The 56,689-nt window shown below is 66.2% G+C and carries 49 protein-coding genes and 1 tRNA gene (1 of these 50 cut by a window edge); 17 read left to right on the forward strand and 33 right to left on the reverse strand.

The window, feature by feature from the left end:
• Window positions 1–144: 144 nt before the first annotated feature.
• From NDB2M1_RS09595 to NDB2M1_RS09640, 10 genes are all read right to left on the reverse strand, one after another.
• The gene (locus tag NDB2M1_RS09595; protein WP_253185832.1) at window positions 145–2,694 is read right to left on the reverse strand and encodes a strawberry notch-like NTP hydrolase domain-containing protein; all 2,550 of its coding nucleotides are present in this window, start codon (window positions 2,692–2,694) and stop codon (window positions 145–147) included.
• A gap of 41 nt (window positions 2,695–2,735) precedes the next feature.
• Window positions 2,736–2,951 carry a DUF6117 family protein gene (locus tag NDB2M1_RS09600; protein WP_066532709.1) on the reverse strand — a complete coding sequence of 72 codons (216 nt, stop codon included), beginning with the start codon at window positions 2,949–2,951 and terminating at the stop codon, window positions 2,736–2,738.
• Between the two features lie 73 nt (window positions 2,952–3,024).
• Window positions 3,025–5,097, reverse strand: a complete 2,073-nt coding sequence (locus NDB2M1_RS09605; protein ID WP_066532712.1) for a ParB/RepB/Spo0J family partition protein — start codon at window positions 5,095–5,097, stop codon at window positions 3,025–3,027.
• Between the two features lie 128 nt (window positions 5,098–5,225).
• Complete coding sequence (locus tag NDB2M1_RS09610; protein WP_066532715.1) at window positions 5,226–6,431, reverse strand: hypothetical protein; 1,206 nt, start codon at window positions 6,429–6,431, stop codon at window positions 5,226–5,228.
• Between the two features lie 543 nt (window positions 6,432–6,974).
• A tRNA-Lys gene (locus NDB2M1_RS09615) sits at window positions 6,975–7,050 on the reverse strand.
• 78 nt (window positions 7,051–7,128) lie between these two features.
• On the reverse strand, window positions 7,129–8,244 hold the full coding sequence (gene rodA / locus NDB2M1_RS09620) for a rod shape-determining protein RodA (RefSeq protein WP_072381792.1): 1,116 nt from the start codon (window positions 8,242–8,244) through the stop codon (window positions 7,129–7,131).
• 3 nt (window positions 8,245–8,247) lie between these two features.
• The gene (gene mrdA / locus NDB2M1_RS09625; protein WP_072381794.1) at window positions 8,248–10,374 is read right to left on the reverse strand and encodes a penicillin-binding protein 2; all 2,127 of its coding nucleotides are present in this window, start codon (window positions 10,372–10,374) and stop codon (window positions 8,248–8,250) included.
• A 6-nt stretch (window positions 10,375–10,380) separates the two neighbouring features.
• Window positions 10,381–10,953, reverse strand: a complete 573-nt coding sequence (locus NDB2M1_RS09630; protein WP_072381797.1) for a rod shape-determining protein MreD — start codon at window positions 10,951–10,953, stop codon at window positions 10,381–10,383.
• Window positions 10,953–11,873 carry a rod shape-determining protein MreC gene (gene mreC, locus NDB2M1_RS09635; protein ID WP_072381800.1) on the reverse strand — a complete coding sequence of 307 codons (921 nt, stop codon included), beginning with the start codon at window positions 11,871–11,873 and terminating at the stop codon, window positions 10,953–10,955. Before mreC ends, NDB2M1_RS09630 begins: the two co-directional genes overlap by 1 nt.
• 47 nt (window positions 11,874–11,920) lie before the next feature.
• Complete coding sequence (locus NDB2M1_RS09640) at window positions 11,921–12,967, reverse strand: rod shape-determining protein (protein WP_072381803.1); 1,047 nt, start codon at window positions 12,965–12,967, stop codon at window positions 11,921–11,923.
• 191 nt (window positions 12,968–13,158) lie between these two features.
• Between NDB2M1_RS09640 and mutL the strand changes: the two genes are divergently transcribed.
• Together mutL and NDB2M1_RS09650 are read left to right on the forward strand one after the other, a co-directional pair.
• Window positions 13,159–14,958, forward strand: coding sequence for a DNA mismatch repair endonuclease MutL (mutL, locus tag NDB2M1_RS09645; RefSeq protein ID WP_072381806.1), 1,800 nt, complete (start codon window positions 13,159–13,161; stop codon window positions 14,956–14,958).
• A complete protein-coding gene (locus NDB2M1_RS09650; protein WP_143146706.1) occupies window positions 14,958–15,407 on the forward strand; it encodes a hypothetical protein in 450 nt (149 codons plus the stop codon). Before mutL ends, NDB2M1_RS09650 begins: the two co-directional genes overlap by 1 nt.
• Before the next feature lie 706 nt (window positions 15,408–16,113).
• Here the strand turns inward: NDB2M1_RS09650 and NDB2M1_RS21750 are convergent.
• Genes NDB2M1_RS21750 through ychF form a run of 3 tightly spaced genes read right to left on the reverse strand, consistent with a single transcriptional unit; the run spans window position 16,114 to window position 18,094 of the window.
• Entirely contained in the window at window positions 16,114–16,524 is a 411-nt protein-coding gene (locus NDB2M1_RS21750; protein ID WP_083554774.1) for a GNAT family acetyltransferase, read from the reverse strand.
• Window positions 16,525–16,983 carry a MaoC family dehydratase gene (locus NDB2M1_RS21755; protein WP_083554775.1) on the reverse strand — a complete coding sequence of 153 codons (459 nt, stop codon included), beginning with the start codon at window positions 16,981–16,983 and terminating at the stop codon, window positions 16,525–16,527. It abuts the gene before it with no gap.
• 10 nt (window positions 16,984–16,993) lie between these two features.
• On the reverse strand, window positions 16,994–18,094 hold the full coding sequence (gene ychF / locus NDB2M1_RS09660) for a redox-regulated ATPase YchF (RefSeq protein WP_072382581.1): 1,101 nt from the start codon (window positions 18,092–18,094) through the stop codon (window positions 16,994–16,996).
• 100 nt (window positions 18,095–18,194) lie between these two features.
• On the opposite strand from ychF, the gene NDB2M1_RS09665 reads away from it, so the two are divergent.
• The gene (locus NDB2M1_RS09665; protein ID WP_072381810.1) at window positions 18,195–19,175 is read left to right on the forward strand and encodes an MBL fold metallo-hydrolase; all 981 of its coding nucleotides are present in this window, start codon (window positions 18,195–18,197) and stop codon (window positions 19,173–19,175) included.
• Window positions 19,176–19,268: 93 nt separating this feature from the next.
• On the forward strand, window positions 19,269–20,801 hold the full coding sequence (locus NDB2M1_RS09670; RefSeq protein ID WP_072381812.1) for a tetratricopeptide repeat protein: 1,533 nt from the start codon (window positions 19,269–19,271) through the stop codon (window positions 20,799–20,801).
• 71 nt (window positions 20,802–20,872) lie between these two features.
• Here the strand turns inward: NDB2M1_RS09670 and NDB2M1_RS09675 are convergent, their stop codons facing one another.
• Window positions 20,873–21,628 (reverse strand): cistern family PEP-CTERM protein, encoded by a 756-nt coding sequence (locus tag NDB2M1_RS09675; protein WP_054121953.1) that lies wholly within the window; start codon window positions 21,626–21,628, stop codon window positions 20,873–20,875.
• Window positions 21,629–21,815: 187 nt separating this feature from the next.
• Between NDB2M1_RS09675 and NDB2M1_RS09680 the strand changes: the two genes are divergently transcribed.
• Complete coding sequence (locus NDB2M1_RS09680) at window positions 21,816–23,333, forward strand: tetratricopeptide repeat protein (protein ID WP_072381814.1); 1,518 nt, start codon at window positions 21,816–21,818, stop codon at window positions 23,331–23,333.
• Between the two features lie 78 nt (window positions 23,334–23,411).
• Here NDB2M1_RS09680 and NDB2M1_RS09685 read toward each other — a convergent pair whose 3' ends face one another.
• From NDB2M1_RS09685 to NDB2M1_RS09700, 4 genes are all read right to left on the reverse strand, one after another.
• Window positions 23,412–23,840 carry a PEP-CTERM sorting domain-containing protein gene (locus NDB2M1_RS09685; protein WP_072381815.1) on the reverse strand — a complete coding sequence of 143 codons (429 nt, stop codon included), beginning with the start codon at window positions 23,838–23,840 and terminating at the stop codon, window positions 23,412–23,414.
• 140 nt (window positions 23,841–23,980) lie between these two features.
• Window positions 23,981–24,547, reverse strand: coding sequence for an aminoacyl-tRNA hydrolase (gene pth / locus NDB2M1_RS09690; protein WP_072381817.1), 567 nt, complete (start codon window positions 24,545–24,547; stop codon window positions 23,981–23,983).
• 179 nt (window positions 24,548–24,726) lie between these two features.
• Entirely contained in the window at window positions 24,727–25,335 is a 609-nt protein-coding gene (locus tag NDB2M1_RS09695; protein WP_054121957.1) for a 50S ribosomal protein L25/general stress protein Ctc, read from the reverse strand.
• Between the two features lie 132 nt (window positions 25,336–25,467).
• Window positions 25,468–26,367: a TraB/GumN family protein gene (locus NDB2M1_RS09700; RefSeq protein WP_072381818.1), complete on the reverse strand. Its 900-nt coding sequence runs from the start codon at window positions 26,365–26,367 to the stop codon at window positions 25,468–25,470.
• A gap of 105 nt (window positions 26,368–26,472) precedes the next feature.
• Between NDB2M1_RS09700 and NDB2M1_RS09705 the strand changes: the two genes are divergently transcribed.
• From NDB2M1_RS09705 to ppdK, 3 genes are all read left to right on the forward strand, one after another.
• Window positions 26,473–27,387, forward strand: coding sequence for a glycine--tRNA ligase subunit alpha (locus NDB2M1_RS09705; protein ID WP_072382582.1), 915 nt, complete (start codon window positions 26,473–26,475; stop codon window positions 27,385–27,387).
• Window positions 27,384–29,669 (forward strand): glycine--tRNA ligase subunit beta, encoded by a 2,286-nt coding sequence (glyS, locus tag NDB2M1_RS09710; protein ID WP_072382584.1) that lies wholly within the window; start codon window positions 27,384–27,386, stop codon window positions 29,667–29,669. The genes NDB2M1_RS09705 and glyS overlap by 4 nt, the downstream gene beginning before the upstream one ends.
• A gap of 74 nt (window positions 29,670–29,743) precedes the next feature.
• The gene (gene ppdK, locus NDB2M1_RS09715; protein ID WP_072381820.1) at window positions 29,744–32,407 is read left to right on the forward strand and encodes a pyruvate, phosphate dikinase; all 2,664 of its coding nucleotides are present in this window, start codon (window positions 29,744–29,746) and stop codon (window positions 32,405–32,407) included.
• A gap of 126 nt (window positions 32,408–32,533) precedes the next feature.
• On the opposite strand, the gene NDB2M1_RS09720 is transcribed toward ppdK, so the two are convergent.
• Window positions 32,534–33,331: a methyltransferase domain-containing protein gene (locus NDB2M1_RS09720; RefSeq protein WP_072381822.1), complete on the reverse strand. Its 798-nt coding sequence runs from the start codon at window positions 33,329–33,331 to the stop codon at window positions 32,534–32,536.
• Between the two features lie 80 nt (window positions 33,332–33,411).
• Here NDB2M1_RS09720 and NDB2M1_RS09725 point away from each other — a divergent pair, with 80 nt between their 5' ends.
• The 4 genes from NDB2M1_RS09725 to NDB2M1_RS09740 all read left to right on the forward strand — a co-directional run bounded on the left by NDB2M1_RS09725 (window position 33,412) and on the right by NDB2M1_RS09740 (window position 37,363).
• Window positions 33,412–34,185, forward strand: coding sequence for a ComF family protein (locus tag NDB2M1_RS09725; protein WP_072381825.1), 774 nt, complete (start codon window positions 33,412–33,414; stop codon window positions 34,183–34,185).
• 465 nt (window positions 34,186–34,650) lie between these two features.
• A complete protein-coding gene (gene hisI / locus NDB2M1_RS09730; protein WP_255352076.1) occupies window positions 34,651–35,010 on the forward strand; it encodes a phosphoribosyl-AMP cyclohydrolase in 360 nt (119 codons plus the stop codon).
• 32 nt (window positions 35,011–35,042) lie between these two features.
• Window positions 35,043–35,543: a MerR family transcriptional regulator gene (locus NDB2M1_RS09735; RefSeq protein WP_171955361.1), complete on the forward strand. Its 501-nt coding sequence runs from the start codon at window positions 35,043–35,045 to the stop codon at window positions 35,541–35,543.
• A gap of 20 nt (window positions 35,544–35,563) precedes the next feature.
• A complete protein-coding gene (locus NDB2M1_RS09740) occupies window positions 35,564–37,363 on the forward strand; it encodes an acyl-CoA dehydrogenase C-terminal domain-containing protein (protein WP_072381828.1) in 1,800 nt (599 codons plus the stop codon).
• On the opposite strand, the gene NDB2M1_RS09745 is transcribed toward NDB2M1_RS09740, so the two are convergent.
• The 6 genes from NDB2M1_RS09745 to tyrS form a co-directional block, all read right to left on the reverse strand.
• Entirely contained in the window at window positions 37,360–38,055 is a 696-nt protein-coding gene (locus tag NDB2M1_RS09745; protein ID WP_072381831.1) for a dienelactone hydrolase family protein, read from the reverse strand. The two genes, NDB2M1_RS09740 and NDB2M1_RS09745, sit on opposite strands and share 4 nt — an antisense overlap.
• 5 nt (window positions 38,056–38,060) lie before the next feature.
• A complete protein-coding gene (gene cysK / locus NDB2M1_RS09750; RefSeq protein WP_072381833.1) occupies window positions 38,061–38,978 on the reverse strand; it encodes a cysteine synthase A in 918 nt (305 codons plus the stop codon).
• Window positions 38,975–40,273: an MFS transporter gene (locus tag NDB2M1_RS09755; RefSeq protein ID WP_072382588.1), complete on the reverse strand. Its 1,299-nt coding sequence runs from the start codon at window positions 40,271–40,273 to the stop codon at window positions 38,975–38,977. The genes cysK and NDB2M1_RS09755 overlap by 4 nt, the downstream gene beginning before the upstream one ends.
• A gap of 57 nt (window positions 40,274–40,330) precedes the next feature.
• Window positions 40,331–42,463 (reverse strand): TonB-dependent receptor, encoded by a 2,133-nt coding sequence (locus NDB2M1_RS09760; protein ID WP_253185833.1) that lies wholly within the window; start codon window positions 42,461–42,463, stop codon window positions 40,331–40,333.
• Between the two features lie 111 nt (window positions 42,464–42,574).
• Window positions 42,575–42,913, reverse strand: a complete 339-nt coding sequence (locus NDB2M1_RS09765) for a PilZ domain-containing protein (RefSeq protein WP_054122192.1) — start codon at window positions 42,911–42,913, stop codon at window positions 42,575–42,577.
• A gap of 124 nt (window positions 42,914–43,037) precedes the next feature.
• A complete protein-coding gene (gene tyrS / locus NDB2M1_RS09770) occupies window positions 43,038–44,267 on the reverse strand; it encodes a tyrosine--tRNA ligase (protein WP_072381838.1) in 1,230 nt (409 codons plus the stop codon).
• Window positions 44,268–44,300: 33 nt separating this feature from the next.
• Here tyrS and NDB2M1_RS09775 point away from each other — a divergent pair, with 33 nt between their 5' ends.
• Together NDB2M1_RS09775 and NDB2M1_RS09780 are read left to right on the forward strand one after the other, a co-directional pair.
• Entirely contained in the window at window positions 44,301–44,837 is a 537-nt protein-coding gene (locus tag NDB2M1_RS09775) for a DOMON-like domain-containing protein (protein ID WP_072381840.1), read from the forward strand.
• On the forward strand, window positions 44,834–46,033 hold the full coding sequence (locus tag NDB2M1_RS09780; protein WP_072381842.1) for an exo-beta-N-acetylmuramidase NamZ family protein: 1,200 nt from the start codon (window positions 44,834–44,836) through the stop codon (window positions 46,031–46,033). Before NDB2M1_RS09775 ends, NDB2M1_RS09780 begins: the two co-directional genes overlap by 4 nt.
• Before the next feature lie 42 nt (window positions 46,034–46,075).
• Here the strand turns inward: NDB2M1_RS09780 and NDB2M1_RS09785 are convergent, their stop codons facing one another.
• Window positions 46,076–46,519 (reverse strand): hypothetical protein, encoded by a 444-nt coding sequence (locus tag NDB2M1_RS09785; RefSeq protein ID WP_143146707.1) that lies wholly within the window; start codon window positions 46,517–46,519, stop codon window positions 46,076–46,078.
• Between the two features lie 84 nt (window positions 46,520–46,603).
• Window positions 46,604–47,311 (reverse strand): 2OG-Fe(II) oxygenase, encoded by a 708-nt coding sequence (locus NDB2M1_RS09790; protein WP_072381847.1) that lies wholly within the window; start codon window positions 47,309–47,311, stop codon window positions 46,604–46,606.
• Window positions 47,312–47,382: 71 nt separating this feature from the next.
• Between NDB2M1_RS09790 and NDB2M1_RS09795 the strand changes: the two genes are divergently transcribed.
• Complete coding sequence (locus NDB2M1_RS09795; protein ID WP_072381849.1) at window positions 47,383–47,664, forward strand: DUF427 domain-containing protein; 282 nt, start codon at window positions 47,383–47,385, stop codon at window positions 47,662–47,664.
• 157 nt (window positions 47,665–47,821) lie between these two features.
• Here NDB2M1_RS09795 and NDB2M1_RS09800 read toward each other — a convergent pair whose 3' ends face one another.
• From NDB2M1_RS09800 to NDB2M1_RS09810, 3 genes are all read right to left on the reverse strand, one after another.
• Window positions 47,822–48,610, reverse strand: coding sequence for an enoyl-CoA hydratase (locus NDB2M1_RS09800; RefSeq protein WP_072381851.1), 789 nt, complete (start codon window positions 48,608–48,610; stop codon window positions 47,822–47,824).
• Between the two features lie 204 nt (window positions 48,611–48,814).
• A complete protein-coding gene (locus tag NDB2M1_RS09805; protein WP_072381852.1) occupies window positions 48,815–49,996 on the reverse strand; it encodes a vWA domain-containing protein in 1,182 nt (393 codons plus the stop codon).
• Window positions 49,997–50,185: 189 nt separating this feature from the next.
• Complete coding sequence (locus tag NDB2M1_RS09810; RefSeq protein WP_072381854.1) at window positions 50,186–50,614, reverse strand: GFA family protein; 429 nt, start codon at window positions 50,612–50,614, stop codon at window positions 50,186–50,188.
• An 81-nt stretch (window positions 50,615–50,695) separates the two neighbouring features.
• Here NDB2M1_RS09810 and NDB2M1_RS09815 point away from each other — a divergent pair, with 81 nt between their 5' ends.
• Window positions 50,696–51,436 (forward strand): glutathione S-transferase family protein, encoded by a 741-nt coding sequence (locus NDB2M1_RS09815; RefSeq protein WP_072381855.1) that lies wholly within the window; start codon window positions 50,696–50,698, stop codon window positions 51,434–51,436.
• A gap of 244 nt (window positions 51,437–51,680) precedes the next feature.
• Here the strand turns inward: NDB2M1_RS09815 and NDB2M1_RS09820 are convergent, their stop codons facing one another.
• Complete coding sequence (locus NDB2M1_RS09820) at window positions 51,681–52,526, reverse strand: AAA family ATPase (protein ID WP_072382590.1); 846 nt, start codon at window positions 52,524–52,526, stop codon at window positions 51,681–51,683.
• Between the two features lie 155 nt (window positions 52,527–52,681).
• Here NDB2M1_RS09820 and NDB2M1_RS09825 point away from each other — a divergent pair, with 155 nt between their 5' ends.
• Window positions 52,682–53,473 (forward strand): hypothetical protein, encoded by a 792-nt coding sequence (locus NDB2M1_RS09825; RefSeq protein WP_054121581.1) that lies wholly within the window; start codon window positions 52,682–52,684, stop codon window positions 53,471–53,473.
• 55 nt (window positions 53,474–53,528) lie between these two features.
• Here the strand turns inward: NDB2M1_RS09825 and NDB2M1_RS09830 are convergent, their stop codons facing one another.
• Both NDB2M1_RS09830 and NDB2M1_RS09835 read right to left on the reverse strand, forming a co-directional pair.
• Entirely contained in the window at window positions 53,529–55,403 is a 1,875-nt protein-coding gene (locus NDB2M1_RS09830) for a methyl-accepting chemotaxis protein (protein ID WP_072381857.1), read from the reverse strand.
• A gap of 148 nt (window positions 55,404–55,551) precedes the next feature.
• On the reverse strand, window positions 55,552–56,689 hold the 3' portion of the coding sequence (locus NDB2M1_RS09835) for a DNA topoisomerase IV subunit B (protein WP_072381859.1). The gene runs 881 nt beyond the window's last position; the window shows 1,138 of its 2,019 coding nt (coding positions 882–2,019); its start codon lies beyond the right edge, outside the window — the gene reads right to left on this strand; the stop codon is at window positions 55,552–55,554.

Here is a 56,689-nt window from a genome sequence, read left to right on the forward strand (position 1 = left end):
GGCTTAGCCCGTCCCCGGACATTCCCTCAACCCCCATATTATCTGGAGTAAAATCATGACCAATCGACGCAATCCCACGCCTCCGGCCGCAATGCTCGACATAAATGTCGACTGCAAAGAATACGTGTAATCTGGACCTCAACATTACACGTATTCGCGGGGCGTGATGTCGATTTGAACGTCGTTCCACTCGCCCGGATCGATATCGGCGAGGCGGCGCGACAGCAGCGCTTCCCCCGTCGAGACGATCTGCACCACGGCGGCGTGGCCATCGGCAAGGCCCTGGTCGATCGCGGCGATCAGCGTTGGCGTCTTCATCGCCGTGATCAGGTGATTGAAGAAGCGCTGCTTGGCGGATTCAAATGCGGAACGGGCTGCCGACTTGGCATAGCGGTTGAGCGTGCCTTCGCTGCTCGTGACGTTGGCGGCTTCCAGCGCGGCGTCCAGGTTATTGTGGATGACCTGAAACGCTCCGGCATAGGCATCGTAGATGCGGACCTGGTCAGGGGTGAGCTGGTGCTCGATCAGCTCATATTCGACGCCCTCATAGGACAACGAACGGGCGGCATAGAGGCCGAGGGCTTTCAGGTCGCGGGCGAGCACCTCCATCGCTGCGACCCCGCCTGCTTCAATGGCTGCGATGAAATCGGTGCGCTTGTCGAACGGGAAGTCCGCACCACCCCAGAGGCCAAGCCGCTGGGCATAGGCTAGGTTTTCGACCGTCGTCGCGCCCGTCGCGGAGATATAGAGGATGCGGGCGTTGGGAAGCGCATGCTGCAGGCGCAGTCCGGCACGTCCCTGCTGCGAGGGGGCGCAATCGCCCCGTTTGGATGTGCCGCCACCGGCATTCTGCATGGCATGGCTTTCGTCGAAGACAATGACACCGTCGAAGTCGGTCCCCAGCCAATCGACGATCTGTTGGACGCGCGAAACCCGGTTTTCGCGCGCGTCGGAGCGTAGCGTGGCATAGGTTGTAAAAAGAATGCCCTGCTCGAGCCGGATGGGTGTGCCCTGACGGAACCGGGCGAGCGGGGTGACCAGCAAGGGCTCTTGCCCCAGAGCTTTCCAGTCGCGCTGCGCATCTTCGAGCAGCTTGTCGGACTTGGAAATCCAGACCGCGCGCGTTCGGCCCTTGAGCCAATTGTCGAGCACAATCCCTGCGACCTGACGCCCTTTGCCAGCGCCGGTGCCATCGCCGAGGAACCAGCCCTTGCGGAACCGGACGGCCGTGTCGCAGTCATCGGGCGCAGCTTCCACCCTGTCCCAGGTTGCATCGACGGACCAGCTGCCGGCGAGATGGTCGGCATGGGCCTCGCCCGCATAGATGACCGATTCGAGCTGGGCATCCGACAGTAATCCCTGTTCGACGAGACCAGCGGGCAGATGCGGGCGATAGCTCGGCTTGGGCGGCGCGACCGAGGACATCGCCGCGGATTGGACGAGGCGCGTCGGATGTGGCTGAGCGCCAGCGATGCGGATCGATTGGAGCGAGTAGGGCTCATAGAGCGATTCGGAGAGCTTGCCGTCGGTTGGAGGACACCAGTCGATCACATCATAGTCGAGCGGCACGCCGCATATTGCAGGGATCGGGGCTGTAGCCAGTTTAGGCCTTGGGCTGGCTTTGATCGCTTGTGAATTGCGGGCAGCTACCAGTGGCTGAAGAGCTGATGCGGAGATGGGCTGACGTGGCGGGAGGCTGTCGGCCAACCAGCGCAGCAAGGTCGCAAGATCGGGAGCCATGCCTCGCGATGCCGGAAATTGTGCTGGATTGTCTGCGGGAACCTTGTCGATAACGGTCAGCCGGGTTTCGACCGAGGTGCCGTGCGGTGCGAACACGCTGCCCGCTATCGCCGCGCTGAACACGACCCGGGCGTTGTCCTGCATCCGGACGAAACCATCACGCCATGCCTTGTGATCTGGCGCGCAGTTGGCCCCCGTGATCGCGACGAGCCGTCCACCGTCGGCAAGCCGCGCCACTGCTGATGACAGATGCCGGATGGCTGCATCGGCCACACGTGAATCAACATTCAGCGCTGCCGAGAACGGCGGGTTCATGATGATGCAACTCGGCACCACGCCAGCATCGAGCCGGTCGTGGATCTGTGCGGCGTCGTGCATGGACAGGGGCGAGCCTGCGAACAGGTTGCCAAGCAGGGCGGCACGCACGTCGGCGACTTCGTTCATTGCCAATCTGCATCCTGCCAGTTCAGCTTGGATGGCCAGCAGTCCCGTGCCTGCAGAAGGTTCGAGCACCAGTTCGCCCGGCAGAAAGCCCGCAGCAAACCCGGCCACCCATGCCAGTCCCAGCGGTGTCGAGAATTGCTGGTAGGCCTGCATCTCCTCGCTGCGCCGGGTTTGCGTGGGGGCAAGCCGGGCAATCCGTTCGACCAGTGTGAGCCGTTCGAACGCATCGGCGGTTCTGGCATGGATCGCCGGGCCGTAGCGACGAATGAACAGCAATTGCGCGACCTCGACGGCTTCGTAGGCGATCTTCCAGTCCCAGGCTCCTGTCGCATCGCTTGCGCCAAAGGCGGATTGCATGGCGGTGCGAATGGCGGGCGTGTCGATCCGGCGACCGGCGGCAAGGTGGCCGAGCAGGTCATGGGCTGCGGTGATGATCGCGGTAGCGGTTTGCTGCGGGCAAGCAGCGGCAAGCGGGCGCGCGGAGGCACCCGCCAAAGGCGAGTTGGTCATGTCGGAATTCCTTTAATGAAGTTGGGGTGGTGTAGGCCGGATCAGGCGGGCGGAGCGTAGGCCTCGTAGGGATTGTCCGGTGCGAGGTGCCCGAACGGTGTCATCACGTAGTCGCCGTGGTCGCGGCCAACTGCGCAAAGAACGTAGCGGGTTTCGCCGCTGGCAAGTTCGGTGCATTCCATCAACGCGAGTTCGCCTGCTTGTGCCGCTTTCAGCAGCGTCTCGAAATTGGCGCGGGCATGGTCAGGAATTGCCATGGCAAAGCTCCTTCTTCGGTGAGGGGGTGACAAGACACGCGGGGCGACCGAGGCCGCCCCGCGCGAGCGAAGTTCATTCGGCAGCGATCGCGAAGGCGTCGTCGGCGTCCGCCTGGTCGGCCTCATCCGCGAGGAAATCGGGCAGGTCGGCGATTTCAGCTTCATTTGCTTCGATAACCGGCAACCGCAGGGGTTCAGGCAGCCAGCCAGTGCCGCTCAGCAGCCGTTCGGCCTCGCGCGCCATGTCACCCTTCTTGAGATGTTCGATCAGGGCGGCGGTCGCATCGCCCTTGGCTTCGCGGACCGCTTCGATGATCCGGGGTTTGGTCACCCGCCCGAGGTAGTTGTCGACCGTTGGCGTCCAGCCAGCCTCGGCCATGTCGAGCCCGACGACTGCTGCCAGAGCATCAGCCGCTGCAATGCGCTGCGCAACGCCATGCGCCGAGATGCGTCCGTCATAGCCCTTGCTCGGCTCAAACAGTGCGTTGACGCCGTGGCTGACACAGTGGGCGAGCAGTGCCATCTGTTCATCCTGCGGCATAGCGGCGAGGGCGTCCCACAGCGCGTGTGGTTCATCCGGCAGCCTTTCACCCCAATGTTCTTGCCGCGCCTGGATCGACTGGCTCCAGACACTCTCGCGCAAGTTCGGTGCGACATTGCCGAGCCAGGCCTGGGTGACGCCGATCCGCACACAGCCATGAGTCCCGTGGGGACGGAACACCGATAGGACGAGCGCATGGAGAAGGGCGAGGAACGCCGCCTGCGGAGCGTTGGCGAGTGCATCGCGCAGCGCGAGCGTGCGTTCAGCGGTGAGTTCGGAAACGAGCCTGTCAGGCAGCGGCTTGATCGCCTCATCTTCGTCGTCGTCACCACCGATTGGCGCCGCTTGCCCTGCCACGGTGACTGTCGCGCCATCGGACACGTCTGCGTTGGCACCGTTCGTACCGTCATTCTGGCCTTCAGCGACGGGTTCATCTTCAGGACGGACATAGCCGCGGTCGATCCGCAGGCGACCATCGTGGGTCAGCGAAATGAACACGCCGGCGCGCGCCATGTCGTCCGGATCGTAAACCGTGGGACGACTGTTCAAGGCGGTCAATTCGGCATCGATCTTGGTTAGCCGCGCATCGACTTCGTCGGGAAGGTCGCTGCCATCGCCGTAGTCGTCGCCAATGCGGTCATATTCCTCGACCAGCACATCGCGCCGTGCCTGCTCGTCGTTGGTCAACGGAACGGTCGTGCCGACGATCCGGCGTTTGCCGCGCTCGCAGCCATAGGGCAGGTCGACGGCGGCCTCGACCCATTTCCAGCCTTCGGCACCGATTTCCTGGGCGAGTTCCGAGAGTTTTTCGTTCACAAGCAATTCGACCAATGCGGGATCCTGCAACCAGCCATCCTCGTCCGATGAGAACAGGTCGCGCATCACATAGCCACCAGCCTCGGTGTAGGCGTCAATGCCAATGAACCGGACGCGGCGGTCGCTTGCAGAAATCGCATCTTCGGTCAGCAAGCGGCGGATGTGGTAAGCCGGCACATGGTGCCCCTGATTGACCTGTTCCCAGACCTGCTCCTGGCGCGCATGGTTGTCGGTGACCGAGAAGGCCATGAGCTGTTCGAGCGTGATGCCGTCCTCGCCATAGACCTCGAGCAGGGTGGGGGAGACCGACGCGAGCCGAAGGCGCTGGCGTACGGTCGACACCGAGACGAAGAACCGCGCGGCGATGTCTTCCTCGGACAGGCCCGCTTCGATCAGCGCGCTGAAGGCACGGAACTGGTCGAGCGGATGCAGCGCGACGCGCATGACGTTTTCAGCGAGCGAGTCCTCTTCGGCAATCCCGGCTTCGCGCACGACGCAAGGGACCGGTTGATCCTTCGCCATCCGCTTGGTCTTCACCAGCAATTCGAGCGCTCGGAAACGGCGGCCACCGGCCGGTACTTCGAACATGCCGGTTTCCTTGCCGTCGGCATCGAGCAAGGGGCGGACGTTGATGCTCTGGAGCAGGGTCCGGCGATAAATGTCCTCGGCCAGATCCTCGATCGAAAGGCCTGCTTTCACGCGCCGCACATTCTTCTGGCTCAGCACCAGCTGCGAAAACGGGATGTCGCGCGAGGCGCTGAGCACGAGCTTGGGCAATGTCTTGGTCATGGGGTTTCTCCATGACGGGCCGCCCGAAAGACTCTCTCTCAGGCCCGAACCCGTCACGAAGCGAAGCGCCGCCCTCTCACTCTGAGAAGGCAGCGCAACGCATGAGTAACGGGCTGAGCCCTGCTGGCTTAATGCACCCGGTCGAGCAGCTTCTTGGCCTTGCCCTCCATGTCGAGCCGGGCGTCTTGATGCGGCTTGGACCGCGCGAGCGCGGTGATGCCCTGAACGAAATCGAAGATCGATTCCGGTGGGCGGCCTTCCTCGGCGAGGACGGTCTCGATGATCCGGCCGGTTTCAGCCTTGGAGAATCCGCGCGCCCGGAGGAAATCCTGCCGGTCTTCGTCGCTGCGGGCGACAATTCGCTCCCGCGCGGTCTTGATGCCGTTGATGAACGGCTGCGGCGAGGAATTGGCAAAGTTCAGCAGCGCCGGTTCGGCTTCATGGGCAAAGCGGTTCGCGGCATATTTGCTGTGGCGAATGCTGATCTCCTCGAAGTCCTCCACCCCCCACAGGTTCCGGTTCTGGCAGACCGCGCGCAGGTAGAAGCTCGCCATGCCGAGCGTCTTGGCGCCGACCTCGGAGTTCCAGCAGTAGAACCCGCGGAAGTAGAGATCGGGCGATCCGTCGGGCAGCCGCCCGGCTTCGATCGGGTTGCAATCATCGACCAGAAACAGGAAGACGTCGCGATCCGACGCATAGAGCGTGGTCGTATCCTTCGAGATGTCGACGTTAGGGTTGTAGACCCCGGTCGACCAGTCGAGCACGCCCGGAACCTTCCAGCGTGTGTCGCCGGTGCCGTTGCCAGCGATCTTCTGCACGGCTTCGACGAGTTCGTGGTCGTAGATCCGGCCATAGTCGGGCCCGGTCACGGCGCGCAGTTCGAGCCGGCCCCCGGAAACTGGATCGTCTGTTTCGAGCGTTTTGATCTGCTCGGCTCGGTTGGAGGTCAGCCCGTATTGCAGATTGATCGCGGCCAGCGGCGCCGGAAGTTGGCGCAGATAGGCAGCAGGAGCGCCTACCTGGCTGGCCAGTTGCCCAAAGCTCCAGTGAGTTGGCGTCACCGGTGCCTCGGCACCTGGCAACATGAGAGCCAGGCGTTCCGGATCATTGCGGTTTGCTTCGACATGGATCAGCGCCGTCTCGACCACGCGCGTCCGGCTCCGGTCAGACCGACCGCGCACTGATCGGGCCAGATCGCCCAGTGACAGAAACCTCTCATCATCTGGGCGCGAGAACCACTCCGACGACACCCGACCCACGCGCGAGCCGCGCGAGACATCGACCTTGTAACCGCCGCTTGAGTCGCGGCGCGTATCGAGAACCTGCATATCCATGGGAAGATCTCCATGACGGCTGGCCGGGAGCCTCTCTCTCGACCCTCAACCCGTCACGGCGAAGCCCGCCAGACTCTCACTCTCCCCCCTCAACGCTTACAACCGCGCGAGCGGCCAGCGAGATCGCCAAAGCAAGAAACTGCACCCTGAACGAGGCGGAGCATCGCGTCATCGCTCGCGCAGGCGGAAAGCCGGGGCCTGTCGGCTTTCTCGGCCTGCACTTCGGACGATGTCCGCCGGATCAGAGTGCGTGCGGGGGCCCATGCGTCAGGCACCGCGCCCTCAGGAGCAGGGCAGGCAGCCCTGCGGGACAGAGCGCGTCAGCAGCCCCGCTCTTCGTTTCGGGGCGTTGCGGGGTGTCCCCGCTGAGGTGGGTGTGAAGAAGCCGCGCAGCGGCTTCGACCAGGGAGGAAACGTCCTCCCGCACATCGAAAATCAAGCCTCTACGCCAGGCTACGAAACACGTTGATTACGTGGCGATTACGTGGCTCTCGACAGCCCCTCGGGAGGGGTGTATATTTGCAACTAAGTCGTTGAGAATTTTGGTGGACGCACTTGGGCTCGAACCAAGGACCCGCTGATTAAGAGTCAGCTGCTCTACCAACTGAGCTATGCGTCCACACCGTACCGTCACCGGCGACCGGGAGCGGCCCCTTTAGCGATTTCTCACCGGCTGCCAAGCCCCATTTTTGAAAAATTATCGCAAGGTTCTACCCGGCGCGCGCGACCAGCGATCGACCGCCATCAAGGTGCCGATGCACAGCATGTTGGTCATCATCGAGGAGCCGCCGTGGCTCACGAAGGGCAGGGGGATGCCCACCACCGGCGCAAGGCCCATCACCATCATCAGATTGATGCACACATAGAAGAAAATCGTCGTCACCATCCCCGCCGCCAGCAGGCGCGAGAAGCGGTCCGGCGCATTGAGGGCCACTTTCAGCCCCCAGCGCAGCACCAGCGCGAAGACGCAGAGCACGAAGAACCCGCCGATCATCCCCCATTCCTCCGCCATCGTCGCGAAGACGAAGTCGGTATGCGCTTCGGGCAGGTAGTCGAGGTGGCTTTGCGAACCCTGCCCGAAACCCTTGCCCAAGAGGCCGCCCGATCCGATCGCGATCTTCGACTGGGTGATGTGATAACCCGAACCCAGCGGATCGCTTTCGGGATCGAGGAACACCAGCACGCGCTTCCTCTGGTAATCGTGGAGCAGGGTGAAGAATGCGAGCGGCGCGGCCACCGCGACCGCCGCACCGCCGCTGATGAACAGCCACAGCGGCAGGCCCGCCAGGAACATGATGACGACCGCGCCGAAACTGATCGCAAGGCCGGTGCCGAGATCAGGCTGCAGCATCACGAGCCCCGCCGGCAGCCCCAGCAGCACCACTGCGGGGGCAATCGCCCGCCAGGTGCGGATCTCGCTCGGCGGCAGCACGCTGTAGAACCACGCCAGCACCAGCACGATGCCCGGCTTCATCAGCTCGGAGGGCTGCAATTGCATGAAGCCCAGATTGAGCCAGCGCTGGCTTCCCCCGCTCACGCGGCCCAGCAGTTCGACCAGCACCAGCAGCACGCACAGCAGTGCATAGGATGGCAGCGCAGCATTCTTGAACCACGCCGCCGGAATGCGCGCGACGACCATCGCCATGCCGAGGAACACCACGAAGCGCACCACATGGAGCAGCGCCCAGGGCATAAGGTGCCCGCCCGCCGCCGAATAGAGCACCGCACCGCCGAAGGTGACGAGCGCCGAAAGCGGCAGGATCACCCCCCACGGCTGGCGCGCGATGAACGCCGGGATATAGGCGCGCTGCATGCCCTAGGCTCCCGGTGCAGGCGCGGCGGGCGCTGCAGCAGCAGGCGTCGGCGCGGCAGCAGGCGCTGCGGTTTCAGCCGGGGCAGGGGGCGCCTCAGGCTCGGGCGCGGGCGGCGCGGCATCGGTCTGCGCGGCGGTCGGCTCGGCCACCGGGGTGTTGTCCGCGGCGACCGCCTCCGCCGCCTGCTCCTCGTCGGGCGCCTTGGGCGCGGTGGCGCCGAACTTCGCGGCATAGGCGTTGTATTTCGCCGCCATGCGCTGCTGCACGTCGCCGCCCCATTCCGCCTCGTAGCCTTCGAGCACTTCCATCGCCTTGGCGCGGTCGAACAGGTAGGTCATCACGTCGCGCGCGATGGGGTAGGCCGCGCCCGATCCGCCGCCGTGCTCGATCGCGACCGCGCAGGCATAGCGCGGCTTGTCGAACGGCGCGAAGCAGATGAAGTGGCCGTGGTCGCGGTGCTTCCAGAGGCCGCCCTTGCCGTTGCCGATATTGAGCCCGACGACTTGCGCGGTGCCGGTCTTGCCCGCCATCTGCACACCCTCGACCGGAATGCGCGCCTTGCCGGCGGTGCCGCGCCCGTTGACCACTTCGTTCATCGCCGCGTGGATGATGTCGAGGTGTTCCTGCTTGATCCCCAGCGAAGGCGCCCGCGGCGCATGGCGGTCCATCAGGAGGCGCGGGGTCAGTTGCAGCCCGGAGGCAAGGCGCGAGGCCATGACCGCCTGCTGCAGCGGATTGACCAGCATGTAGCCCTGACCGATCGTCGCATTCACCGTGTCATAGATTGCCCATGGTTTCTGATACTTGCGCTGCTTCCACTGCGGATCGGGCACCGTGCCATAGGACTGGCCGGGATAGGGCATCGGGTATTCCTGACCCAGCCCCAGCCGCCGCGCCATCGCCGCGATCCTGTCCATCCCGATCTGCTGGGCGAAATGGTAGAAATAGACGTCGCACGACTGGTAGATGCCCTTCGACATGTTGGTCGTGCCGTGGCCGCGGTGGTTCCAGCAGTGGAACACGCGGTTGCCCACGCGCAGCCCGCCCGCGCAGCCGACGCTGGCCTCCGGATCAAGTCCCGCCTCGAGGAACGCGAGCGCTACCATCGGCTTCACCGTCGAACCCGGCGGATAGAGCCCGCGCAGCACCTTGTTGCGCAAGGGCACGTGGTCGTCTTCCGAAAGCATCTTCCATTCGATGCGGCCGATCCCGTCGGCAAAGCTGTTGGGATCGAAGCTCGGCATCGAAACCATCGCCAGCAAGTCGCCCGTCGCGCAGTCCATCACCACGACCGAGCCGGATTCGAGCCCGATGCGCCGCGCCGCATAGTCCTGCAGGCCCGCATCGATGGTCAGCTGGATAGGGCTCCCCGGCACATCCTCGCGCGTCCCCAGATCGCGCACCACGCGGCCACCCGCCGTCGCCTCCACCCGCCGCGCGCCCGGAATGCCGCGCAGGCGTTCCTCGAAGTGCTTCTCGAGCCCGTCCTTGCCGATCTTGAAGCCTGGTGTGATCAGCAGCGGGTTGCGCTCCTTCTCGTAATCCTCCGCCGAAGCCGGGCCGACATAGCCCACAAGGTGGCCGACCGCCGCGCCCGTCGGATAATAGCGCGAGAAGCCGCGCTGCGGGATCACGCCGGGCAGTTCGGGCAGGCGCACGCTGACCGCGGCGAACTTGTCCCAGTCGAGGTTCGAGGCGACTTCGACCGGCTGGAACCCGCGCGCCTTCTCCAGCTTGTCCTTGATGTCGCTCACCCGGTCCGCCGTGAGGCCCAGCAGCTGCGACAGCGTCCGCAACGTGGCATCGGCATCGACCACCCGGTCCGGCACCAGATCGACGCGGAAATCGGCGCGATTGGCCGCCAGCGAAGCGCCGGTGCGGTCGATCACCCAGCCGCGCCGGGGCGGGATCAGCGTCAGGTTGACGCGGTTGCTTTCAGAGGCCGCGCGGTACTTGGCATTCTCCGCCACCGCCAGCCAGGTCAGCCGCCCGGCCAGCAGCATGCCCACGCCCGCCTGCGCCATGCCCAGCACGAACGTGCGCCGCTCGAACGAATGGGTGAGCTGCGCGCCCGTCACCGGCAGCGGCTTCGCCGGCTTCGACCAGGGCCAGGACCACTTCTGGCGCATGGCGCGTCAGACCGTCCTGAGCGGCAGGAGGCGCACGCGGTCCAGCAGGGCGACCGCCCGCGTCACCAGCGGATAGAGCGCCAGCGTCACCAGCAGCTGCGGCCCGATCACCAGCGGCAGCGGATAGGCCGCAGCCAGCCCCGCGATCCCTGCCGAAAGCACGAGATAGCCCGTCATCAGCAACGAAGCGACCGCCCAGTCAGCCACGAAACTGCGCCACAGCAGGCGGTTGTCGACGGTATCCATCACCAGCATCGCGGCAGACCATAGCACGATCCCCGATCCGAACGGCTGCCCGCTGTAAAGATCGTCGAACGCGCCGAGCGGGAGGCCCGCCCACAGCGGCAGCAGGCTCGGCCGCAGCATGCGCCACGCCAGAAACACCATGAACGCCAGCGGCGGCACCACCGGCGCAGAGGCGATCACCGGCGAGTAAACTGCCAGCGAGGCCAGCATCACCGAAACCCATGGCAGTCCGGAAGCCACCAGCGGCGAAGGCGCGCGGTTGATCCGCTGCGGCACGAGGTCCTCCGGCCGGCGCGGCAGGCTGGGCAGGTCGGGCAGCCGGGGAAACGGCATCAGTTGCCCCCTCCGCCCTCGCTGGCTTCGGGAGCCGGTCCTGCCGCCTGCTGGCTCGCCCCCAGCGCTTCGACGGCAGGGGCCTGGAACACCGGCAGCACGACCACGAAATCGGCTTCTGCGGGGTCACTCGCGAGATGGCCCACGCCCCCGTCATGCAGCACTTCGGTCACCACCGCGACCGGAATGCCCGGCGGGTAGAGCCCGCCCGAACCCGACGTCGCGAAAACATCGCCGCGCTTCAGCGGGTTGTTGCCCATATTGAGCAGGCGGATCGCGATGCGCCCGTCGGACTTGCCCTCGACAAAGGCGGGCAGGCCATCGCGCACCCGCCGCACCGGCACCACGTTTTCCGGGTCCGTCACCAGCAGCACCCGCGCCGTGCCCGGCCCCGCCTCGATCACCCGCCCGATCAGCCCCGCCGCCGATCGCACCGGCTGGCCCGGCCGCACACCTTGCGACGTGCCCGCCGAAAGCACCGCAAAGCGCCGCGCGCTCGCGGCGGTCGAGCCGATCAGGCGGGCGGCGGTGATCGGCTTCATCTGCGGGTCGACAATCCCGAGCAGCGCTTTCAGCCGCCTGTTCTCGCCTTCCAGCGCCTGCATCGTCAGCGCATTGGCCCGCGCCGCGGCGACTTCGCGGGAAAGCGCCGCGTTCTGCCGCCCGGCCTGGAAATAGGCGCCGATGGCCGCGATCACGCTCTGGCCCGCCGCGCGCGTCTCGGCCCCCGCTTCGCCCGCAGGCCGTGCGATCTCGCTTGCCGCGCCGCGCACCGAACTGAATGCCTGCGGGTTGACGATGCTCACGATCAGCAGCCCCGCGCCCGCAAGGAAGCCGGCCACGGCAATGACGTAGCCGGTGAAGATCCCGTATTGCGCCCTGCGCGAAAAGCCCGGGCGCCGGTCTGGCGACCGCGCCATCTAGCAACCCTTCCTCTTGCGACCTGCCCGGTGGCGGCCGAGCGGCATCACGCCGTCATCAGCACGCCGCGGTAGATCGGATCTTCCATCGCCCGGCCGGTGCCCAGCGCCACGCACGAAAGCGGGTCTTCCGCCACGCTCACGGGCAGGCCGGTCTCCTCGCGCAGATGATCGTCGAGCCCCCGGATCAGCGCGCCGCCGCCGGTCAGCACGATGCCCTGGTCGACGATGTCCGCCGCGAGTTCAGGCGCGGTGTTCTCGAGCGCGATGCGCACGCCCTCGACGATCGCGCCGATCGGTTCGGACAGCGCCTCGGCGACATTGGCCTGCGTGATGGTGATTTCCTTGGGCACGCCGTTCACAAGGTCGCGGCCCTTGATGTGGATCGTCTCGCCCACGCCGTCGGCGGGCACGGTGGCGATGCCGAAGTCCTTCTTGATCCGCTCCGCCGTCGATTCGCCGATCAGCAGGTTGTGGCGGCGGCGCACGTAGGAAACGATGGCTTCGTCCATCTTGTCGCCGCCCACGCGCACCGAGGTGGTATAGGCAAGACCGCGCAAGCTCAGCACCGCGACTTCGGTCGTGCCGCCGCCGATGTCGACCACCATCGAACCCACCGGCTCGGTGACGGGCATGTCCGCGCCGATCGCCGCCGCCATCGGCTCGAGGATCAGGAACACCTGGCTCGCCCCCGCATTGCTCGCCGCATCGCGGATCGCGCGCCGTTCCACGGAAGTCGAACCGGACGGCACGCAGATCACGATCTCGGGATAGCGCAGCAGGCTCTTCGAGCCGTTCACCTTGCGGATGAAATGCTTGATCATTTCTTCCGCGACTTCGATGTCGGCAATCACGCCGTCACGTAAGGGGCGGATCGCCTCGATATTGTCAGGCGTCTTGCCCATCATCATCTTGGCATCGTCGCCCACGGCCTTGACGCGCTTGATGCCGTTGATCGTCTCGATCGCCACGACCGACGGTTCATTGAGCACGATGCCCCGGTCCTGCACATAGACCAGCGTGTTGGCGGTGCCGAGATCGATTGCGATGTTCTGGGAACCGAACTTGAAGAATCGGGAAAGCAACGATGCCATCAGGAAATCCGTATAAAACTGCGGTTGAGCCCGCCCGCACTCAGGGCGAGGTAGGCTCCGGCGGGGCTTGCGAAGTGCGCGCATTAGCAGGCGAACGCGGCAAAACCCAATATTTTGTGTGCGACTTTGCGGGATAAGTGCGCCCGCTGGTCTCGAAAAACCGTATGCTCACCGCTAGTGTACCGCGACGCATGTCCGAACCGGTCCGAACCATCCGCCGCCTGCCTGAAAACCTCGTCAACCGCATCGCGGCGGGCGAGGTCGTCGAGCGCCCGGCAAGCGCGCTCAAGGAGCTGGTCGAGAACGCCATCGATGCGGGCGCGAGCCACATTTCCGTGCGGCTCGCTGAAGGCGGCCTCTCGCTCATCGAAGTCACCGACGACGGCTGCGGCATGCGCGCAGACGAGATCGCGCTGGCCCTGGAGCGGCACGCGACGTCCAAGCTCCCTGACGAAGCCATCGAGATGGTCGCCACCCTCGGCTTCCGCGGCGAAGCGCTTCCCTCCATCGCCTCGGTCGCCCGCGTCACGATTGAAAGCCGCGCCGGCCCCACGGGCGAAGCGTGGCAGCGCGTCGTCGATCACGGCACCGTCGTCTCCGATGGCCCCGCCGCGCTCCCCCCGGGCACCCGCGTCCGGGTCGAGGACCTCTTCGGCAAAGTCCCTGCCCGCCGCAAGTTCCTGCGCAGCCCGCGCGCCGAATGGGCCGCCAGCCTCGACGTCGTCCGCCGCCTCGCGCTCGCGCGGCCCGATGTCGGCTTCACCTTGGAGCATGACGGCCGCCGCGCCCTCCACGTCCAGCCGGGTGACACGCTCGCCGCCCGCACCGCCCAGCTCGTCGCGCGCGAGCTGCACGACAACGCCGTCGCGGTCGACCTGCTGCGCGGCCCCTATCACCTGATGGGCGTCGCCGGCCTGCCGACCTACAACCGCGGCGTCGCCGATCACCAGTACCTCTTCGTCAACGGCCGCCCGGTAAAGGACAAGCTCCTGATCGGCGCGGTGCGCGGCGCCTATGCCGACATGCTCGCGCGCGACCGGCACGCGGTCCTCGCGCTGTTTCTTGAGGTTCCGCCTGAAGAAGTCGACGTAAACGTGCATCCTGCCAAGACCGAAGTGCGCTTCCGCGATCCGGCCCTCGTGCGCGGGATGATCGTCTCGGGCCTCCGCCAGGCGCTCACCACCGGCGACCGCCGCTCCGCACAGGCCCCCGATGCAGGCGCGATGCAGGCCTGGCAGGCCGAACCGATTGCACCCATGCCCGTGGTGGCGCCGCAGTCGAACCTCTTCTGGCAGCACCGCGAACCCGCCCGCGTTTCCGAAGCCGGACGAGCCTGGCGCGGCTACGAAGCCGCCCTGATGGCGCCGCCCGCCGCCCGCGCCGAACCGGCGGTGGAGCCCGTCACCAGCCATCCCCTCGGCGTCGCACGCGGCCAGATCGCGCAGACCTACATCGTCGCCGAAGCCGAGGATGGCCTCGTCCTCGTCGACCAGCACGCCGCGCACGAACGCCTGGTGCTCGAACGCCTGCGCGCCGCCGGGGCGGGGGAGGGCACCGCCCCCGCGCAGGCCTTGCTGCTCCCTGAAGTGGTCGAGCTCGACGAACCCTCCTGCGACCGGCTCGAAGACGCCGCCGCCGAACTCGCCACCTACGGCCTCGCGCTCGAACGCTTCGGTCCCGCCGCCATGCTCGTCCGTGCCGTTCCCGCCGTCCTCAAAGGCGGGGACGTGCAGGCGCTCGTGCGCGATGTCGCCGACGATCTTGCGAAAAACGGCGCCGCCCTGCTGCTCGGCGAGAAGCGCGATCTGGTTTTGGCAACCATGGCCTGCCATGGTTCGGTAAGGGCCGGGCGGGTACTCAGCGTCCCCGAAATGAATGCGCTGCTGCGCGAAATGGAAGTGACGCCGCGTTCCGGCCAGTGCAACCATGGGCGGCCGACATGGATCAAGCTCGCCCACGGCGATATCGAAAAGCTCTTCGGGAGGAAATGATGCGGCGACTTGCTCTGGCTCCGGTTTTCCTGCTCGCCGCGTGCGGCCCCGGGGCGCCGCCACCGCCGCCGCCCGCCAGCACGGTCCAGCCCGAGCCGATCACCTATCCCGACATCAAGGACAACGAGCTCTACGGCGCGGGCTGCAACTTCACCCCCGAAGGCGGCGGCATGTCCGCGCTCGCCCTGGCGCAGGAGGGCGAGGCGATCATCAAGGTCAAGGGCAAGATCGAGCGCATCCCCGCCGACAAGAAGAGCCAGATCCTCCCCGAAACCGCCCGTACGCGATATCTAGGCCCGGACCGCATCCTGCTCCTTGCCCCGCTGCCCGATGCCAAGCCGGTCGAGAACGGCGTGGTCAAGACCCTCGCCACCAGCCTGACGATCATGGACCCGCTCGGCCGCATCCAGTTCTTCGCCAAGGGCGTCGTCCAGTGCAAGCCGATGTGACCGAGGCTAAATCAAGCTATTGAAATAAAATCATTTCGTCATTCCCGCGCAGGCGGGAATCCAGAGCGGCAAACGCAGCGCCAGCACCCCTGGATTCCCGCCTGCGCGGGAATGACGAAGCCATGTGCCTCCACCCTTGACAAAACGAACCATATAGGTTATACGCTCCGCCCAGATCGGGAGCAGGCTAGGCCGGCCTCGCCCTCGCTCCTTTGGCCGTAAAACGCCAACGCGACCGGTGCGGGCTGCGGGTTCAAGGTGGGGCGGTCTCCCCCAAGTCCTTGGCCAGGCAATCTACCGCGCCAGCACGCAGATCATGGCTCCCATCGGCTTCGTCCCGGTGCGAGCAAAGACCGGCACGCACGCGAGCCGCTACCCCGGTCCCGGGCCATGATCGACCAAATGGCTGCGCCGGACCTCTTCTGCCCATCCGGCCACTCGCAACCGGCGGAACACGACGCCCTCCCCGCAGCGCCAGTGCAGGCGCCGCACCGGTCGCGCGATCACTCCCCAATGCCCGAACACCGCAGCGCCGCGCCAGTAAATCCAACACGCCGCAGAGTCCTATCCCAGTCCTCGTCATTGCGAGCGTAGCGAAGCAATCCAGGGCGGGCGCGCATGACGCTCTGGATTGCTTCGCTGCGCTCGCAATGACGAACTACTGAGGTGTTTCACTCGCCGTCGAATCCGACGGGCCCTAACCCGCCTACAGCCGCCGCCCCATGCTGATGTGGTCTTCCACCGCGAAGCCCAGCCGCTGGTAGAACGCGATCACCGCGGCATTGGTGCTGCGCACCTGCAGGTTGATCTTGGGGCACCCCAGCGCCCGCAGCGCTGCTTCCGCCCTCTGCACCAGCGCCGTGCCCACGCCGCGCCGCTTGGCCGACTGGCGCACCGCGACCGAATAGAGCCACCCCCGGTGCCCGTCATACCCGGCCATGATCGAGCCGATCACCACGCCGTCCTCCACCGCCACGAACAGCAGGTCGTCGTTCATCGCCAGCTTGGCCGGAACCGACCGGTCGGCCCGGTTGCGCGGCGGATCGTTCGGGAAGGCCTCGCGCCAGAGCGCGTCCAGCGCGCCAAAATCCGCCGGCTGGTAAGGCCGGATTTCCATTCAGTCCGCGCCGCCGGGATCGCGCGTCGCCACCAGCCCGAGCGCCTTGAAGCTCATCACCAGCTCGTCATGCTGGTTGTAGACCCGCGTCTCGCCCTTGATGATGCCCATTTCCGGCTTCGACTTGCTGCGGCGCTTTTCCAGCAGCGTGTTCTCGCAGCGCAGCGTGTCGCCGGGATAGACCGGCTTGATCCAGCGCAGCTCGTCCACCCCCGGCGAGCCGAGCCCCGCCTGCTTGTTGTTGAGCAGGTTCGCCACCGTCATCGACATCGTCATCGCCGCGGTATGCCACCCGCTTGCCGAAAGCCGCCCGAAGTGCGTCTTCGCGGCCGCGTCGTCATCAAGGTGGAAGGCCTGCGGATCGTACTTGCGCGCGAACTCGATCACTTCCTCGCGCGTCACTTCGTAGTGCCCGAACTTGGTCACCCGGCCGACTTCCAGATCCTCGTAATACTGCATGATCAGCGCCTTATACGTTGAACTTGAAGTGCATCACGTCGCCGTCGCGCACCACGTATTCCTTGCCTTCCTGCCGCAGCTTGCCCGCATCGCGCGCCGCCGCTTCGCCGCCCAGCGTGACGAAGTCCTCGTAGGCAATCGTCTCGGCGCGGATGAAGCCGCGCTGCATGTCCGAATGGATCTCGCCCGCCGCTTCGGGCGCCTTGGCCCCGGCGTGGATCGTCCAGGCCCGCGCTTCCTTCGGCCCGACGGTGAAGAAGGTGAGCAAGTGCAGGAGATCGTAGCCCGCGCGGATGATCTTCGCGAGCCCGGCTTCCTCAAGGCCGAGCGCGGAGAGGAACTCGGCGCGGTCCTCGACCGGCATGGTGACGATATCGGCCTCGATCGCGGCGGAAACGATCACCGCATTGGCACCCTCGGCCCTGGCCTTCTCGATCACCCGCGCGGAGAAATCGTTGCCGGTCGCGGCGGCCTCTTCCTCCACGTTGCACACATAGAGCACCGGCTTGGCGGTAATCAGCTGCGCCTGTGCAAACACGCGCGCTTCCTCGTCGTCCTTGGGCACCGTCAGCCGCGCGGGCTTGCCCTGCCGCAGCAGTTCCAGCGCCTGCCCCAGCACCGAAGCGGTGATCCTGGCTTCCTTGTCGCCCTGCGCCGCCTTCTTCTGCGCGGCGGGCACCCGCTTCTCGAGGCTCTCGAGGTCCGAAAGCATCAGCTCTGTCTCGACCGTCTCGGCGTCCGAGATCGGATCGACCTTGTTGTCGACATGCTGGATGTCCGCGTTCTCGAAGCAGCGCAGCACGTGAACAATCGCGTCCACCTCGCGGATATTGCCGAGGAACTGGTTGCCCAGCCCTTCGCCCTTCGAAGCCCCGCGCACCAGCCCCGCAATGTCGACAAAGCCCAGCTGCGTCGGGATGATCTTCTGGCTCCCGGCGATGGCCGCCAGCTTGTCCAGCCGCGGATCGGGCACGCCCACGTTGCCGATGTTCGGCTCGATCGTGCAGAACGGATAGTTCGCCGCCTGCGCCGCCTGCGTCTCGGTCAGCGCGTTGAACAGCGTCGACTTGCCCACGTTCGGCAGCCCGACAATCCCGCAGCGAAAACCCATCGTTCGATCCTTGTCCATCGCAGCGGGCGAATGGCTTGCCCGATGCCGTGAAGCGCGCGATGGTATCCCCAAGCGGCAAGGTCAAGGGGGCGCGGGCGATATGAAGCACTGGATGGCATGGACGCTGCTGCTCCTTGCAGCATTGACCGGCACTGCGGCACACGCTGCATCGGGCGCCGGCCATCAGGCGCAAGCAGTCAAGGTCACCACGCTTTCCACCATGCTGGCCGATTACGAAGGCCTCGGCGAATGGGGCTATGCTGCGCTTGTCGAGGTCGATGGCCGTCGCATCCTGTTCGATACCGGCGCGAATCCCGATGTGGTCCTCAAGAATGCCGAGGCGTTGCACATCGATCTTTCCACCGTCGAGGATGTGGTGATCTCGCATTTCCACGATGACCACACCGGCGGGCTGATCACCTTGCGCAAGGCCCTGATGCAAAAGAATCCCGGTGCGCTCTCGCACCACTATGTGGGGGAGGGCATCTTCGAGCCGCGCTATCACAAGGATGGGAAGGGCGAGAGCGAGAACGGCTTCCCGGCGCTCGCCAAGGCCTATCTCGATACCGGCGGCCGCATCCAGCAGCTGTCCGGTCCGGCCGAGATCGCCTCCGGCGTGTGGCTCACCGGGCCAGTGCCGCGCGGCCATGCCGAGACGAACTGGAACCCCGGCCTCTTCATCAAGACAGGCGGCCAGCTCGTTCTCGATACACTGCGCGAGGATACTTCACTGGTCATCGATACCGCGCAGGGCGTGGTCATCGTCACCGGCTGCGGCCATGCCGGGATCATGAACATTGCGGACGACGCCAAGGCCATCACCGGCGACACCCGCCTCCACGCCGTGATCGGCGGCATCCATCTGTTCGGCAAGCCCGACACGGTGCTTGTCGAGACGGCGGGGCGGCTCAAGGGCCTTGCCTACCTGTTTGCCGCGCATTGCACCGGGATCGAGGCGACCGTCCGGCTGCGCCAGTTGCTCGGTCTCGACCGGCGCACTGCCGTTGTCGCGGCGATCGGTTCCAGCTTCACCTTGGGCAAGGGGATCGAGGCAGGCGCCATCGCCGGCTGGGTCGGCTGAATTCACGTCCTCTTCACCAAAACTTCAAGGATTGCCGGTTAGGTCCGTTCCGAATGTAATGCCCCCGGTGCGGGCGCCGAAGGAACCGATCCGATGAACCGCAAATTCCCGTCCGCCCTCGCGCTCTCGGCCCTGGCGATGGCCCTGATGGTCGGCGGCTGCGGCGCCGATCCCAAGGCCGCCGCCGCCAAGGCGCGCGACGAATATGCCGCGCACAACTATCTCGCGGCGCAGACCGATCTCGGGATCGCGATGGCCGCCAATCCGAACGACGCAGGCCTGCTCGAACTCCACGCCCGCAACGCGCTCGCTATGGGCGACGGCATCGCGGCCGGGGCCAGCCTCGAAAAGCTCGCCGCCCTCGCCAGCAAGCCCGCCGATTTGGGCCGCCTCCTCGCCGAAGCCGCCTTGCTGCGCGGGCAGACGCAGGAAGCCTTGACGGCGCTGGGCGATGACAAGTCCGCCGCCGGCCTGCGCCTCAAGGGCCTCGCGCTGCTGACCGGCGACAACAGGGCCGGGGCGGAGCAGGCCTTCCAGTCCGCGCTGGCCGTCGATCCGAAGCACGCGCCGACTCTCGCCAGTTTCGCCCGCCTCAAGCTGCTGAACGGCGATACGGCGGCGGCGCGCGGCCTTGCCGATCAGGCGCTCGCGGCGGATGGCCATCTGCTCGATGCGCTGCTTGTGGATGGCCAGGTCGCCACCGCGGAAGGCCAGCTCGGCAAGGCGCTCGCCGCCTATGCCAAGGCCGGCAAGGAATACCCCGGCAATCTCCCTGCGCTCACCGGGCAGGCCGGCATTCTCGGCGATCTCGGCCGCACCGATGAACTGGCGGCGCTGCTCTCGGGCTTCCAGGGCAAGACCACCGACGGCACGCTCGCCTACCTCAAGGCGCGCCTCGCCTCCGCCAAGGGGGACTGGACGTCCACCCGCGACATCCTTCAGGCCAATGAGGACAAGCTCAAGGACCGCGACGACGCGCAGGTGCTCTATGCGCAGGCGCTCACCCAGATCGGCCAGCCCGAACAGGCCCGCGCCCGCCTCGCCCCGATGCTCGCCCGCCATCCCGAAAGTGTCGTCCTGCGGCGCGAGCTCGGCAAGGCGCAGCTTGCCGGCGATGACGCCGCCGGCGCGGTGCAGACCCTCACGCCCTTCGCTCGCAGCAAGACCGCCAGCGTCGAGGACCTGCGCCTCCTCGCCAAGGCGGCCGAGGCGGCGGGCGATCCCAACGCGGCGTTCTTCGCCGCCCGCGCGCGCTATCCCTCGCCGCAGTCGCTGGGGCAGGCGCTCAGCGCCGCCGATGCCGCGATGAAGGCGAGCAACTGGGGCAATGCGATCACCGCCTACGAGCAGATCCTCGCGCTCACCGATGGCCGCAGCCCGCTCGTGCTCAACAACATGGCCTGGGCGCAGGCGCAGGTCGGCAACAAGGACAAGGCGCTCCAGTTCGCCCAGCGCGCGATCCAGGTCGCACCGGAGGACCCGTCGATCATGGACACGATGGGCTGGCTGCTCCACCAGACCGGCGGCAACCGCGACCGCGCGCTCGATCTGCTCCGCCGCGCCGCGCAGAAGGCGCCGCAGAACCAGACCATCGCCCGCCACCTCGCCGAAGCGCAGCGCGGCTGATCAACGCAAAAAGGGCCCCGACCGCGAGGTCGGAGCCCTTTCGCATTCGTGGGGCTTCAGGAAAGCGCGGCTCAGGCCGCGGCGAGCGTCAGGCGCGCCACCGGACGGCGGCCCGAATTCCGGCGACGTGCCAGTGCCAGACCGACGATGCCCGCACCGAACAGGCCGAGCATGCCCGGCTCCGGAACCGGCGTACCGCCCGTCGAGGTGCTGGTCGTGCTGCCGCCGCTGGTCGTGCTGGTGTTGATCGTGCCCGCGCCGGTCGCCGAGCTGACGCCGGGGACGCCGGTGATCGACTGGTAGCGCACATAGAAGTCGCTCAGCGTCAGCGCCGAAACCGGCGAGGCGAAGCTCAGGGTGAAGCTGCCGGTGCCGGTCTGGCCCAGCGTAAGACCGCCGCTGCCGCCGCCGGCGCAGGAATTGGTGTTGGCGTCCTTGAAGCAGACGTCGACGGTGCCGATGCCGTTGGGATAGTTCGAATTGAGCGTCGTGAACCCGTAGGCACCGGTCGAGGCCGCACCGGTGATCGTCGGGTCGGTGTTGAACGCGAAGCCCGAGATGCGCGAGTCGGTCACCGGGGCCGAGCTCGTGTTCGTGACCGAATAGTCGAAGGTGTAATCGTTGCCCGAAACACCGGTCAGCGTGAAGGTGGTCGAGCCGGTCAGGCCGGTGATCGAGGCGCCGCCGTTGCTCGAATATCCGTTGTAGTCGAGCGTCACGGTCTTGCCGATGTCGCTTGAGTTGAACAGCATCGAGTCGGCGAGTGCCGGAGAAGCCATCGACAGTGAAGCCGCGATGGCCACTGCGAACTTTGCGTAAGTGTTCATTTCCCTGCCCCTGAGTGGTTAAAATGTGGTCCGACACACTCTACGCAAACACCATGCCAGTCGCCAAAACACGCCGTTTCGGATGATTAACGAAGCCCCGCTTGTAAACCATTCCGACGATTGGCCCCGCCGGAGCGCCGGAGCCCGCTTCACCGAAATTTCAGAGCTTAGGTAGTATTGGTGAGCCGTGAAGCGCTCCGCACTCCTTGCCGGCCTCCTGCTGCTCGCCGCCTGCTCGCGCGCCGATCCGGCGGCGCAGTATGCCTCTGCGCAGAACGCCTTCGCGGCGGAAGACTATGCCGCCGCCCGGACGGCTGTGCTCGGCGCGCTCGACAGCGATGGCAGCAACCGCGACATGCAGCTTCTGCTCGCCCGCACCCAGCTCAAGCTCGGCGATGGCGACGGCGCGCAGTCGACGCTGACCCGGCTTGAGGAACAGGGTTTCACCAGTGCCGAACTCGTCCGGATGAAAGCCGAAGCGGCGATCCTGCGCGGACAGGCCCGCGCCGCGCTCCATCTGCTCGGTCAGGATGAAACGGCCGGCGCCTGGCGCCTGCGTGCGGCGGCCCACACCGCTCTCGACGATTCCCCCGCCGCGCTCGATGCCTTGCGCCGGGGCCTTGCCGCCGACCCGCGCGACTATGCGCTGGTGCATGATTACGCGCGCTTCCTGATCTCGGCGCAGGACTATCCTGCCGCCGCCAAGGCCGTCGAAACCCTGCGCCAGCTTGGGCCCAAGCGGCTCGATACGCTGATGACAGCGGGGATGCTGGCGACGCAGCTGGGGCAATTGCCGTCTGCCAAGCAAAGTTTCACGGCCGCCGCCGATACCTTCCCTTCGCGCGTGGAGCCGCTGACTGCGCTCGCCAGCCTTGCGGACATGGAAGGGCAGATCGACGCCGCGCAGCAGATCGTCGCCCGCGCCGCAAAACTCGCGCCGAACCACCCGGAGGTGATCGATCTCACCGTGCTGCTCGCCTCGGAGAAGGGCGATTGGGAAACGGTGCGCAAGACGCTCGTCGGGCAGGAAGCCACGCTCGATCCGCGCTCGGCCAATGGCATGAGCTATGCCGAAGCACTGCTGCGACTGGGCCACCCCGAACACGCGCGCGCGCTGTTTGCGAGGGCCCTGCTGCTCTCGCCGCAGAACCCCTACGCGCGGCTCATGCTGGCTGAAGCGCAGCTGGCGGTGGGCGATGCGCGGACCGCACAGCGCACCGTGCAGCCGCTGTCGGACTCGGTGCTGGCCGGAGAGCGCGAACTCGATCTGGCGCTGCGGGCAGCAAAAGCGGCGAAGGATCCGTCTGCCGGTGTGCTACAGGCCCGGCTGCAGTCACCGGATCTCAAAGCCAACCAGCAACGCGCCGGTGCCGGACAAGCCGCGCTCGTCCGGCAGGACTGGCCCGCCGCGCTCACCGCCTTCGGGCAAATTCCGGGCCATGAGAACGATGCCGAAGTGCTCCGCCGCATGGCGCTTGCGGCGCTGCGGTCGGGTCAGGCGGCAGCGGCGCTGGGCTATGCCGATCGCGCGCTCGAACTCGCGCCGCGCAATGCCGACAACTTGCACATGGCCGCGCTGGTGCGGCTGGAGCAGGGCACGGACCGCGATCAGATGCTGCGGCTGATGAAGCAGGCCAGCCAGCTCGATCCGGCGAACCGGGTTATCCGCGCCGATCTTGCGCGCGCGGTGAACGCGGGAAGCTGAAGACCTGCCGCCCTTCCGGTCCTTCAGGGGCTGAGGCAGCGCCCTGAAGGACGGGGTGTGGGGCAGGGGATAGCCAGATCAGCGGCGGCGGCGACGCGCCAGGGCAAGGCCGACAAAGCCGAGGCCCATCATGCCGAGCATGCCCGGTTCCGGAACCGGAGTGCCGCCGGTCGAGCCGCCCGAAGTGGAGGTGCCGCCGGTCGTCGTCGTGCCGCCGGTCGTTGTCGTACCGCCAGTCGTCGTCGTGCCACCCGTAGTGGTCGTGCCACCGGTTGTAGTGGTGCCGCCCGTGGTGGTCGTGCCGCCGGTGGTCGAAGTGGTCGTGGTGCCGCCGGTGGTGGTGGTGCCACCCGTGGTCGTCGAGCTCGTGCTCGAGCTGCCGCACATGCTGCCGCCGCTCGGGTGGCCGCAGTTGCAGTAGTGGGTGTGCTTGAACCAGGCCGAGGCCGGCGTCGAAATCGCGGCCATGCCCAGAAGGGCTGCCGAAGTAAGCAGGATGCGTTTCATGGTTTAGTCCCCTTGCCAGAAAACCGTGGTTAAGCGCCGACAAAGCAAACTTGGTGCCAAATACGCATTTCTGCTGGCTTGGGTGGTTAATGTCCGTTTGGAAGTACCATAACTGTAAGCGGGGCCGACGTTAACATGTATTAAGATTGGCGCAGTGCCACATCGCTCATGAACCGCACAATATCGCCCTTTGCGAGCCATCCTGCTTCTCCGGCAACCGCGCCGAGCATGGTCACGAGGTCGTCCTGCTCGGCCTTGGCGAAGTTACCTAGGACGTATCCGGTCACGCGGTCCTTGTTTCCGGGATGCCCGATGCCGAGCCGCACGCGGCGGAACTCCGGCCCGATGTGCTGGTCGATCGAGCGCAGACCATTGTGCCCGGCATGCCCGCCGCCCTGCTTCACCTTGACTTTGAAAGCCGCGAGATCGAGCTCGTCATGGAACACCGTCAGCGCCTCCGGCCCCAGCTTGTAGAACCGCAGCGCCTCGCTCACCGCGCGGCCGCTCTCGTTCATGAAGGTCGCGGGCTTGAGGAGGATGATCCGCTCCGAACCGATCCGCCCATCCTGCACCCAGCCCTGGAACTTCTTCTGCACTGGGCCGAAAGCATGCACTTCGGCGATGGTATCGAGCGCCATGAATCCGACATTGTGCCGGTGAAGGGCGTATTGAGGCCCGGGATTGCCGAGGCCGACCCAGAGCTGCATCGCGCGCACTCCTCTTTTCGAAACCGAGTGGCCAAAACGACATCACCCCGGACATGATCCGGGGTCCCGCTACGCGCGCCGCCATGGCGGATCAAGCAGGACCCCGGCCAAGTCCGGGGTGACGGAAAGGAATCGGGCCAGTCCCCGAGGAGACCGGCCCGCAATCTCTCAGCCGACGATCAGGCGGCCGGAGTCTCGTTGTCGCCTTCGGCGCTCTTGAGAGCCGAGGGAGCAACGATCGTCGCGATGGTGAAGTCGCGGTCGGTGATCGCCGAGCGCGAACCCGCCGGCAGCGTGACGCTGCTGATGTGGATCGAATCGCCCACGTCCACGCCCGAAACGTCGACAGCGATATCGTCGGGGATCTTGTCCGCTTCGCAGATCAGCTCGAGCTCGTGGCGGACGATGTTCAGCACGCCGCCCTTCTTGAGGCCGGGCGACTTGGCTTCGTTGACGAAGATCACCGGCACCGAGACTTCGACCGCGCGGTCAGCCGAGATGCGCAGGAAATCGGCGTGGAGCGGGCGCTCCGAAACCGGGTGGAAGGCAACGTCCTTGGGCAGCGTGCGAACGGTTTCGCCGCCGACAGTGAGCTCGACGATCGAGTTGAAGAAGTGGCCCGTGCCGAGCTGGCGGCGCAGTTCCTTTTCCTCGACGTGGATCGCAACCGGATCCTGATTGCCGCCATAGATCACGGCGGGGGTGCGGCCTTCGCGACGAAGTGCACGGGAGGCTCCCTTGCCAGCCCGTTCACGCGTCTCGGCCGGCAGATGCAGCGTATCGCTCATTGTCCGTACCTTCACGTTATAGGTTCAACCGATTTCCTTGCGCCACGCCTCCAGGGATGACCATGCACGCAGGAAGCGGCGGCCCTTAGCGACTACTGTGGAAAAAGCAAGCAGAAGCCGGGGCGGCGGCCCTCAGTAGACCCGCTTCACCAGCCAACCGCGCGCTTCGAGGAGGCGCGGCAGGCCGTCGACACCGGCCACATGAGCCGCGCCCACCGCGATGAAGGGTTTCGCCCCCGCCTTCAGCATCGCATCGATCTGGTTCGCCCAGGCGAGGTTGCGCCGGGTGAGCAGCGCCGAACGCAGCTCCGGATCGGCAAGGAAGCCCGTCTGCGCTTCCCTCGCGATGCCCAGTTCATCGCCGCGCAGCCACAGCGCGAGCATGTCCTTGTCGTCATCGCGGTTGTCCGCCGCCTCGTGCGCGACTTGCTCCAGCAGCACGGTCTGTGCGCGTTCCGGCAGCGCGTCGAAGATCCCGAACTGGCTGTCGATCGTCTCCAGCCCCGTGACCGGCTTGGCGCCGATCACCTTGCGCAGTTCGGGCTCCACCCCGCTGTCGGGCTCCATCCCCTGCTTGAGTCCACCGATGGCCGCGATCTGCAGTGCCACCGCCCAGCTTTCCTGATCCTTGAACTGCGCGTCGTTCAGCGAAAGGTCCTTGTAGACCTTGGCGAGATCACCGCGGAACTTCACGCCGACGCGTTCGCTCGGCGGCGGCAGGCCGGGGGTGAACGCCAGCTTGCCCAGCGCTTCGCCCGCGATCTGCGGATTGAGCGCATCGCCGATCTCGAGCACCAGCCGGTCCGCATTGGTGATTGCCCCATCGATCACCGGGCGGCGCCACTGTGTCCCGCGCGGCAGCGAATGGACGGTGCCGAGCAGCCAGCCGTGAACCCCCGTGTTGTCCGAAATCGCCCAGAGCGCGACCTTGGCCGCCTCATCCGAGGGCGGTTTGGCCGATCCGCAAGCCGCCAGCGCGATCAGCAGGAAGGCCGCGAGCAGCCGGCGGAGGGGAGGGACAAAGCGCATCATTGCCCCCAAGGGATGAACGAACCGGGCAGGCAGCGCAAGAACCCGCCGTTCCGGCCCCGCCTGCCGGTTGATTTGCCGCATGCAATCGGCCAAAGCGCGCGGGCCATGGCCGACACCGCAACCACCGCCGCTTCCCCCCTCAGCGTGCAGGACATGATCCTTGCGCTCCACGCCTATTGGGGCGCGAAGGGCTGCCTGATCCTGCAGCCCTATGACATGCGCATGGGCGCGGGCACGTTCCACCCGGCGACGACCTTGCGCTCGCTCGGGCCCGAACCGTGGAATGCCGCCTATGTCCAGCCGAGCCGCCGCCCGACCGACGGCCGCTATGGCGAGAACCCGAACCGGCTGCAGCACTATTACCAGTATCAGGTGATCATGAAGCCGAGCCCGCCGGACCTGCAGGCGCTCTATCTCGGCAGCCTCGCCGCGATCGGCATCGATCCGCTGCTGCATGATATCCGCTTTGTGGAAGACGACTGGGAATCGCCGACGCTCGGCGCCTGGGGGCTGGGCTGGGAAGTCTGGTGCGACGGCATGGAAGTCACCCAGTTCACCTATTTCCAGCAGATGGGCGGCTTCGATTGCAAGCCCGTCGCGGGCGAGCTGACCTACGGCCTCGAACGCCTCGCGATGTATATTCAGGGCGTCGACAACGTCTACGACCTCAAGTTCAACAACCACGGCGTGAGCTACGGCGACGTGTTCCTCGAGAACGAGCGCCAGATGTCGACGTGGAACTTCGAGGTGGCGGACACCGAAACCCTGTTCGAAGGCTTCCGCCGCGCCGAGGCCGAATGCCGCAAGGCGCTGGAGGCCAAGGTGCCCATCGCCGCCTACGAACAGGCGATCGAGGCAAGCCACCTCTTCAACCTCCTGCAGGCGCGCGGCGTGATCTCGGTGCAGGAGCGCGCCAGCTACATGGGCCGGGTGCGCGATCTGGCGCGCGGTTCGTGCGAGGGCTACATGGAGAAGTACCGCCCCGAATGGGAAGCGAAGTTCCCGGGGTGGACGGCATGAGCAATTCCCCAACCCCGTTCGTGTCGAGCGAAGTCGAGACACCAGGCACGGTCGCAGATTTCCTCCTCGAACTGCGCTCGGAGGAAATCCCGGCGCGGATGCAGGCCGGCGCGCGCGCCGATCTCGAAAAGCTGTTCCGCCGCGAGATGGAGGCCGCAGGGCTTGCCGTCGGCGCGCTGACGGTGTGGTCCACCCCGCGCCGTCTCACGCTCATCGCGAGGGGCCTGCCGCTCGCCACCCAAGCGGTGAGCGAAGAGACCAAGGGCCCGCGCACTTCCGCGCCCGAGCAGGCGCTCGAAGGTTTCCTGCGCAAGACGGGCCTCACCAAGGACCAGCTGACCGAGCGCGACGGCGTGTGGTTTGCCGTAGTCGAAAAGCCGGGTCGCGCTGCCACCGATGTGCTGGCCGAAGCGATCCCCGCGATCATCCGCGCCTTCCCCTGGCCCAAGTCGCAGCGCTGGGGCGCGGCGAGCCTCCAGCCGGAGAGCCTGCGCTGGGTTCGCCCGCTTTCCGGCATCATCGCGCTGCTCGGCGGCGAAGTGGTCGATTGCGAAATCGGCGGCATCCGCTCGGGCCGCACCACGATGGGCCACCGCTTCCACCACAGCGGCGAGATCACCATCGACGGTGTGGACGACTACGCCGCCAAGCTGCGCGACGCCCATGTGATCGTCGATCATGTCGAGCGTGAAGGGATCGTCCGCGAGGGCGCGAAGAAGGCGGCTGCCGATGCCGGCCTCGTGCTGGTCGAGGATGAAGGCCTCGTCATCGAGAACGCCGGCCTCACCGAATGGCCCGTGCCGCTGCTCGGCCGCTTCGACGAGGCGTTCCTCGAAGTCCCGCCCGAAGTCATCCAGCTCACCGCGCGGGTGAACCAGAAGTACTTCATCTGCCGTGATAGCGCGGGCAAGCTCGCCAACGCTTTCGTCTGCACGGCCAATATCGCCGCGAAGGACGGCGGCGCGATGATCGTCGCAGGCAACCGCAAGGTCCTCGCCGCCCGCCTTTCCGACGCGCGCTTCTTCTGGGAGCAGGACCGCAAGACGCCGCTTTCGGTCCATGCCGAAAAGCTCGCGCGCATTACGTTCCACGAGAAGCTCGGCACCGTCGCCGACAAGGTCGAGCGGGTTGCCAAGCTCGCCGAATGGCTGGCTAGCGAGGGGATCGTCCCCGGCTGCGATCCCGCGCAAGCGCGCATCGCTGCAGAGCTGTGCAAGGCCGATCTCGTCACCGAAATGGTCGGCGAATTCCCCGAACTGCAGGGCCTGATGGGCGGCTACTACGCCCGCGCCGAGGGCTTGCCCGACGCTGTCGCCGATGCGATCCGCGATCACTACAAGCCGGTCGGGCAGGGCGATGAAGTGCCCACCGCACCGGTGACAGTGGCTGTGGCGCTGGCGGATAAGCTGGATACGATTGTCGGCTTCTTCGGTATCGGTGAGCAGCCGACTGGGTCACGCGACCCATATGCACTCAGGCGTGCAGCTATTGGCGTTATCCGCATTCTCCAATCCGGTGTTCGCCTTCAGCTAGCTCGCGCGTTCAGACTTCTGGCTGGTGAGTATCACCTTCAGGAAATCGATCGTGAGTTCGGCAGCTTCGAGCAGTATCTCGCTGAAACAAAGAGCTTTGACGAGAGTGGTAAAGCCGATCCTGGGGTTCCCGATCCGTTTGCTGAGCGTTTTGCCTTCAAGCTAGATGCGGGCCCTGCGGAACTCGCCTTCTTCGCCGACCGCCTCAAAGTCCAACAACGCGAAGCCGGGGTGCGCCACGACCTGATCGACGCGGTCTTCGCGCTCGGCGATGAGGACGATCTCGTCCGCCTGCTTGCCCGCGTCCACGCGCTGCAGGCCTTCGTCGGCACCGAGGACGGCGTGAACCTCATCGCCGGGTACAAGCGCGCCGCCAATATCCTCAAGAAGGAAGGCTACCAACAGCCGTTCGTGTCGAGCGAAGTCGAGACACCGGCGCACGGCATCTCGACTTCGCTCGATGCGAACGGACTTGGGGCTGAAACAGAATACACCCGCGAGCCTGCCGAACAGGCCCTCGTCGATGCGCTCGATGCGGCCGAACCGCGTGCCGAAGCGGCTGTTGCGGCGGAAGATTTCACCGCCGCCATGGCCGCGCTCGCCACATTGCGCGCGCCGATCGACGCGTTCTTCGAGAGCGTTACCGTCAACGATGCGGACCCGGCCAAACGGGCAGGGCGGCTGGGACTGCTTGACCGCTTCCGTGCTGCAGTGCACAAAGTTGCGGACTTTTCGCGTATAGAGGGCTAAGGCAGCTCATCCATTCATCGCGAATCCGGGAAAAACCCGGACACAGGCACATTCGCAGGGAGCCGCTTGGTCTTATGAGCGCATACGTATTCCATTTCGGCGGCGGAGCCACCAGCAGCGATCCGCGCTCTCGCGACAAGACCATCACCGGCGGCAAGGGCGCCAATCTTGCCGAGATGGCGGGCATCGGCCTGCCGGTTCCCCCCGGCTTCACCATCAGCACCGAAGTCTGCACGGCCTACAATGCCGCCGGCAAGCAGTTCGACGACAGCCTGCGCGCCGGAGTGGCGGGCGGCGTTGCCCATATCGAGCAGGCTACGGGCCGCACCTTCGGCGATCCGGCGAACCCGCTGCTCGTCTCGGTCCGCTCGGGCGCGCGCGTCTCGATGCCGGGCATGATGGATACCGTGCTCAACCTCGGCCTCAACGACATGACTGTCGAAGGTCTCGCCGCAGGTTCGGGCGATGCGCGCTTCGCGTGGGACAGCTACCGCCGCTTCATCCAGATGTATTCGGACGTGGTGCTCGGCCTCGATCACCACCGCTTCGAGGATGCGCTCGAGATCGCCAAGGAGGACAACGGCTTCTTCGCCGATGTCGAGATGGGGGCGGAGCATTGGCAGGCCCTCGTCGGCGAATACAAGGCCATCGTCGCCGAAGAACTTGGCCGTCCGTTCCCGCAGGACGTGCACGAGCAGCTCTGGGGCGCGATCGGCGCCGTGTTCGATTCGTGGGAAAGCGACCGCGCCAAGGTCTATCGCCGCCTCAATTCCATTCCGCATGACTGGGGCACTGCGGTCAACGTGCAGGCGATGGTCTTCGGCAACATGGGCGAAACTTCGGCCACCGGCGTCGCCTTCACCCGCGATCCTGCGACCGGCGAGCGCGCCTACTACGGCGAATGGCTGGTCAACGCGCAGGGCGAGGATGTCGTCGCCGGCATCCGCACCCCGCAATACCTGACCAAGGCCGCGCGCGAGCGGGCGGGGGCAAAGCCGCTCTCGATGGAAGAGGCGATGCCCGAGGCCTATGCCGAGCTCGCCCGCGTGTTCGACCTGCTCGAGCTCCACTACAAGGACATGCAGGACATCGAGTTCACCGTCGAGCAGGGCAAGCTGTGGATGCTGCAGACCCGCTCGGGCAAGCGCACCGCCAAGGCCGCGCTCAAGATGGCGGTGGACATGGCGCGCGAGGGCCTGATCGATGAAGCCACCGCGGTGAAGCGCGTCGATCCCATGGCGCTCGACCAGCTGCTCCACCCGACGCTGGATCCCAGCGCGCCGCGCGATGTGCTGACACGCGGCCTGCCCGCCTCGCCGGGCGCGGCGACCGGCATCGTCGTGTTCGACGCCGACAGCGCCGAACACCGCGCGCAGATGGGCGACGATGTCATCCTCGTCCGCGTCGAGACCAGCCCCGAAGACATCCACGGCATGCACGCCGCCAAGGGCGTGCTCACCGCGCGCGGCGGCATGACCAGCCACGCGGCGGTCGTGGCGCGCGGCATGGGCCGCCCTTGCGTTTCGGGCGCCTCGGGCCTCTCGATCGACATGGCCACCCGCACCGCGCGGATGGGCACGCGCGAGGTGAAGGAGGGCGATGTCATCACGCTCGACGGCTCGAACGGCGATGTCATGGCGGGCGCGGGGCCAATGGTCGAACCCGAACTCGTCGGCGATTTCGCGGTGCTGATGGACTGGGCGGACAGCCACCGCCGCATGAAGGTGCGCGCCAACGCCGAAACCCCGCTCGATTGCCAGGTCGCGCGCCAGTTCGGCGCCGAGGGCGTGGGGCTCTGCCGCACCGAACACATGTTCTTCGATGCGGGCCGTATCTCGCTGGTACGGCAGATGATTCTGGCCGAAGACGAAATGACCCGCCGCCGCGCGCTCGATCAGCTCCTGCCCGAACAGCGCGCCGATTTCACCGCGATCTTCGAAGTCATGGCGGGCCTGCCGGTCACCATCCGCCTGCTCGATCCGCCGCTGCACGAATTCCTGCCGCACGGCGAGCTGGAGTTCGTCGAGCTGTCCGAGGCGACCGGGCTCGGTATCGATCACCTCAAGCGCCGGGCTGGCGAGCTTCACGAGTTCAACCCGATGCTCGGCCACCGTGGCTGCCGCCTCGGCATCACCTTCCCCGAAATCTACGAGATGCAGGCCCGCGCGATCTTCGAAGCGGCCTGCGATGTCGCCGAGAAGTCCGGCGAGGCAGTGGTTCCCGAAGTGATGATCCCGCTTGTCGCCACCCGGCGCGAGCTGCTCATCCTGCGCGGTCTGGTGGACCGGGCGGCAGAGGCCGTGTTCGCCGAGAAGGGCCGCCGCCTCGAATACCTCGTCGGCACGATGATCGAGCTGCCGCGTGCCGCGCTGATGGCGGGCGAGATCGCCGAGGAAGCCAGGTTCTTCTCGTTCGGCACCAACGATCTCACGCAGACCACGCTCGGCGTCAGCCGTGACGACGCGGCGCGCTTCCTCGGGCCCTATGTCGAGCAAGGCATCTACCCGCGCGACCCGTTCGTCAGCCTCGATATCGAAGGCGTCGGCCAGCTGGTCGAGATGGCGGCGGTGCGCGGGCGGGAGACGCGGCCCGACATCAAGCTCGGCATCTGCGGCGAGCACGGCGGCGACCCGGCCTCGATCGCGTTCTGCGAGAAAGTCGGGCTCGATTACGTATCGGCGAGCCCCTACCGCGTGCCGATCGCCCGGCTGGCGGCGGCGCAGGCGGCGCTCGGGTAACCCGGTGCGGTAGCCATCCACTCTCACCGCTCACCCTGAGCTTGTCGAAGGGTGTGTCCGCAAACGCTGCGCCTTATGCTTCGACAGGCTCAGCATGAGCGGGGAGTGGGAGGGCGGACCTGTTGTTCAGAACTTCGGCGGCCGCAGCGCCTTGCTCCAGCCGCTCATGGTCAGGATGGCGAAGCGCTCGGTCACGCGCCCGTCGCTGTCTGCCATGGCCGCAAACGCCGCCTCGGCCCGCGCGAGGCCCGCCTTGCCCAGCAGCGGTCCTGAGCGCGCGAGGCAATTGCCGAGGCCCTGCGCGCGCAAGTCCGCCACCAGCCGGCGCAGGCTGGAATAGCGCACTTCCAGCATGCGGCTGTCGCTCATCGGCTCGGCAAAGCCGCAGCGCTGGAGGAGATCGCCGCCGGCACGGACATCGACTTGCGGGTGAATGCGGGCGGCGGGGCGGTCGCCGTCGGTCTCCGCCATGATCTGGCGCAGCGACGGGACGCTGCCCGCGCCGCACAGGCTCATCACCGCAAGGCCATCGGGCGCCAGCGCGCGGCGGATATGGAGCATGGCGCCGGGCAGGTCGTTGACCGTGGCGAGCGTGCCGAGCTGGACGATGAGCTCGAAGCCCTGGTCGGGGAGGGGCTGTTCCTCGTCGATGGCGAGCTCGCCCGCGACCGGGGCGGGATCGGCGCGGACAACCTTGCAGCCTTGCGCCGTCAGCGCCTCGGCCAGCAGGCCCGTCGCATCGCCCACCACCAGTGCCCGCTGAGGGTGATGGCGCAGGAAGGCGAGGCGGTCGAGCACGTCCTCGGCCATGTCCTCGGCGAGGAACCGGGGCGCATCGGGGCGGCGCTCCAGCACACGCATCCGCCCGCGCATCGCGCGGCGGCGGGCAGGGGCGAAGATGGTGGGGGGAGGGGGGCTGGCCATCGCCGACGCCCCTGCCGCGCGGCGCGCCGCTTGCCAAGTCCCTCTTGCGAATCCCGGCACTCGGGCAGACACTCCGGGCCATGGCGAGCCTCGCGTTCCTGACCCCGGTGATCGATCTGATATTCCCGCCGCGCTGCCCGCTGTGCGGCGATGCGCTGGCGCAGCAGGGCGGGCTCTGCGCCGCCTGCTGGACCAAGCTGGCCGTGCCCGGAGAGCCGGCCTGCAGCACATGCCAGCGGCCCTTGGCGGACAGCATGGTGCGCTCGGGCGAGGTCCAGTGCGCGCCCTGCATGGCAGAGCCCCCGGGCCATGCCGGGATCGCGGCGGCGACGCTCTACAATGATACCTCGCGCGAGCTGGTGCTGGCGTTCAAGCGCGGCAAGCGGATCGCGCTCGCGGACCTGCTGACGCGCCTCATGGTGCGCCGCCTGCCCGATCTGGAAGGCGAATGGCTGGTCATCCCGGTGCCGCTCCACCGCTGGCGGCTGTGGGAGCGCGGCTTCAACCAATCGGCGCTGCTGGCGGAGCGGATCGCCAAGACGATCAGGCAGCCGCTCGTCGTTGACGGACTGGAGCGGCGCAAGCGGACGCCTTCACTCGGCGGCCTCGGCAAGCGCGCCCGGGCCGAGGCGCTGCGCGGTGCCATAACGGCCCACCCACGCCGGGCCGACCGGCTGAAAGGTGCGAAAGTGCTGCTGGTCGACGATGTGATGACGAGCGGCGCGACCACCGATGCCTGTCTCGCGGCGCTGCGCAAGGCCGGGGCGGGCGAAGTGCGCATCGCCTGCTTTGCGCGGGTGCACGATGAAGCGCTCGATCAGGCTGGACGTGCGGACGCGCCGCTCGCTGCCTGAAAAACTCAGAGCCTCAAACACGAAACGCCCGGAGCGTTAACTCCGGGCGTTCCCGTGACGATACCTGATCGGTTCAGGAACCACTCCATCACGGCCTGCCCCTCGCTGGCCCCAGCTTCTGCTGGCATGTGACGGCGGATGGTTCCTGCCGAAATCCCTGAGTTTCTCTCCTCCGGCTGCACTGCCCTGCCCAATCACGGGGAGCGGCGCGGCCATCGGCCCCATCTGATTTGAACCCTGAACTCTGGCCTGTATGCGTGCGTCCGGGTGTTCGTCCGGTACGCGGATGTGGTTCCCTCAAACCACCCGGCCTTCATCCGCGATTGCGGGGCGGGGTTAAAGCATGTTGTTCTCGCCCCATGGATTTTCGCAGGGGCATGTGGTTATCCTGCAACAAAATGACACCTGATCGGGTGCCTGAAGCGAAAGGCCAGTCCCATTTCCACGCAATCTCCCGAAACCGAGCTGCGCGAGCAGGGCGCGGCGTTCATGCCGCGCTTCGATTCTGCGGGACTCGTCACGGCCGTCGCGGTCGAACATGCGACCGGCGCGCTGCTCATGCTGGCGCACATGGACGCCGAAGCGATTGCCCGCACGCGCGAGACTGGCTTTGCGCATTTCCACTCGCGGTCGCGCGGACGGCTGTGGATGAAGGGCGAGACATCGGGCCACGTGCTCAAGGTGATCGAGATCCGCGTCGATTGCGATCAGGATGCGCTCGAACTGCGCGTCGAGGCGGCGGGGCCGGCTTGCCATACCATGGCGCCATCCTGTTTCTACCGCCGGATCACCGCGGACGGGGGACTGGAGCGGATCGGCGGTTGACGCTTACGTAAAGGGCAGTTAGGTCTCGCGACATGTCCTCGCGTCCCCTTACGTCCAGCCCGGAGCGGGCACCTGCGGCGGTTCGCCCGGCCCGCAGCGGCGATCATACCGGCCATCTGCATCAGCCCGATGCCTTGTCGCGCGAGCAGTTCACGATCTCGGACCTCTCCAGCGAGTTCGGTGTGACCGCGCGCGCGCTGCGCTTCTACGAGGACGAGGGCCTGATCGCGCCGACCCGCGTCGGCCTTGCCCGCATCTATTCGAAGCGCGACCGGGCGCGGCTGGCGTGGATCATGCGCGCCAAGAACGTCGGCTTCAGCCTCTCCGAAATCCGCGACATGATCGATCTCTACGATCTCGGCGACGGCCGCGCGAAGCAGCGCCGCGTCACAATCGACAAGTGCCGCGAGCGGATCGGTAACCTCAAGCGCCAGCAGGCCGATATAAATGCGACGATTGCCGAGCTGACCAGTTTCGTCGCACTGCTGATCGAGCGCGAGAAGCTTGAAGGTCGTCACGTCGACCCTGAATAAGACCAGAGAGGACCAATCCCATGCCCGTTTTCCAGGCGCCGACCCGCGACACCCGTTTTGTTGTCAATGAAGTGCTCGATCTGGAGCAGTACGGGCACCTGCCGGGTTTCGCCGCCGCGACGCGCGACCTCACCGACAGCGTGATCGAGGAAGCCGGGCGCTTCGTGAACGAGATTGTCGCGCCGCTCAACCTGTCGGGCGATCAGGAAGGCTGCACCCGCCATCCCGATGGCAGCGTGACGACGCCCAAGGGCTTCAAGGAAGCCTATGCCCGCTATGTCGAGGCGGGCTGGGGCACGCTGGCGGCGCCCGAAGTCCATGGCGGGCAGGGGTTGCCGCATGTGATCGGCTTCGTGATGGAGGAGTTCCTCGCGAGCGCCAACCAGGCCTTCGCGATGTACCCCGGCCTTGCCAACGGCGCGATCTCGGCGATCTCGTCCAAGGGTTCGCCCGAGCAGCAGGCCACGTACCTGCCCAAGATGGTGAGCGGCGAATGGCTCGGCACGATGAACCTGACCGAGCCGCACTGCGGCACCGACCTTGGCCTGATCCGCACCCGCGCCGAGCCGCAGGCGGATGGCTCCTACAGCATCACCGGCACAAAAATATTCATCTCGGCGGGCGACCATGACCTGTGCGAGAACATCATCCACCTCGTGCTGGCGAAGACGCCGGGGGCACCTGAATCGTCGAAGGGCATTTCGCTGTTCATCGTGCCCAAGTTCCTCGTGAACGCGGATGGCTCGCTGGGGGATCGCAATGCGGTCTCGGTCGGCTCGATCGAGCACAAGATGGGTATTCACGGCAACGCGACCTGCGTGATGAACTACGATGGCGCCAAGGGCTGGCTGGTCGGCGAGGAGAACAAGGGCCTCGCCGCGATGTTCATCATGATGAATGCGGCGCGCCTTGGCGTCGGCATTCAGGGCCTCGCGCAGGCGGAAGCTTCGTACCAGAATGCAGTGGCCTACGCACTCGAACGCCGGCAGGGGCGCGCGTTGACCGGGCCGGCTGAGCCGCAGCAGAAGGCTGATCCGCTGCTGGTTCACCCCGACGTGCGCCGCATGCTGATGGACGCCAAGATGTTCATCGGCGGCATGCGCGCGCTGTGCCTGTGGGGGGCGCTGCAGGTCGATTTGTCGCACAAGGCCGCGACCGAGGAGGAGCGGCAGGCGGCGGACGACCTCATCAGCCTGCTCACCCCCGTGATCAAGGGCTACGGCACCGACATGGGCTACAAGACCGCGACCGACATGCAGCAGGTCTGGGGCGGGCACGGCTATATCGCCGAGAACGGCATGGACCAGTTCGTCCGCGATGCCCGCATCGCGATGATCTACGAAGGCGCCAATGGCGTGCAGGCGATGGACCTCGTCGGCCGCAAGCTCGCGCAGAATGGCGGCCGCGCGATCCAGCGGCTGTTCGCCATGATCGACGCCGCGTGCGCCGAGGAGAGCGCTGACGAGACAGTGAAGCTCGTCGCCGAACGGCTGGCCAAGGCTGCGGGCCACCTCAAGGCGGCGACGATGTGGTTCCTGCAGAACGGCATGAGCAATCCCAACGCCATCGGCGCGGGCGCCTATGCCTACATGACGCTGACCGGCGTTGTCTCGCTCGGCCTGATGTGGCTGCGCATGGCGAGAATCTCCGCCGCGGCACTTGGCACCGAAGGCGCGGACACGGCGTTCTACGAGGCCAAGCTGCTCTGCGCCAAGCACTGGGCGCTGCGCTTTGCCCCGCAGGCGGGTGCGCTGCGCTATGAAGTGGAAGCGGGCGCGGAGACCGTCATGGCGATGACGGCGGAGCAATTCGCGGCCTAGAAGACCTCGGCGAACAGCCCCGTCAGCGCGGCCCAGCTCTGGCGGTCCGCGCTGGCGTCGTAGCCGATGGCGGGGACACCACGCGCATCGCTGCCGGGATCGGTGAAGCCGTGCTTTACCCCGCTGTAGGCGTGGAAGTGCCAGTTGGCCCCGGCGGCATCCATTTCCTCCCAGAAGGCGGTGACCTGCGAGCGGGGCACGAGCGGATCGGCATCGCCATGGCAGACAAGGATGCGCGCCTTGACCGCGCCGGGTGCGGCCGGGCGGCCGGTTTCGAGAATACCGTGGAAGCTGGCGGCGAGCACGATGTCCGCGCCGTCACGCGCGAGTTCCAGCGCGGCCTGACCGCCCATGCAGTAGCCGATGGCGGCGGCCTTGAGGCCTTGCGCTTCCGGTAGCCCGGTCAGCGTATCCAGCGCCGCCCGCAGCCGCGCACGGTAACCATCGACCGAGGCTCGGAGTACGCCTGCCAGCGCCATCGAATGCTCGAAATCGCGTACCGGCTCGCCGTAGAAATCGGCGACCAGCGCGAGGAAGCCAGCATCGGCCAGCATCTGCGCGCGGCGCGCCATCGGCTCGTTGGGGTTCATGATCGTGGGCAGGACAAGCACCGCGCCGCGCGGAGTTCCGACGGGGCGGGCAAGCCACCCCGTCAGCCGGGTATCACCATCCTGATAGGCCAGATGTTCCAACGGGCCTACTCCGGCAGGAAGTCGGGCACCGAGAGATAGCGCTCGCCGGTATCGTAGTTGAAGCCGAGGATGCGGCTGCCGGCGGCCAGGTCGGGCAGCTTCTGGGCGATGGCGGCGAGCGTTGCGCCCGAACTGATGCCGACGAGCATGCCTTCCTCACGCGCGGCGCGGCGGGCCCATTCCTTGGCGTCCACCGGATCGACCTGGATCGCGCCGTCGATGGCCTGGGTGTGGAGGTTGCCCGGGATGAACCCGGCGCCGATGCCCTGGATCGGATGCGGCGCGGGTTGGCCGCCGGAGATAACCGGCGAGAGCGTCGGTTCGACCGCCCACGCCTTCATCGTCGGCCAGTGGCCCTTGAGCATCTCGGCGCAGCCGGTGAGGTGCCCGCCGGTGCCCACGCCGGTGATCAGCGCGTCGATGGGGACATCGGCGAAGTCGGCGAGGATTTCCGCTGCAGTCGTGCGCACATGGACGGCGACGTTGGCCGGGTTGTCGAACTGCGCGGGCATCCATGCGCCCGGCGTCTCGTCGACGATCTCCAGTGCGCGGGCGATGGCGCCCTTCATGCCCTTTTCGCGCGGGGTCAGGTCGAAGGTCGCGCCATAGGCGAGCATCAGCCGCCGCCGCTCGATCGACATCGATTCGGGCATGACGAGGATCAGCTTGTAGCCCTTGACCGCCGCGACCATGGCAAGGCCGATGCCGGTGTTGCCCGAAGTCGGCTCGACGATGGTGCCGCCGGGCTGGAGGCTGCCGTCAGCCTCCGCCGCCTCGATCATCGCGAGGGCGATGCGGTCCTTGATCGAGCCGCCGGGATTGGTGCGTTCGCTCTTCACCCATACCTCGTGGTCGGGAAACAGGCGGGAGAGGCGAATGTGCGGGGTATTGCCGATGGTGGCGAGGATATTGGCCGCCTTCATGTCGCATGCTCCTTCTGGTGAAGTGTCTTGTCTGCAAACGTGCGGACCAGCCTGAGCTCGGGGAACCAGACCGCCCACAACGCGGTAATGACTATCGCACCGACGCCGCCGAATACAACCGCGCCGGTTGCGCCCAGCAGCGCTGCCGCCACGCCGGACTGCATCTCGCCCAGTTCGTTCGAGGCCGAGATCGCAAGGCCCGAAATCGCCGAGACACGGCCGCGCACGCCGTCAGGCGTGTGCAGCTGGACCAGCGTGTTGCGGATGAACACCGAGACCATGTCCGCCGCACCGAGCGAGGCCAGCATGAGGAGCGAGAAGAAGTAGTCGCGGCTCAAGCCGAAGCCGATGGTCGCCGCGCCGTAGATGGCAACCGCGAGCAGCATCTTCGCGCCGACCCTGCTTTCGATGGGCCTCCGCGCCAGCAGCAGCGCGACCACGACCGCGCCAGCACCCGGTGCCGCGCGCATGATGCCAAGGCCGTTTGCGCCGACGTGATGCCCGCCGATCATCAGGATATCGCGGGCATAGACCGGCAGCAGCGCCGTCGCGCCGCCGAGCAGAACGGCAAAGAGATCGAGCGTGACGCAGCCGAACAGGAAGCGGTCATACCACACGAAGGTCAGCCCGCCGACGATCTGCGACAGCGGATGCGCGCGCTTGTTCTCGTCTGGCGGGGGGAGGGGACGGATGCGGAAAACCGAGATCGTGGCAAGGCCCAGCAGCAGGGTCGAAATGGCATAGGGCAGCGCGGGGGCCTGTGCGAAGAGCAGGCCGGCAATCGCCGGGCCACCGACCGAACCGGTCTGCCACGCCATCGAATTGATCGCCACCGCGCGCGGCATCAGGCGGACGGGCACGACATTGGGGGCGATCGAGGCCATGGCAGGCCCGATGAACACGCGCGCGGTGCCGTGCAGCGCGCCGAGCGCGAAGAGCAGCGGCAGATTGAGGTGGCCCGCAATGGTCGCCAGCATCAGCACAAGCGCGACGACCATGTCGATCCCGACGGCGGAGCCCGCGACGATCCGCCGGTCGTACCGGTCAGCAATCAGGCCCGCCACCGGGGTCAGTAGCAGCACGGGCAGGAACTGCGCCAAGCCGAGCAGGCCCAGCTGAAACGCCGCCGTGCCGATGCTCATGCCATATTGGCTGCGCGCCACGTCGTAGAGCTGGTAGCCCAGCACCACCACCATCCCGGTCGTGGCAAAGACCGACAGGAACCGCGCCAGCCAGAAGCGGCGGTAGTCCGGGATGTCGAGCGGCGAGCGCGGTTCGTCTGCTGGCAAGGTCACGCCGTCCGAATGGCAGCGCGGCGCGCCCTTGCCAAGCAAGCAAAACTAAGGCGCGGTTTAAATCTTCAGTGAGAGCGTGATCCGCACATTGCGACCGGCGATCGGAACGAAGTCGCGCGTCTCCGATGTGGCAAGGCGGCCATTGACATCGAGCAGGTTGTCACCGGAGAGGATGAAGGAGGCCGGACTGTTCTTGCCGCCGGGCCGCCAGGTGACGCTGGCGTTGAGCAGGGTGAAGGCGCCGACCGGGTTCTCGTTGGAGGCGACGCGGTCCTGCCGGGCGTTGTAGACCGCCTCCACATTCGCGCCAAACCGCTCGGCTTCGTAGCTCAGGCCACCGCGCAGGCGCAGGGGCGGGATGCGGGGGGCTGGCCCGACATCGATGATCTTGGCATGGACGTAGTCGACCGCGCCTTCGACCGAGAGCGCACTGCCATCGGCCCAGCGGATAGCCTTCCATGCGCCTTCCGCTTCGATACCGCGGAACCGGGCGTCGCCCTGGATGAACTGGAAGGCGGGCACGTCCTCGATCCGGGTTCCGGTCGGCACGGGGGCAATGAAGTTGTCGAAGTTGGTGGCATAGGCGGTCACGGCACCGGCGAAGCGGTCGCTGTGGTAGCGCAGCCCGATCTCGAGCGTGTTGCTGCGTTCGATCCGGAACGCGGGATTGCCCTGCTCGTAGGACTGCGTCGCCTCGTGCACCCCGTTGATGTACAGTTCCTCAGGGCTCGGTGCGCGCTCGCCGTGGGTTGCCGAGAGGCTCACCGTCAGGCTTTCGACCGGATGCCAGGCGAAACCGGCGCCGGCGGCGAAGAGATTGAAGCTGCGGCTCTGCGCTTCCTTGGGCACGATGCTGACGTGTTCGAAGCGGCCGCTGCCTTCGAGATCGAACGTGCCGAGGCTGAGCTGCTGCCGTGTGAAGACGGCAAATCGCTCGGTGACCGAATTGGGGACCAGCGGCTCGCCGTCGATGCGGAAATTGCGGGTGCCGAACTGGATGCCGCTTTCGCCGCGCCAGCCGCCGCGCTTGGCCTGGGTGAGGGTCAGCCGCGATTCGATGCCTTTGTTGTAGAAGCGCGCCTCGGCCTCGCCGCCGACGATTTCGGCGTGAGTATAGTCGCCGAACGAGCCACGGAAATCGAGGCGATCGAAGAACCCGCCAAGATTGACGCTGCCGTGAAGGTCGACGCGGGTCTGACGGAGTGCGATCGAGACGGCTTCGGGATCGGTCGAGGGGCGGAGCGGGATGCCGTAGTCGCTGGTCAGGCGCTGCACGGCGATACCCAGCGAGCCGTCGCTGTCGATGAACGCGAGGCCGCCACTGACGGTGGTGCCGCGCGCCCACGAATTGGCGAGGCGTCCGCGCGCATTCACTTGCGACGTGAGGATATCCGCCGCGTCCTGATCACCGCCGGCGGCCAGATCGGCTGCTTCGGCGAGCGACCGGGTGCGCAGCGCGTCGGACACCACATTGCCGCCGATCCTCACATCGCTCGCGCGGTTGTAGGACGCATCGAAGTGGGCGGCCAGACGCGGCGCGAGCGCCACGTCGACCGTGCCGGCAAGGTTCACCGAATCGGCCGCGCTGCCATAACCGGCAACCGCTTCGGCACTGATCGGCTTGTCCGGCATGCGCCGCGGGATGCGCCGCTCGAGCGCGTTGACGGCGCCGCCCGCCGGGTCAGCGGCGTAGAGCAGCACAGCCGGTCCGTGGAGCACATCGATCTGTTCGACATTGAGCGAGTCGATGGCGACGCCGTGGTCGACAGAGACCGAAGACGCGTCGAGCGAGCCGATACCGTCGGTCAGGATCTGCACGCGCGGGCCATCGAAGCCGCGCAGGACAGGCCGCGAGGCGCCGGGGGCGAAGCCGGTGGTGGAAACGCCGGGCAGGTGGGCCAGCAAGGTACCGATCTGCGCGGCGGCGTGGCGGGCGAGTTCGTCGCCGTTGATGACCACCGGCGCGACGATTGAGTCGCGGTCGCCCGAGATCAGGCGGCCGGTGACGACAATGGGCGTGTGCCCGGCATCGTCGGGCTGTCCGGTGTTGACCTCGCCGCCGTGTTCGTGGGTCGAGGCCTGCTGCGGCGCGCCACCGGCCGAGTCATCGGTCGCGGCCATGGCGGGGGTGATGGAAGCAAGCGCCAGCGCGCCGAAAGCTGTGCCGGCAAGGATCTTGGACATGGACATCGAATGCACCCGTTATGGACTGTCGGGCGCTGCATTAGCGTGATGATATAATATCACAAGAGCAAATCGACAGAGAATGCCGCTTTGCCGCATGGCCGTTGCTGCATTGCATCAACGGCTGCGGTGGAGCCTCGGATTGGGTTGCAACGACTTGATCATCATGAGGAAATCGTCACCCCGGATGATGCGCTCGAACTGGAATCCGGCGCGGGTGCCGTCGCTCCAGACAAGGAACGCCTCGATCCGGCCGATGTGATGCAAGCGGATGGTGATTCGTTCGCCCCGCTGCAGCGCGACTTCGCCCTTCACCATGAATCCGGTGGTCGAGATGTTGATGACATGCAGCATCACGTCGCCCAAACGGCGGTGTTCGCCGATCAGAGGCAAGTCGACCGGATGGCGGGTAGAAAGCCGCTGATCGGTGACGGAAAGCTGTGCGCCGCTGGCCATGGGTCCTCCTAGTGCTGGGCAAGCACCAGAGCTTTGGCGACAATTGGCTGATATTTCGTAAAAGCCCGGCACCGTTCTGCCGCTTTACGGCAAGGACTTGCCGGTTAACGGCTGGTCTTTGCCGTCAGGCGGGGCGCAGGACGCCGTGTTTCTTCTTGCCGGAGGAAACACGGACTTCGCCGCCGCCGAGCGTGATGACATGTGCTTCGTCGGTCACCGCCTCGCCTTCCACGCGCGCGCCGCCACCGGCGATCAGGCGCTTGGCCTCGCCCCGGCTGGCTGCGAAACCGAGGCCGATCAGCGCGTCGATCAGGCCAACGCTGTCCGCCGCAACGTCCAGCGAGGGCAGGTCCTGCCCGACGCCGCCACCCGCGAAGGTGGCCGCTGCTGTCGCTTCCGCTGCCGCCGCCGCTTCGGCCCCGCGAACGAGCTTGGTGACTTCGTTCGCCAGCACGACCTTGGCCGCGTTGATCTCGCTCCCGCCGAGCGATTCGAGGCGGGCGATCTCGTCGAGCGGGAGATCGGTAAACAGGCGCAGGAACCGGCCGACATCGCGGTCGTCGACATTGCGCCAATACTGCCAGAAGTCCCACGCGGGCAGCGCATCTTCATTGAGCCAGACAGCACCGGCGGCCGTCTTGCCCATCTTCGCGCCGTCTGCCGTGGTCAGCAGCGGGGTGGTAAGGCCGTAGACCTCGTTCCCGTCCTTGCGGCGGGCGAGCTCGATGCCGTTGACGATATTGCCCCACTGGTCCGAGCCGCCCATCTGCAGCCGCACGCCGTCATGCAGCGCAAGATGGCGGAAATCGTAGCCCTGCAGGATCATGTAGTTGAATTCGAGGAACGTCATCGGCTGCTCGCGGTCGAGCCGCAGCTTCACCGAATCAAAAGTGAGCATGCGATTGACGGTGAAGTGCGTGCCGACTTCCTGCAGCAGCTCGATATAGCCGAGCTTGCCCAGCCAATCATGGTTGTTGACCATGACTGCATCGGTCGGCCCATCGCCGAATGTCAGCAGGCGGGCGAAGACCTGGCGGATCGAGGCAATGTTGTCCTCGATGGTCTGGTCCGACAGCATCTTGCGGCTCTCGTCGCGCCCGGTCGGGTCGCCGATCCGCGTGGTGCCGCCACCCATGAGCACGACCGGCTTGTGCCCGGTCTGCTGCAGGCGGCGCAGCATCATGATCTGCACAAGGCTGCCGATGTGCAGCGATGGCGCGGTCGCGTCGAAGCCGATATAGCCCGGCACGATCTGCTTCGCCGCAAGCGCATCGAGGCCTTCGGCATCGGTGAGCTGGTGGATATAGCCGCGCTCGCTGAGCAGGCGGAGAAGAGAAGAGGTGTACTGCGTCATGATGGCGCGGCGCCTAGCACGAAAGTTCGGGGCTTGGAAACGTTCGACCTGACCGCGCATCCGGCATTTCCGGCCAGACTTGTGACGGGCGTTGCCGCGCGCATCCTGTCGTTGGACGGCAACTGGCTCACAATGCGTTGGAAGGTGGAAGGGGCGCAGGAACTGGTCCTGCCGCCGTTTGCCGGACGGGCCCGGACGGACGGGCTGTGGCAGACGACGTGCTTCGAGCTCTTCGTGAAGGACGGGGAGGGGTATGCGGAGTTCAATCTTTCCTCGTCCGAACGCTGGGCTGCCTATGATTTCACCGGCTACCGCGCCGGCATGGCCGAGCGGGCGATGGAGCGCGCGCCGGTCTGCACGCCCCGGCGCGGCCAATCGGTGCTGATCTTCGATGCCGCGATACCGGCAAGCGCGCTGCCGCCGCTGCCTTGGGACTATGGTCTGACGGCAGTGATCGAGGAGGAGGGCGGGCACAAGTCGTACTGGGCCATCGCGCATCCGCCGGAGAGGCCGGACTTCCATCATCCGGCTTGCTTCGCCGGGCGGCTTGCGGCACCGCTTCGCCCATGAAATTCGGTATCGATCGCCTGCTCGCCGACCCGGCGCTGCGTGCTCCGCTGGAGGGCAAGCGCGTGGCCCTCGTCGCCCATCCCGCTTCGGTGACGGAGGGGCTGGTCCATTCGCTGGACGCCCTGGCGGCCTGCCCCGGGATCACGCTCACCGCTGCTTTCGGGCCGCAGCATGGCCTGCGCGGCGACAAGCAGGACAACATGGTCGAGACCGAGGATTTCATCGACCCGGCGCTCGGGATCCCGGTGTTCAGCCTCTATGGCGAAGTGCGGCGTCCCACCGCGCGGATGATGGACAGCGCAGATGTGTTCCTGTTCGACCTGCAGGACCTTGGCTGCCGGATCTATACCTTCGTGACCACGCTGCTTTACTTGCTCGAGGCGGCGAGCGGCACCGGCAAGGCGGTCTGGGTGCTCGACCGGCCTAACCCTGCTGGGCGCCCGGTCGAAGGCACAACGCTTCTGCCCGGCTGGGAGAGCTTCGTCGGCGCGGGGCCGATGCCGATGCGGCATGGGATGACCTTGGGCGAGATGGGCCGCTGGTTTGTGGACCACTTCAAGCTCGATGTGGATTACCGCGTGGTGGCGATGGAGGGCTGGGAGCCGGAAGGCCCCGGATTTGGATGGCCGCTGAACCGCATCTGGATCAATCCCTCGCCCAATGCGGCGAGCCTCAACATGGCGCGGGCCTATGCCGGCACGGTGATGATCGAGGGCGCGACGGTATCGGAAGGGCGCGGCACGACGCGGCCGCTCGAAGTGCTGTTCGGCGCGCCGGATGTGGATGCCAAGGCGGTGCTGGCAGAAATGCGGGCCTTTGCCCCCGAATGGCTGGAGGGCTGTGCTTTGCGCGAATGCTGGTTTGAACCGACGTTCCACAAGCATGTCGGCAAGCTGTGCAATGCGCTGATGGTCCATGCAGAGGGGGCGTTCTACGACCACCATGCGTTCCGGCCGTGGCGGCTGCAGGCGCTGGCGTTCAAGGCGATCCGGCGGCTTTATCCCGATTATCCGCTTTGGCGCGATTTCCCCTATGAGTATGTCACTGATAAGCTGGCGATCGATGTGATCAACGGCGGGCCGGGGCTGCGGCAGTGGGTGGATGATCAGGCAAGCACGGCTGCCGATCTTGAGGCGCTGGCGGGGCCGGACGAGGCGGCCTGGCGCGAGGTGCGGGCGGCGTATTTGCTGTATTGAGGCACAACAGAGTCGCGGTAGCGGTTTTGGGCGCGCTGGCGTTCAGTCCCCCTTGGTGGACGACTTGAACCTGGCCTCGCCGATTTGGTCCCTGTGCTTGGCGGCGAGGGTGTAGCCAAGTGAGGCAAGCAGAACAGTGCCGACAGCAATCAGATAAGGCACGTTGCTGCTCGCTTCGGGACCGCCATGGCTGGCGGCATAGACGCCAGCTACACCGGTGAGCACGATGAGGATCGTCAAGATGACAGCAGGCGACGGCTCATCCAGAGCGGGATCGGCTTCGCCCAGCCTGCGAGCGCGTATTCTCAACAGCAAATCGATCCAGAACAATACGAGCCAGCTAGCTTGAAGCCCTGCCAAAGCATCCTTTGAGAACGGAAAGAAACCTGCGCGACCGCCAACCCAGAGCGCCAGCAGCGACAGGGAGCAACACATAATCAGCTTTCTGATTGTTCTTTCAATCCATTCGCGAGACCAGGGTCGCATGGCACGGTCCTTTCCGACTCCCAGGATACCATGCGTATCGATCTGCCGCCACGCGATCCTGGCCCAGTTTGGAGGTCTCTCCGGCTATCCGGCATCGTGGAAAATGATCCCCAGCGTCTGGCGCTCGCCTGAAAGCACAGTGCTTACCCCGTGGCGCATGGCGGACTTCGACCAGCCGCCTGAGGCCATGCGCGGTTTGTCGCGGACCGGGACGATGGCGATCTGGCCCTGGCGGATGGGCACGACTTCGACGCGGCTCTGCATCCGCGGGCGGTTTTCGACCAGGGTCAGCGCGCCGCCGGTGAAGCTGTCTTCCGCGCTCAGCATGACGACCGCCTGCAATGGGAAGTGGATCGGCCCGTAGAGGTCCTGGTGCAGGCAGTTGTAGTCGCCCGCGCGGTAGCGCAGCAGCAGCGGGGTTGGGCGGGGCTGGCCGAAGGCGTGGCAGCGATCGATCAGCGCAGCGTGGTTGTCAGGCCAGATGTCTGACAGGCCGAGGCGCTCCGACCACTGGTTGGCGATGCGCGCGAGCGGCGGGTAGAGCGCGGCCCGCAGCGCCTGCACCGTATCGGGCAACGGGTAGGCGAAGTAGCGGTACTCGCCCTTGCCGAAGCCGTGGCGGGCCATGGTGACGGTGGAGCGGAAGCGCCGGTCCTGCGCATAGAGCGCAGCGAGTGCGGCGCAGGCGTCTGCATCGAGCAGGCGCGGTGTGAGCGCGTAGCCGAGGGTGTCGAGGCTTTGCGACAGGGCATTCCAGTCGAGCGCGGCGATAGCTTGGGATACAGATTCCATTAGTCAGTAGTAGTCTCGTATATATTCTGTCACACTCCGTTTATTGTTGTGCAATCGGAGGGCTTGGGCGCATGGTCGAGGCACGGTGGAAAGGCGTGGTTATCGCGAGGAGCGATGATACGGTAGTGGTCGAAGGCAACCACTATTTCCCGCTGGATTCGATCGATCCGACTGTATTGCGACCGAGCGCGACCACGACAGTCTGCCCTTGGAAGGGGACGGCGAACTACTATTCGCTGGTGGTTGGCGGCGAAGAGAACCTCAACGCCGCCTGGTATTATGCCGAGCCGAAGCCTGCTGCGAACGAGATCAAGGGTCGGGTGGCCTTCTGGAAGGGCGTGCAGGTGGGGTAGGAGGAAGTACCCCTCCGTCTCGCTTCGCGAGCCACCTCCCCATTTGTGCTTCGCAAAAATGGAGAGGGAAGAAAGACGGGGCTCTCTTCTTTCCTCCCCATTTTTCCCGCAGGGACAAATGGGGAGGTGGCCTGCCGCAGGCAGGTCGGAGGGGTTTTCACCGCCAGACCGGCGCACGCTTCTCCAGAAACGCTTCGATCCCTTCCGACGTGTTCTCGTCCATCATGTTCTGCGCCATGACTTCGGCGGCGAGGGCATAGGCTTCGGCGCGGTGGACTTCGCGCTGGGCGTAGAACAGGGCCTTGCCGCGGCGGATCGCGTCGGGGCTCTTGGCGGCGATGGTGGCGACGAGCGTGTCGATTTCCGCATCGAGCTGGCCCGCCGGAACCGCGTGGTTGATGAGGCCCCAGCTCTCGGCGGTTTGCGCACTGATGAATTCGCCCGTCACCAGCATCTCGAACGCAGGCTTGGCCGGCACGTTGCGGGTAAGCGCGACGGCAGGTGTGGAGCAGAACAGGCCGACATTGATGCCCGAGACGGCAAAGCGCGCGTCCTGGCTGGCGATGGCGAGATCGCAGGCGCCGACGAGCTGGCAGCCGGCGGCGGTCGCGATGCCATGGACGCGGGCGATGACGGGGACGGGGAGCGCGACGATGGCTTCCATCACATCGGCGCAGGCGGCGAAGAGGGTGCGGTAGTAGTCGAGCCGGCCCAGGCGCTCGTTGTGCCCGTGCATTTGGCGCAGGTCATGCCCGGCGCAGAAGGCTTTGCCGGCGCCGGAGAGGACGACGCAGCTGATCGACTGGTCGCCCGCGAGGCTGGTCAACTCGGCCTTCAAGGCAGCGAGCAGGTCCTCGCTGAGCGCGTTGTACTGGTTCGGGCGGTTGAGCGTGAGATCGACGCGGGTGCCGGTGCGGCGGACGTTCAGGATTTCGTTGTCGGACATCTTGGGCGTCCTCTCCGTTGTTTTTTGCGGTTGTACGCTTGTCAGGGGGAGGATCAAGTCCGGCAGAATACCCCTCCGTCTCGCTTCGCGAGCCACCTCCCCATTTGTGCTCCGCAAAAATGGGGAGGACCCAATCCCTCCCCCATTTTCGTCGTAGACGCAAATGGGGGAGGTGGCTCGCGATGCGAGACGGAGGGGGTCCTCCTAATGCTTCTTGCGCGTCAGCTCGCGCATCGCCCCATCGAGCCCTTCCAGCGTCAGCGGGAACATCGAGCCGCCGACGAGGTCCTTGATCATCTTGGTCGACTGCGAATAGTTCCACTGCTTCTCGGGCACGGGATTGAGCCAGACGGTGGCAGGATAGGTCTGCGCCACGCGGTGGAGCCAGATCGCGCCGGCTTCCTCGTTGAAATGCTCGACCGAGCCGCCGGGGTGGCTGATCTCGTAGGGGCTCATCGCGGCATCGCCGACGAACACGATCTTGTAGTCGTGGCCGTACTTGTGGAGGATGTCCCAGGTGTTGGTGCGTTCAGACCAGCGGCGGCGGTTGTCCTTCCACACGCCTTCGTAGAGGCAGTTGTGGAAGTAGAAGAACTCCATGTTCTTGAATTCCGCCGTGGCGGCGCTGAACAGCTCTTCCACCAGCTTGATGAACGGGTCCATCGAGCCGCCGACATCGAGAAACAGCAGCAATTTCACAGCATTGCGCCGCTCGGGCCGCATGCGGATATCGAGCCAGCCCTGCTTGGCGGTGCCTTCGATCGTGCCGGGAAGGTCCAGCTCGTCGGCATGACCCTCGCGTGCGAACCGGCGCAGGCGGCGCAACGCGATCTTGATATTGCGGGTGCCGAGTTCCTTGGTGTTGTCGAGATTGGCGAACTCGCGCTTTTCCCAGACCTTGATCGCGCGCTTCTGGCCGCCTTCGCCGCCGATGCGCACGCCTTCCGGGTTGTAGCCGCCATTGCCGAACGGGCTGGTGCCGCCGGTGCCGATCCACTTGCTGCCGCCTTCGTGGCGCTCTTTCTGTTCCTCGAGCCGCTGTTTGAGCGTCTCCATGATCTCCTCCCACGAGCCGAGGGACTTGATCTTCTCCATCTCCTTTTCGGTGAGGAACTTCTCGGCGACGGCGCGGAGCCAGTCTTCCGGAATATCGACCGGGCGCTGGCCGTAGTCGGTGAGGAGGCCCTTGAAAACCTTGTTGAACACCTGGTCGAAGCGGTCGAGCAGGCCCTCGTCCTTCACGAAGGTGGCGCGGCTGAGGTAGTAGAAGGCCTCGGGCGTCTGTTCGATGACGTCCTTGTCGAGCGCTTCGAGGAGGACGAGATGCTCCTTGAAGCTGGCCTGGATGCCGGCGGCGCGCAGCTCGTCGATGAAGTTGAAGAACATGGATGGGGCCTCGATCGCGTCTTTGACCTGCCGCCTAACAAATTGCGCCCAAGATCCGTTCGTGTCGAGCGAAGTCGAGACACATGCACCGCGCTTGGTGTCTCGACTTCGCTCGACACGAACGGATCGGTTTATGGGACGACCGGTCTTAACCGGATGATTAAGGCGAATGCGGCGCGGGGGCAAGTGTTACGAAGTGGGTGGCGGCGGCGCGGGTGGCTGGGCTGCGAATTGTTCGAGCGCCGGGTCGATCATGGCCCACGGCGGAGCATCGCTCGTCCAGATCGCAGCGGCAGGGGCAAGGCCATGACCGGGGGTGAGAAAGCCGAGGCGCATGGTGCGGAAATGCGGGCGCGCGCTGGTCTGGGCCATGACGGGCGTGCCGCACTTGGGGCAGTAGGAGTGGGTGAGGGTGTTACCGCTGGCCGCGACGTAGGAATGCGTGGCGAGTTCGCCGGTGAAGACGACGCTTTCGGTCGGGAAAATGGCGTTGTTGGTCGCCGCGCCGCCAGCGACCTGCTGGCACTGGCGGCACCAGCACTGGCGCACCGCCACGGGTGCGTCTGCCGCGATGGTCGCGGTGACGGCACCGCAGGCGCAGGATCCGGTATAAGCCATCAGTGTCTCCCTCACTTTGGGGATTGTTAGTCTTACTTACAATTTGTAGGCTGCGGGCAAACGGAGAGGACACCCATAACCATGCTCAAGCTCTACAGTTTCGGCCCTGCTGCCAACTCGATGAAGCCGCTGCTCACGCTCTTTGAGAAGGGGCTGCCGTTCGAGAAGAACCGGCTCGATCCTGCCAAGTTCGAGCACCATACCGACTGGTTCAAGGCGATCAACCCGCGAGGGCAAGTGCCTGCTCTCGTCGATGGCGAGCATGTGATCACCGAGAGCACGGTGATCTGCGAGTATCTGGAAGACGAGTACCCGACCGAGGTCAAGCTGCGGCCGGATACGTCATACGGCCGCGCGCAGATGCGGGTGTGGACGAAGTGGGTGGACGAGTACTTCTGCTGGTGCGTCTCGACCATCGGCTGGCACCGCTATGTCGGCAACATGGTCAAGGGCCTTTCGGACGCAGAGTTCGAGGAGAAGGTGAAGGCCATTCCGGTGGTCGAGCAGCAGGTGAAGTGGCGGCGGGCGCGCGAAGGCTTTCCGCAGGACATGCTCGACGAGGAGATGCGCAAGATCGCCTACTCGGTCGAGCGGCTCGATGCGCATCTGCGCGAGCACGAATGGTTGGTGCCGGGGCAGTACACGCTGGCGGACATCTGCAACTTCGCCATCGCCAACGGCATGCAGGTGGGCTTTGCCGAACTGGTGAACAAGGAGAAGACGCCGGGGCTGGTGCGCTGGATCGACCAGATCAAGGCGCGCCCGGCGGTCAAGCAGATGTATGCCGAAGTGGAGTTGGAGCAGCTCGGACCGCGGGATTGAGAGCGCAGGATTGATTGTTTCGCGCGGAGGCGCGGAGGCGCAAAGGGGTTGCGATAGCGGCGAAGCCGCGCTGCATAATCAACGCAGAAAGTGTGAAATGACCCCGACGCTTTAGCTCAACCACCGTTCGTGTCGAGCCCCTCGACTTTGCTCGGGATAAACTTCCGGCCCGATGGGCCGGAAGTCGAGACACCCGGCGCTGCGCATGGTGTCTCGACTTCGCTCGACACGAACGGGAAGGAGGTTAATTCGAGGGACGCCGCGCCATGAAGGCGAGGCGTTCGAACAGCATCACGTCCTGTTCGTTCTTGAGGAGCGCGCCGTGCAAGGGCGGGATCGCCTTGGTGGGATCGCGGTTCTGGAGGACGTCGAGCGGCATGTCCTCGTTGAGGAGGAGCTTGAGCCAGTCGAGCAGTTCCGAGGTGCTGGGCTTCTTCTTGAGGCCGGGGACTTCGCGGACCTCATAGAAGATGTCCATTGCCTTGGCGACAAGCGTCTTCTGGATGCCGGGGAAGTGGACGTCGATGATCGACTGCATCGTCGCCCGGTCGGGGAACTTGATGTAGTGGAAGAAGCAGCGGCGCAGGAACGCGTCGGGCAGTTCCTTCTCGTTGTTCGAGGTGATGACGACGATCGGGCGCTCCTTGGCGGCGATCGTCTCGTGCGTTTCGTAGACGTCGAAGCTCATCCGGTCGAGCTCCTGCAGGAGGTCGTTCGGGAACTCGATGTCGGCCTTGTCGATCTCGTCGATGAGCAGGACGGGGAGCTGCGGCGAAGTGAAGGCCTCCCACAGCTTGCCCTTGCGGATGTAGTTCGAGATGTCGTGCACGCGCGGATCGCCGAGCTGGCCATCGCGCAGGCGGGCGACCGCGTCGTATTCATAGAGGCCCTGCTGCGCCTTGGTGGTGGACTTGACGTTCCACTCGATCAGCGGCGCGCCGACGGCCTTGGCGATTTCATGCGCGAGGACGGTCTTGCCGGTGCCGGGTTCGCCCTTCACCAGCAGGGGGCGGCGCAGCAGCACGGCCGCGTTGACCGCCACCTTGAGATCATCGGTGGCGACATAGTTGCTGGTGCCTTCAAAACGCATGGACATCCTCGAATTTCTTAACCGGTTGCTTAAGGGATAAGCGGTGCGGGCGGGGCTGGCAAGTGGGCTGAAACGCCACACACACGCGGGGAAGCGACACTTGGTTACAAGTGGGCCGGTTGCCGCTCTTGCACCGCGCGTGTAGGCGGTGCGCCATGGCATCCACTCCCGTCGCCAGCGCCGCGCGCTACGCTCCGTCGCGCCGCGACCGGGTTGTGTCGTTCGTGCTGGCAGTGCTGGTCGGGGTGTTCCTCGTCTTCGTGCTGATCATCATGAGCAACGTTGCCGGCGGCGGCGGCGATGCGGGCGGGCAACTGGTGGCGATCAACATTGCGCCGCCCTCTGCCGAAAAGGACAAGGCCAAGGCCGCGCCCAAGCAGGATGTGAAGCAGCAGCCGCAGGTGCAGACGGTAACCACCCCGCCGCCCAAGCTGCCGCCGCGCGTCGAGATTCCCAGCAAGAATCAGGTCGAATGGCCGCCGGGCTTCATCAAGCTGAGCCGCGAGGACATCGCCAAGGCCGATATCAGCAAGATCAAGCCAGCGGGCGGCAGCAGCGGATCAAATGGCGCATCAGCGGGCGGTGGAGGCAATGCCGAAGGCACCGGCGATGGTCCCGGCGGCGCGCGGGTCTACAATGCAGAATGGTACCGCGAGCCGACGCGGGCCGAACTTTCGCCCTACATGAGTGCGGCGCGGGGCGGATCGTCGGGCGACTGGGCGATGATCATCTGCCGCACGGTCGAGCGCTATCATGTCGAGGATTGCCGCGAGGTAGACGAGAGCCCGCGCGGATCGGGCCTCGCGCGCGCGCTGCGGCAGGCAGCCTGGCAGTTCCTCGTTCGCCCGCCGCGCATCGACGGCAAGGCGCAGCTCGGCACCTGGGTGCGCATCCGCTTCGATTTCAAGGCGGCGAAAGCCGGAGACGGGACGGCCGGCCAGGACTGATCCCGGCCGGCCAAGGCCCCGCGCCGTCGCACAAGACGCAGGGCCAAGCGGGTTCTCAGAACTCCGACCAGTTGTCCTCGTCGAGTTCGAGCGCGAGGTTGCCGTGGACCGGGGCGGGCGCGGCTGCCGGAAGCGGACGCGGGGCCAGCGGCGCGGGGGCAGGTGCGGGCCGCGCGGCCAGCGGAGCGTTGAAGCTGCTCGCCGAAGCGGCGATCCCGGTGCCCCGGAAGCGCGAAACGAGATTGGCGAGGTTCGCCGCCTGACCCGAGAGATTGCGCGAGGCAGCCGCGCTTTCCTCGACCATCGCGGCGTTCTGCTGGGTCATGCGGTCAAGCTCGCCCATGGTCACGTTGACCTTGGAAATGCTCGCCGCCTGATCGACCGCGGCAGTGGCGATGCCCTCGACCAGCGCGCCGATCTCGGCGACCTGGGTGATGATCGCATCGAGCGCTTCGCCGGTCTCGCCGACAAGGTGGACGCCCATCTCGACATGCTGCGCGCTGCCGCTGATCAGGCCCTTGATGTCGCGCGCAGCTTCGGCCGAGCGCTGGGCGAGGGCGCGGACTTCGTTGGCGACCACCGCGAAGCCCCGGCCAGCCTCGCCGGCGCGGGCCGCCTCGACCCCGGCATTGAGCGCAAGCAGGTTGGTCTGGAAGGCGATGCCGTCGATGAGGTCGATGATCTGGGTGATCTGCTTCGAGCTGTCGACAATCGAATCCATCGCGTCGACGGCCCGCTTGACGACTTCGCCGCCCGCATTGGCCCGATTGGTGGCGCGCACGATCGTCTCGCGCACGGCACCGGCATTGCTGGCGCTCTGTTCGACCTTGGCGGTCACTTCACGCATGGCATTGGCGGCGGATTCGAGGCTGGCGGCCTGCTGCTCGGTGCGGCTGGCAAGATCGTCGGACGCGGCGCGGATTTCGGTCGAGCCGGTCTGGACGCTGCTGGCCGTGCCTGCGACCGAGCCGATGACCTGCTCGAGTTCGCTCGCCATCGCGTTGAAGTCGGTCTTTAGGCGGGCGAAGGGCCCTTCCAGCGCGGCGGTGACACGGGCGGCGAGATCGCCCTCCTTGAACTTCGCCAGCGCAGTGCCGAGCGTGCTGACGATGAGCTCGACCTGTTCGGCCTTGCTCGCCTCGGCGCGGGCGAGCTGCGCTTGCAGGCCGCGCATCGCCCGGCCCAGCGCGCCGACCTCGTCTTGCGTCTCGCTGATGACGAGCGTGCCATCGAGGCGGCCATCGGCAAGGTCCTGGATCGCGTGGGTGATCTGGCCGACCGGGCGGGCGACGAGGCGCACCATCATCAGGTAGATGCCGCCGAGCGTGGCGAGCAGCGCCAGGGCGGTGAGGACTCCGGTCCACAGGGCAAGCATGTAGCCCGTTTGGGACTGCTGGACGGCCACCTCGATGTGGTGCTTCTGGTATTCGGCAAGATCGGCAAGCGACTTGGCGGTGGCCTCGACCGGTTCGGACGAGGTGGCGAGGCGTGCCAGTGCCTCGGCGGTACGGCCCTCGCTGGAGAGCTGGATGATCTGCGTGGTATCCTGGCTCATCTGCTGCCAGCCGGCCTTGAATGCCTTCAGATAGCCCTTTTCCTTGTCGTCGAGGTCGGTCGCCTCGAACGCGGCTGTCTGGGTGCTGATGATCTTCTGGTTCGCGGCGATGACTTTCTCGGCGTCGGAGCGTTCGTACTCGTCTGCTGCGAGCAGATGCGCCCGCAGCGCGTTCTCGAACTCGGCCATGGCGATGTTGATCTTGTCTGCCGCAAGCGCCTGGGGGACGTGATCCTCCGCGACTTCTACTTCAGCGGCGCGCATCGCGCCCATGCGCCAGACCATGGTGCCGATCGCAGCGACGATGACCAGCGAAAGCACCGCGAACATCACCGCGAGCTTGCGTCCGATCGGAGCGTTCCTGAGATAATTCATGCCGAGTGAGCCCGTTTCTGCCGCCGCGCGGGACTGCGGGGCGGATATCGGCACGGTTCTTATCCGGTGCGGACTGTAAAGGCGTTGGACCGGGACTAGGGTGAAACCCGGACTGCGCGGTTAAAATGGACTGAAGGGAAGGCGCGGCTCAGGCGTCGATCAGTTCCGGATCGAGTTCGCCCGCGCGGTTCTGGATGAACATGAAGCGCTGGGCGGGATCGCGGCCCATGAGGCGGTCGACGAGGTCTTTGACGGCGGCGCGGCCTTCGTATTCGGGGGGCAGGGTGATGCGGATGAGGCTGCGGCTGGCGGGGCTCATCGTAGTCTCGCGCAACTGCTGCGGGTTCATTTCGCCGAGGCCCTTGAAGCGGCCGACTTCGACTTTCTTGCCCTTGAATTTTGTGGCTTCGAGCTCGGCGCGGTGCGCGTCGTCCTTGGCGTAGACCGAAGTGGCGCCGCTGGTGAGGCGGTAGAGCGGGGGCTGGGCGAGATAGAGGTGCCCGCGCCGAACGATTTCGGGCATTTCCTGGAAGAAGAACGTCATCAGCAAGGTGGCGATATGCGCGCCGTCGACGTCGGCGTCGGTCATGATGATGATCCGGTCATAGCGCAGCGCATCGGGGTTGCAGTCCTTGCGCAGGCCGCAACCCAAGGCGAGCGCGAGATCGGCGATTTCGGCGTTGGCGCGGATCTTGTCGGCGCTGGCGCTGGCGACGTTGAGGATCTTACCGCGGATGGGGAGGATCGCCTGTGTCTTGCGGTCGCGCGCGTGCTTGGCGCTGCCGCCGGCGGAATCGCCTTCGACGATGAACAGCTCGGTCTCGCCGTCACCCTCGCCGCTGCAATCGGTGAGCTTGCCGGGGAGGCGCAGCTTGCGCGCGTTGGTGGCGGTCTTGCGCTTGACCTCGCGCTCTGCCTTGCGGCGCAGGCGCTCGTCCATGCGCTCGAGGACTGCGCCGAGGAGTGCCTTGCCGCGCTCGAGATTGTCCGAAAGGAAGTGGTCGAAGTGATCGCGCATCGCGGTTTCGACGAGGCGCGCCGCTTCGGGGCTGGTCAGGCGGTCCTTGGTCTGGCTCTGGAACTGGGGATCGCGGATGAACACCGAAAGCATGATCTCGCTGCCTGTCAGCATGTCCTCGGGCGCGATGTCTTTGGCCTTCTTCTGGCCGACGAGTTCGCCGAACGCGCGGATGCCCTTGGTGAGCGCGGCGCGCAGGCCCGCCTCGTGGGTGCCGCCATCGGGCGTCGGGATGGTGTTGCAGTACCAGCTGTAGGAACCATCCGAC

This window comes from Novosphingobium sp. NDB2Meth1, from assembly GCF_900117425.1.
In the GTDB taxonomy this organism is placed as follows: Bacteria; Pseudomonadota; Alphaproteobacteria; order Sphingomonadales; family Sphingomonadaceae; genus Novosphingobium.

Coding starts and splice junctions, on each gene's coding strand:
- NDB2M1_RS09595 (WP_253185832.1), bottom strand. CDS start 2,694: ATGACCAACTCGCCTTTGGCGGGTGCCTCCGCGCGCCCGCTTGCCGCT.
- NDB2M1_RS09600 (WP_066532709.1), bottom strand. CDS start 2,951: ATGGCAATTCCTGACCATGCCCGCGCCAATTTCGAGACGCTGCTGAAA.
- NDB2M1_RS09605 (WP_066532712.1), bottom strand. CDS start 5,097: ATGACCAAGACATTGCCCAAGCTCGTGCTCAGCGCCTCGCGCGACATC.
- NDB2M1_RS09610 (WP_066532715.1), bottom strand. CDS start 6,431: ATGGATATGCAGGTTCTCGATACGCGCCGCGACTCAAGCGGCGGTTAC.
- rodA (WP_072381792.1), bottom strand. CDS start 8,244: ATGCAGCGCGCCTATATCCCGGCGTTCATCGCGCGCCAGCCGTGGGGG.
- mrdA (WP_072381794.1), bottom strand. CDS start 10,374: ATGCGCCAGAAGTGGTCCTGGCCCTGGTCGAAGCCGGCGAAGCCGCTG.
- NDB2M1_RS09630 (WP_072381797.1), bottom strand. CDS start 10,953: ATGCCGTTTCCCCGGCTGCCCGACCTGCCCAGCCTGCCGCGCCGGCCG.
- mreC (WP_072381800.1), bottom strand. CDS start 11,873: ATGGCGCGGTCGCCAGACCGGCGCCCGGGCTTTTCGCGCAGGGCGCAA.
- NDB2M1_RS09640 (WP_072381803.1), bottom strand. CDS start 12,967: ATGGCATCGTTGCTTTCCCGATTCTTCAAGTTCGGTTCCCAGAACATC.
- mutL (WP_072381806.1), top strand. CDS start 13,159: ATGTCCGAACCGGTCCGAACCATCCGCCGCCTGCCTGAAAACCTCGTC.
- NDB2M1_RS09650 (WP_143146706.1), top strand. CDS start 14,958: ATGCGGCGACTTGCTCTGGCTCCGGTTTTCCTGCTCGCCGCGTGCGGC.
- NDB2M1_RS21750 (WP_083554774.1), bottom strand. CDS start 16,524: ATGGAAATCCGGCCTTACCAGCCGGCGGATTTTGGCGCGCTGGACGCG.
- NDB2M1_RS21755 (WP_083554775.1), bottom strand. CDS start 16,983: ATGCAGTATTACGAGGATCTGGAAGTCGGCCGGGTGACCAAGTTCGGG.
- ychF (WP_072382581.1), bottom strand. CDS start 18,094: ATGGGTTTTCGCTGCGGGATTGTCGGGCTGCCGAACGTGGGCAAGTCG.
- NDB2M1_RS09665 (WP_072381810.1), top strand. CDS start 18,195: ATGAAGCACTGGATGGCATGGACGCTGCTGCTCCTTGCAGCATTGACC.
- NDB2M1_RS09670 (WP_072381812.1), top strand. CDS start 19,269: ATGAACCGCAAATTCCCGTCCGCCCTCGCGCTCTCGGCCCTGGCGATG.
- NDB2M1_RS09675 (WP_054121953.1), bottom strand. CDS start 21,628: ATGAACACTTACGCAAAGTTCGCAGTGGCCATCGCGGCTTCACTGTCG.
- NDB2M1_RS09685 (WP_072381815.1), bottom strand. CDS start 23,840: ATGAAACGCATCCTGCTTACTTCGGCAGCCCTTCTGGGCATGGCCGCG.
- pth (WP_072381817.1), bottom strand. CDS start 24,547: ATGCAGCTCTGGGTCGGCCTCGGCAATCCCGGGCCTCAATACGCCCTT.
- NDB2M1_RS09695 (WP_054121957.1), bottom strand. CDS start 25,335: ATGAGCGATACGCTGCATCTGCCGGCCGAGACGCGTGAACGGGCTGGC.
- NDB2M1_RS09700 (WP_072381818.1), bottom strand. CDS start 26,367: ATGATGCGCTTTGTCCCTCCCCTCCGCCGGCTGCTCGCGGCCTTCCTG.
- NDB2M1_RS09705 (WP_072382582.1), top strand. CDS start 26,473: ATGGCCGACACCGCAACCACCGCCGCTTCCCCCCTCAGCGTGCAGGAC.
- glyS (WP_072382584.1), top strand. CDS start 27,384: ATGAGCAATTCCCCAACCCCGTTCGTGTCGAGCGAAGTCGAGACACCA.
- ppdK (WP_072381820.1), top strand. CDS start 29,744: ATGAGCGCATACGTATTCCATTTCGGCGGCGGAGCCACCAGCAGCGAT.
- NDB2M1_RS09720 (WP_072381822.1), bottom strand. CDS start 33,331: ATGGCCAGCCCCCCTCCCCCCACCATCTTCGCCCCTGCCCGCCGCCGC.
- NDB2M1_RS09725 (WP_072381825.1), top strand. CDS start 33,412: ATGGCGAGCCTCGCGTTCCTGACCCCGGTGATCGATCTGATATTCCCG.
- NDB2M1_RS09735 (WP_171955361.1), top strand. CDS start 35,043: ATGTCCTCGCGTCCCCTTACGTCCAGCCCGGAGCGGGCACCTGCGGCG.
- NDB2M1_RS09740 (WP_072381828.1), top strand. CDS start 35,564: ATGCCCGTTTTCCAGGCGCCGACCCGCGACACCCGTTTTGTTGTCAAT.
- cysK (WP_072381833.1), bottom strand. CDS start 38,978: ATGAAGGCGGCCAATATCCTCGCCACCATCGGCAATACCCCGCACATT.
- NDB2M1_RS09760 (WP_253185833.1), bottom strand. CDS start 42,463: ATGTCCATGTCCAAGATCCTTGCCGGCACAGCTTTCGGCGCGCTGGCG.
- NDB2M1_RS09765 (WP_054122192.1), bottom strand. CDS start 42,913: ATGGCCAGCGGCGCACAGCTTTCCGTCACCGATCAGCGGCTTTCTACC.
- tyrS (WP_072381838.1), bottom strand. CDS start 44,267: ATGACGCAGTACACCTCTTCTCTTCTCCGCCTGCTCAGCGAGCGCGGC.
- NDB2M1_RS09780 (WP_072381842.1), top strand. CDS start 44,834: ATGAAATTCGGTATCGATCGCCTGCTCGCCGACCCGGCGCTGCGTGCT.
- NDB2M1_RS09785 (WP_143146707.1), bottom strand. CDS start 46,519: ATGCGACCCTGGTCTCGCGAATGGATTGAAAGAACAATCAGAAAGCTG.
- NDB2M1_RS09790 (WP_072381847.1), bottom strand. CDS start 47,311: ATGGAATCTGTATCCCAAGCTATCGCCGCGCTCGACTGGAATGCCCTG.
- NDB2M1_RS09795 (WP_072381849.1), top strand. CDS start 47,383: ATGGTCGAGGCACGGTGGAAAGGCGTGGTTATCGCGAGGAGCGATGAT.
- NDB2M1_RS09800 (WP_072381851.1), bottom strand. CDS start 48,610: ATGTCCGACAACGAAATCCTGAACGTCCGCCGCACCGGCACCCGCGTC.
- NDB2M1_RS09805 (WP_072381852.1), bottom strand. CDS start 49,996: ATGTTCTTCAACTTCATCGACGAGCTGCGCGCCGCCGGCATCCAGGCC.
- NDB2M1_RS09810 (WP_072381854.1), bottom strand. CDS start 50,614: ATGGCTTATACCGGATCCTGCGCCTGCGGTGCCGTCACCGCGACCATC.
- NDB2M1_RS09815 (WP_072381855.1), top strand. CDS start 50,696: ATGCTCAAGCTCTACAGTTTCGGCCCTGCTGCCAACTCGATGAAGCCG.
- NDB2M1_RS09820 (WP_072382590.1), bottom strand. CDS start 52,526: ATGCGTTTTGAAGGCACCAGCAACTATGTCGCCACCGATGATCTCAAG.
- NDB2M1_RS09825 (WP_054121581.1), top strand. CDS start 52,682: ATGGCATCCACTCCCGTCGCCAGCGCCGCGCGCTACGCTCCGTCGCGC.
- NDB2M1_RS09830 (WP_072381857.1), bottom strand. CDS start 55,403: ATGAATTATCTCAGGAACGCTCCGATCGGACGCAAGCTCGCGGTGATG.